The sequence below is a fragment of the Lentzea sp. NPDC060358 genome (genome assembly GCF_042725365.1).
Taxonomy (GTDB): domain Bacteria; phylum Actinomycetota; class Actinomycetes; order Mycobacteriales; family Pseudonocardiaceae; genus Lentzea.
Window position 1 is genome coordinate 1 of the sequence record NZ_JBHXCW010000009.1, and the last position, 55241, is coordinate 55241.

Sequence of the window (55241 nt, forward strand, 5' to 3'; positions counted from 1 at the left end):
CGGTTCAGTGGGCGGCCGCCACCTTGTCCGACTCGGCGTGCTGCCTCTCGAGCAGGTCGTCGACGTCGACCAGGTCGGGGTTGTCCAGGACCTCGTTCAGGCGGTCCTTGTCGAGGGCCTTCTGCCAGGCGGCGACCACGAGCGAGCCGACACCGTTGCCGATCACGTTGGTGATGGCGCGGGCCTCGGACATGAAGCGGTCGATGCCGACGATGAGCGCGATGCCGACCGCGGGGATGGCCGAGTGCGCCTCGAAGGCCTGCAGCGAGGCGGCGAGGGTGACGAGACCGGCGCCGGTGACGCCCGCCGCGCCCTTCGACGCGATCAGCATGAACAGCAGCAGGCCGATCTGCACGCCGATCGACACGTCGTGCCCGGTGGCCTGGGCGATGAAGATCGCGCCCATGGTCAGGTAGATGCAGGTGCCGTCGAGGTTGAACGAGTACCCGGTCGGGATGGTGAGGCCGACGACCGACTTCTGGGCGCCCGCCGCCTCCAGCTTGACCATCATGCGCGGCAGCACCGACTCCGACGACGAGGTGCCGAGCACGATGAGGATCTCGTCCTTGATGTAGCGCAGGAACTTCAGCAGGCTGAAGCCCGCGACGCGCGCCACGATGCCGAGCACGACGACCACGAAGAGCAGGCACGTGACGTAGAACGAGCCCATCAGCCACAGCAGCTTGCTGAGGATGCCGCCGCCGAACTTGCCGACCGTGTAGGCGATGCCGCCGAACGCGCCGATCGGGGCCGCGTACATGACGATCTTGATGATGCCGAACATCACCTTGGACAGGGTCTCCATCGCGGAGACGACCTTGGCGCCGCGCTCGCCCATGCCCGCCACGGCGACCGCGACCAGGATCGCGATCACGAGCACCTGGATGAGCTGGCCGTCGGTGAAGGCGCTCACGAACGACTTCGGCACCAGGCTCAGGATGAAGCCGGTGACACCGGTCTCCGCGGTCGACGCCGACTTCAGCGTGTCCTTGGCCGCGGCCTCGTTCAGCGCGATGTCACCGCCGTGGTGGCCGGGCGCGACGACGTTGACGACGATGAGGCCGATGGCCAGTGCCACCGTGGTCATGGCCGTGAAGTAGAGGATCGTGCGGAGGGCGAGCCCGCCCGCCTTGGCGAGGTTGCCCAGGCCCGCGATGCCGACGATGATCGTCGCGAAGATGGTCGGCGCGATGACGACCTTGACGAGGTTCACGAACAGGTCGGCGAGCCACTTCATCTCGGACGCCTGTTTGGGGAACAGGAAGCCGACGGCGGCGCCCAGCACGATGGAGACAAGCACCCAGAAGTAGAGGTGCTTGTAGATCGGTTTGCGGCCTGTGGTGGTGGTCGCCACGGTTCCTCCTTGAACTTCGCGTTGGGGAGAGGGTGGGCCGCGCCACACGGGGCGACAAGCCGCCGCGGGGAAACTTCAGACAGCCCTGACGTAACAGCTAGGCTTCGCCGGTGTCGCTCAGCCGTCGCACGCTTCTGCTAGGGGCCGGTCTGGCTCTCGCGGGGTGCACCTCGCGCAGGGTCGACGCGCCCGCTGAGCTGGTGCTCGCGACCGGTCCCGAGGGCGCGGTCTTCCGCGAGGTCGGCGGCGCGCTGGCCGCCGCCGTGGCCGAGCAGCTGCCCGGCACGAAGGTCACCGCGATCCCGACGGCGGCCTCGGTGGAGAACCTCGCGCTGCTGCGCTCCGGTGACGCGCAGCTCGCGCTGTCCTCTTTGGACCCCATCGACGACCCGCAGAACTTCCGCGCGGTCGGCCGCCTCTACGACAGCTTCATGCAGATCGCCGTGCCGATCGCCTCGCCGATCCGCGGCTTCGCCGACCTCGCCGGCAAGCGGATCTCGCTGGGCCCCAGGGGTTCCGGCACCGAGTTCACCGCCCAGCGGATGCTCAGGACGTTCGGCGTGTCCGCAGTGGACGAACGCATGGCGCACTCGGAGGCCTCCCGCCGCGTCGCCGACGGGTCGCTCGACGCGATGCTGGCGCTGACCGGCATCCCGACGCCCGCGATCACCGACCTGCACGGCCGGATCCGGCTGGTCGACATCACCGCGGAGGCCGTCCGGCTCGCGGACACCTACCAGGGCCCGTACATCCCGGCGACGATCCCCGCGACCACCTACGACGGCGTGGCGTCCAACCACACGTTCGCCGTGCCGAACCTGCTGCTGGCACGCGAGTCGCTGAGCGCGGACGTGGTCGAGGTCGTGACCCGCACGGTGTTCACCGAGACGGCGCGGATCGTGGAGGGGCACCCGGAGGCGTCGCGGATCAACGTCCGCACCGGCATCGCGACCGGTCTCGTGCCGCTGCACGACGGCGCTATGCGCTGGTTCCGTTCCGCGAAGCGCTGAGGGCGACCCGCACGTCGAGGCCCGGGCCCGCGTCGTGCAGGGTGAGCGTGCCGCCCGCCGACTCGATGAGCTCGGCGCAGATCGCGAGCCCCATGCCGGTGCCCGCGACGTTCTGGTGCTTGGTCGCGCGCCAGAACCGCTGCAGCGCGAGCTCCCGCTCCTCGTCGCTCAGCCCGTCGCCGTTGTCGACGACGTGCAGCTCACCGGCCTTGCCGGTGACGCGGACCTCGGTGGCGCCGGACAGCCTGATGGCGTTGCTGACGAGCTCGTCGAGCACGCTGCCCAGGCCGCCGGGCGGTTCCTGCATGGTGAGCCCGGCCGGCAGGTCGATGGTGAGCTCGACGTCGGCCTGGCTCGCGAGCGCCTGCCACGCGGGCCGGTGGGTCGCGAGGAGCTGGTCGATCTCGACGGGCTCCGCCTGCCGGGCGCTGTCGAGGCGGGTGGCCGCGAGCAGCGTGTCGAGCACGCGCCCCATCTCCTCGGCCTCCTCGACGGCGATCTGGTGCGCCTCCCTGGCGTGCTCGCCCTCGACGTGCGGCTCCAGGTTGTCGACGGCGAGCCGCAGGCTGGCGAGCGGGTTGCGCAGCTGGTGCGACGCGTCGGCGACGAACGCCCGCTGCCTGTTCAGGGCCCTGCCGACGACGTCGACCATGGTGTTGAAGCTGCGGGCGAGCCTGCGCAGCTCCGGCGGCCCGCCCACCTCGTCCGCCCGCACGTCGAGGTTGCCCTGCGCGACGGCGGCGGTGGCCTCGTCGAGCTTGCTGACCGGCCGCAGCACCCACCGCGACATCGGCCAGGCGGCGGCCACGACGGCCAGCATCGGCGCGAGCCCGGCCAGCGCCATGAGCCCCCACTGCCGCAGCACCTCGGTCCGCAGCCCGCGGGTCTGCGAGATCGTGACGACCGCGGCCACCACCTCGCTGTCGCGGCCGACCGGTTCGACGACGACCATCGGCCCGGTCCGCCACGGCCAGCCCGTGTAGTCGGGCTCCGGCCGGATGCCGCCGTTCAGCGCGGTGTCGAGGGCCGTGGTGACCTCGGGGTCGTTCGTGGGGTCGAAGCCCAGCCGGGAGGCGAGCAGGATCCGCTTGTCCGCGCTGACCAACGCCACCGGCACGGCGTACAGGGCGTCGTAGCGCCGGAGCTCCTGGCTCAGCGCCTCCAGCCGGTCCGACTGCAGCGCGCTCTCGGCGAGCGAGGCGAACCTGCTGGCGTCGCCGAGGCGGTCGAGGTAGGTGGTCTGCGTCTCCCGCTGCACCACCGCGGACGCCAAGGGGATGCCGAGCGCCGCGACCAGGGCGACGAGCAGCGGAACGGTGATGGCGAGCAGTCGGCGGAGCATCGGTTCAGATTGTTCCGCACCCGCTGGTGGATGTCTCTCGGAGCCTCGTCACGTGGCGAGGCGGTAGCCGACACCCCTGACGGTCTCGATCCGGACGTGCCCGCCGAGCTTGCCGCGCAACGCCGCGATGTGCGTGTCCAGCGTCCGCGACGGCGCCTCCCAGTGCGCCTGCCACACCTGGTCGACGATGAAGTCGCGGCTCACCACCTCGCCCTTGCGGGTGGCGAGCAGCGCGAGCAGGTCGAACTCCTTGCGGGTGAGCGACAGCGGCTCCCCCGCCAGCGTGACCGCCCGCGTCGACGTGATGATCTGCAACGGGCCGACCTCGACGGGCGCCTCGCTCTCGGGCCCGGCGCGGTGCGCGCGCGTCCTGCGCAGGACGGCCTCGATGCGCGCGAGCAGCTCGGACGTGCCGAACGGCTTCACGACGTAGTCGTCGGCACCGGCCCGCAGCCCGAGCACGCGCTCGCGTTCCTCACCGCGCGCGGTCACCGTGATGACGGCCGTGCCCGGACGGTGCCGCAGCTCGCGCAGCACGTCCAGGCCGTCGCCGTCGGGCAGCCCGAGGTCGAGCAGCACCACGTCGGCGGGCGCGGCACGCAGCGCGTCGGCGGCCGTGGCCACCCGGTGCACCTCGTAGCCCGCGTGCCGCAACGCGGTCAGCAGGCCCCTGGCCACCCGGTCGTCATCCTCGACGACGAGCACGCGCACGGCTTCACTCCGGTTTGACGGACTCCGGGGAGTCCTTCTTGTCCTTCACGCCGATGTCGTCCAGGCCGGTCTCGTCCACCGCGTCGTTCCTCTCGGTCGCGGGTGCCTCCGCGACGGGCGCGCCGTCCGCAGTCGTGTCCGCAGGCGTGTCCGCGGGCCCGTGCGCGGCCCGGTACGCCACGACGTCCTCACGTCCGCCCCGCGACCGCGCGAGGACGAAGTAGACCAGCGCCCCGAGGAACACCAGCCCGGACACGAACACGTTGACGCGCGTGCCGAAGATCAGCGTCGCCTCGTCGGTGCGCATGAGCTCGATCCAGAACCGCCCGGCCGTGTAGCCCGCGACGTAGAGCGCGAACACCCGCCCGTGGCCCAGCCGGAACTTCCGGTCCGCCCACACGATCAGCAGGGCGACACCGAGGTTCCACAGCAGCTCGTAGAGGAACGTCGGGTGCACGACCTGGATCGGCGTGTGGTCGACGGCGACGCCGGCCAGCGCGTCCTCACGGCCCTCCGGCGTGACGCGGCGGTAGATCTCGAGCCCCCACGGCAACGTCGTGTCGCCGCCGTAGAGCTCCTGGTTGAAGTAGTTGCCGAGCCGCCCGACGGCCTGCGCCACGACGATGCCGGGCGCCAGCGCGTCCGCCATCGCGGGCAGCGGGATGCCCTTGCGCCGGCACCCGATCCACGCGCCCACCGCACCGAGGGCGATGGCGCCCCAGATGCCGAGGCCACCGTTCCAGATCTCCAGCGCCGCGAGCGGGTTCTTGCCCGGCCCGAAGTACTTCTGGTTGTCGGTGATGACGTGGTAGAGCCGCCCGCCGACCAGGCCGAACGGCACCGCCCACACGGCGATGTCGGTCACCTCGCCCTTGATGCCACCGCGTTCGACCCAACGGCGCTCACCCCACCAGATGGCGACGATGATGCCGGCGATGATGCACAGCGCGTAGGCCCTGATGGGGAGCGGACCGAGGTACCAAACGCCACGGTCTGGGCTCGGGATCGTGGCCAGGACGGCGTTCAACCCGTTCAACACGTCGCCCACCGTACCGGTGGCCTCGTGAGGGTCTCGTTCGGACGCTCGATCGTTACCGGCCCGAACCCGGCCGGTGCCTCCGGTGCCGCCCCGCGCCGAGGTCTCGCCGGCTGGCCCGCCCGGCGTTCCGAGGCGCGCTGACCGGCGAGCATCACCGCTGCCGATGGCTCAGCCGAACACCAGCCGCCTGAGCCCCTCCATCAGCTGCACCGGCCCACGCCGAACTCCGACAACCGGCCCGCTCAACGCCTCAAGTCACGCCGACTGGCACCACCGCCTACCGGCTCGACCGCCTGCAATCCGCGCGCCCGCGGCCCGACGCCGGACCTCACCTCCCGATCCCCGTCCATCTCTCCCGGCTCGCACCACCCAGCCGCCCCACCGCGCTCCGGCGCGCCGGCCGGCCCCTCGGCCTACCCGCAAAAGTTGATCCGGACAGCGTCACCTCCTCGGGTCGTTCGTGATCGCTTTGCCGACATACTCGGACCCGCCCTGTGGCGGACGCGCGAAAGGTCGGACATGACGGTCCTGGTGGTCGGCGGCGGTATCGGTGGCCTGGCGGTGGCGCTCGGGCTCGCGCGGGCCGGCCAGCGCGTGACCGTGCTCGAGGCCGCGCCGGTGTTCGCGGAGATCGGCGCCGGGATCCAGGTGGGGCCCAACGGTTTTCGCATGCTCGACTCCCTCGGTGTCGGGGCGGTGGTGCGCTCGCGCGCCGTGCACGTCGACGAGTGGCGGCTGCGGTGCGGGGTGTCCGGGAAGCTGATCGCCGGCATGCCGATCGACGCGCGCTTCCACGAGCGGTTCGGCACGTACGCCGTGGTGCACCGCAACGACCTGCTCGCGCCGTTGCTCGACGCGTGCAGCGACCACGCGCTCGTCGACCTCCGGCCCGACAGCGGCGTGCAGGCCTACACGCAGGACTCCGGCGGGGTCACCGTGGCGTTGCGGTCCGGCGACCTAGTGCACGGCGAGGCGCTGGTCGGTGCGGACGGGCTGCGGTCCGCGGTGCGGCGACAGCTCGTCGGCGACGGCGAGCCACCCGTGTCCGGGCACACCGCGTTCCGCGCCGTCATCCCCGCTCAGAACGTGCCCCGGTCGTTGAAGGAGAACGTCGTCACGCTGTGGGCAGGACCTCGCTTTCACGTCGTCTGGTACGTCATCGCCGGTGGCCGGTTCGTGAACCTCGTCGCCACGACGGACAACGGCGCCACCGAACCCGTGGCCGGCAAGCCCGTCGAGCACGCCGAGGTGGTGCGGCACTTCACGCCGTTGTGCGACGACGCGACGCGGATCATGCAGCTCGCCGAGGAGTGGCGGGCGTGGGCGCTGTGCGACCGCGAACCCGTCACGAACTGGCAGGACGCCCGCGTCGTGCTGCTGGGCGACGCCGCCCACCCCGTGCTGCAGTACGCCGCCCAGGGCGCCTGTCAGGCGTTGGAGGACGCCGTGTGCCTGGCGTCGAAGTTCAACCCACGTGACGTGGTCGGCTCGTTCGCGCAGTACGCGTCTCTCCGTCAGCCGCGCACCGCGCGCGTCCACCACGCCTCGCGGTTCATGGGCCGGGAGATCTTCCACGTCACCGGCGAGGCCGCCCAGGCCCGTGACGCGATGTTCGCGTCGTGGACCGTCGCCGACCTGCACGGGCAGCTGGACTGGCTCTACCGCTAGAACTTGATGGTGACGGGGAACGGCCGCTCGGTCTTCAGGACGCCGTCCTCGCTCGTCGCGATCTCGACGTACTCGTCGCCTCGGAGCTCCAGCAGCGTGGCCTCGACGACGCGTGGCTCAGGGTCGACCATCAGGTAGTACTGGATGCCCGCCCTGGCGTACAGCCCTCGCTTCAGCCCCTGGTCGTTCAAACGCGTGCTGGGTGAGAACACCTCACCGACGAGCACGACGTCGGAGACGGGGAACATGACGCCGGCTTCTCTCGGCATCACGACTGTGAAGTCCGGGATCACCAACCGGCCGCTGGACAGCAGCACGTTGAGCTCGATCGTCGTCTGGAGGTGGTCCGGGCAGGCGGCACGAAGAGCCGCTGCCGCATCGAACACCAGGTTTTGGTGCCGATAGGACCCGAGCGGGCTCACGAGGAGCATCCCGTCGACGAGTTCGATGCGCTGGCTGTTGTCCTCCGGCAGCGACAGGACGTCGTCGAGCGACCAGGGGCCCACGTGCCTCGGCAACAGGTAGTCGGCTGGTGCCGCTTCTGCTGGAGCCGCCACAGGGCATCACCTCCGAAAACCGCCCGGCGAGTACCAGTGTGGCACGCCGGACGAAGAGCTGGGTTGTACATGAAGCCACGATTGCAGGTCAGGGAGGTCCCCAATGGGGGTTCGGGCTCCCACGAGCACAGATTCACTCGATCAGGTGTTCGAATCCATGTCATGCTCTTGGAGCAACACCACCACGCAGAGAGGAGCACGACAAAGCCGCCCGACCCGAAGGCCGAGCGGCTCGTGGGGAACGACCGTCACACGGTCGCGGCAGCCGAGCGCACTCCCTTGGCGAGGTCCGCGGCCAGTGCGCGAACGGCATCGTCGCCGTCGGCCACGGCGGACACGAACGCCGACCCGACGATCACGCCGTCCGCGAACCCGGCGATCTCCGCGGCCTGCGCACCGGAGCGCACGCCCAGGCCGACGCCGATCGGCAACGAGGTGTGCTCGCGCACCCGTGCGACGAGCTCGGGGGCGGCGGACGACACCACGTCACGGGCACCGGTCACGCCCATGACGGCGGTGGCGTACAGGAAGCCGGAGGACGACCGCGCGGTCATCGCGATGCGTTCCTCGGTGGACGACGGCGCCACCAGGAAGGTCCGGTCGAGGCCGTGCGCCTCGGACGCGGCCAGCCAGTCGCCCGCCTCGTCCGGCACGAGGTCGGGCGTGATCAACCCGAGCCCGCCGGCCGCGGCGAGGTCGCGTGCGAACGCGTCCACGCCGTAGCGCAGCACGGGGTTCCAGTACGTCATCACGACCGCGCGACCACCGGCGTCGGCCACGGAGGCCACCACGTCGAACAGGTCGCGCACCCGGAAACCGGCGGACAGCGCCTGCTCGGCGGCGGCCTGGATCGTCGGGCCGTCCATCACGGGGTCGGAGAACGGCAGGCCGACCTCGACCAGGTCACAACCCGCGTCGATCATCGAACGGAGGTGGTCCTTGGACCCTGCGACCGTCGGGAAGCCCGCCGGCAGGTAGCCGATCAGCGCGGCACGCGACTCGGCGCGCGCACCCGAAAACACCTCGGACAACGACATCAGGCCTGTCCCCCGTCAGCGAGGCCGAAGTACTTCACGGCCGTGTCCATGTCCTTGTCGCCGCGGCCGGAGAGGTTCACGACCAGCAACCCGTCCGGGCCCAGCGACGGGCCGAGCTTGAGCGCGCCCGCGAGGGCGTGCGAGGACTCGATCGCCGGGATGATGCCCTCGGCGCGGGAGAGCAGCGCGAACGCCTCCATGGCCTCGGCGTCGGTGACCGGGAAGTACTCGGCGCGGCCGATGTCCTTGAGGTGCGAGTGCTCGGGTCCCACGCCGGGGTAGTCGAGACCGGCGGAGATCGAGTGCGCTTCGGTGATCTGGCCGTCCTCGTCCTGCATGACGTACGACATCGCGCCGTGCAGCGAGCCGGGCGTGCCCGCGGTCAGCGTGGCGCCGTGGCTGCCGCTGTCGACGCCGGACCCGCCGGGTTCGACGCCGACGAGGCGGACCTCGGGGTCGTCGATGAAGCCGTGGAAGATGCCGATGGCGTTCGAGCCGCCGCCGACGCAGGCGATGACGGCGTCGGGGAGGCGGCCGGCCTTCTCGAGGATCTGCTCGCGCGCCTCGATGCCGATCACGCGGTGGAAGTCGCGCACGAGCAGCGGGAACGGGTGCGGGCCCGCGGCGGTGCCGAGCAGGTAGTGCGTCTCGTCGACGTTGGTGACCCAGTCGCGCAGCGCCTCGTTGATGGCGTCCTTCAGCGTGCGCGAGCCGGACTTCACCGGGATGACCTCGGCGCCGAGCAGGCGCATGCGGGCGACGTTGAGCGCCTGCCGCTCGGTGTCGACCTCGCCCATGTAGACGACGCAGTCGAGGCCGAGCAGCGCGCACGCGGTGGCGGTCGCGACGCCGTGCTGCCCCGCGCCGGTCTCGGCGATCACGCGCTTCTTGCCCATGCGCTTGGTCAGCAGCGCCTGGCCCAGCACGTTGTTGATCTTGTGCGAACCGGTGTGGTTCAGGTCCTCGCGCTTGAGGAACACCCGTGCGCCGGCGTGCTCGGCGAACTTCGGGGCCTCGGTCAGCAGCGACGGGCGGCCCGCGAAGTCCTTCAGCAGCCGCTGGAACTCGTTCACGAACTCCGGGTCGAGGCGCGCCTTGTCGTACTCGGCCGCCAGTTCGTCCACCGCGGCGATGAGGGCCTCCGGCACGAACCGGCCACCCCACGGGCCGAAGTGGCCACGCGCGTCGGGATCGTGCGGCGTGGGTGTGAACTGGCCCATCGGGCAACTCCTCCAGCGCCGTTATCGGCGGCGCTTCATCGACTGGGCCGCGGGCACGCGGGGTGCGAACCGGCGGTCACGAGCTTGTTCACGGCGGCCTTGGGGTCGCCGCTGGTCACGAGGCTTTCACCCACGAGCACCGCGTCGGCGCCCGCACCGGCGTAGGACATCAGGTCGCCGGGTCCGGTCACGCCCGACTCGGCGACCTTGATCGTCTCGAAGGGTAGCCCCGGAGCGATGCGGCCGAACACGTCTTTGTCGACCTCCAACGTGTGGAGGTTGCGCGCGTTCACCCCGATGACCGACGAACCCGCCTCCAGGGCGCGGTCGGCCTCCTCGGCCGTGTGCACCTCGACCAGTGCCGTCATGCCGAGCGACTCCACCCGGTCGAGCAGCGACACCAGCGCGTTCTGCTCGAGCGCGGCCACGATCAGCAGCACCAGGTCGGCGCCGTGCATGCGCGCCTCGTGCACCTGGTACGGCGACACGATGAAGTCCTTGCGCAGCAGCGGGATCTTCACCGCTCTCCGCACGGCGTCGAAGTCCGCCAGCGACCCGCCGAAGCGGCGCTGCTCGGTCAGCACGCTGATCACCGACGCGCCACCGGCCTCGTAGGAGGCCGCGAGCTCGGCCGGCTCCGGGATCTCCGCCAGCGCGCCCTTGGAGGGGCTGCGGCGCTTGACCTCGGCGATGACACCCACGTTGGGCCCGCGCAGCACCGACATCACATCGAGCGGAGGGGCGGTTCTGGCCGCGCGCTCCTTGACGACGTCGAAGGACAACTGAGCCTCACGAGCGGCGAGATCCTCACGCACACCTTCGAGGATCGACTCGAGAACCGTCACAGTCTTGCTCCCCTTCCCGCTACGGGGATGCTAACCCCGGCGGAGTAACGCCTCAGCCACCGGGGGTTGGCTGTCCACGCAGCTGACCAAGGTCCTGCACGTGTCACATGCGTGAATGCTGATGGATGATCTTCACTCGTTCGAGGACGGACTGCCGCGCGACGTATCGTCGGTGGGATCGTCGCCGCGCTCCAGAGCGCGCCACATGTCGGTCTCGGGATCGTGCGCGCGGGCCTTCTGCCCGCCCATGCCGATCTTCGGCATGCGGCCTCCCAGCGCCACCAGGAGCGCGCCGGAGACCACCACCAGCGCGCCGCCGGCGATCGCGAGCCAGTGGCCGGCGAACGCGGCCACGACCCCCACGACGACCAGCAGCGCGCCGAGCACCCGCCGGGCCACCCCGCTCAGCGCGACGGCCGCCGCGACGGACGCGAGGCTCAGCAGCGCGACCGGCACCGAGTCCGCGCCCCAAAAGGCACCCGCCGCGCCCACCAGCAGGAGCGCGGCGATCCACAGTGGACGGCTACCGTTCAACGGCAGGGGCCATCGTCTGCGCGGTGGCGATCGCGGCCAGCACCGCGCCCGCCTTGTTCAGGCACTCGTTGTCCTCGGCCAGCGGGTCCGAGTCCGCCACGATGCCGCCGCCCGCCTGCACGTACGCCACGCCGTCGCGCACGAGAGCCGTGCGGATGGCGATGGCGGTGTCGGCGTCGCCGGCGAAGTCGAAGTAGCCCACGACGCCGCCGTAGAGCCCGCGGCGGGTCGGTTCGAGCTCCTCGATGAGCTCCATCGCGCGCGGCTTGGGCGCGCCGGACAGCGTGCCGGCGGGGAAGCACGCGGCGACGGCGTCGTAGGCCGTCTTGCCCTCGGCCAGCTCACCGGTCACGGTCGACACGATGTGCATGACGTGGCTGTACCGCTCGACCTTGAAGAAGTCGACGACGTGCACGGAGCCCGGCTTGCAGACGCGGCCCAGGTCGTTGCGGCCGAGGTCGACGAGCATGAGGTGCTCGGCGCGTTCCTTGTGGTCGGCCAGCAGGTCCTTCTCGAGCAGCGCGTCCTCTTCCGGGTCCTCGGCGCGCCACCGGGTGCCCGCGATGGGGTGCGTCGTCGCCTTGCCGTCGCGCACGGTGACCAGCGACTCCGGGCTGGACCCGACGATGTCGAACCCGTCGAGGCGCAGCAGGTACATGTACGGGCTGGGGTTCGTGGCGCGCAGGACGCGGTAGATGTCGAGCGCGTCGGCGTCCGTGTCGATCTCGAACCGCTGCGACACGACGACCTGGAACGCCTCGCCCGCGCGGATGGCCTCCTTGGCCTTCTCGACGGCGGCGAAGTGCTCCTCCTGCGAGCGGCGGCGGCGGAACTGCGGCTTCGGCCGCGAGAACACCGCCGCGGTCGGCGGTGCGGACGTGTGCAGCGCCGTCGTCATCTCGTCGAGGCGGCGCACCGCGTCGTCGTAGGCGGCGTCGACCCGCTCGGCCGAGTCGTCCCAGTTGATCGCGTTCGCGATGAGCGTGACGGTGCCCTCGTGGTGGTCGAGCGCGGCCAGGTCGGTCGCGAGCAGCATGACCATCTCGGGCAGCAACAGGTCGTCCTCGGCGATGACCGGCAGCCGTTCCAGGCGCCTGACGGCGTCGTAGCCGATGTAGCCGACCATCCCGCCGGTGAGGGGCGGGAGCCCCGGCAACGGGTCCGTGCGCAGCACCTCGATGGTCTCGCGCAGCGCCTGCATCGGGTCGCCGCCGTCGGGCAGGCCGACCGGCCGCGTGCCCGTCCAGAACGCCTCGCCGCCGGTCGCCGTGAGCGCCGCGGACGACCGCACGCCGATGAACGACCACCGAGACCACGAACGGCCGTTCTCCGCCGACTCGAAGAGGAACGTGCCGGGCTGGTCGGCCCCGAGCTTGCGGTACAGGCCGACCGGCGTCTCGGCATCCGCGAGCAGCTTGCGGACCACCGGGATCACCCTGCGGTTGACCGCGAGCTCGCGGAACTCCTCACGCGTGGGGCTCACGGCCCCCAGACCAGCGGCGGCCACGGCCCCGATGACGCTCACCATGACGATGATTGTTGCATAAATTCAACAACTGTTGAAATATGGGCCGTGTGGAGCAAGTGAACCAGAAACGCCGAGGCCGCCGCGCCGCGGGCGAGGACACGAGGGCGGCACTGGTCGCCGCGGCCCGCGAGGTGTTCGTCGAGAAGGGCTACGACGGCGCGACCGTCCGCGCGATCGCCGCCAGGGCGGGCGTCGACGCGGCCATGGTCAACCACTGGTTCGACGGCAAGGAAGGCCTGTTCGCCCAGTCCGTGCTGCAGCTCCCGTTCGACCCGTCGGAGATCCTCAAGCGCCTGCTCGACGGCCCCGCGGACGAGGCGGGCGAGCGGATCGTCCGCACGTTCGTCACGGTCTGGGACGCGACCGGCGGCGGCACGTTCGCCGCGCTGATCCGCAGCGTGACCAGCCAGCCCGAGGTCGCGAACGCGCTGAAGTCGTTCTTCGTCAACGCGATCTTCAAGAACGTGCTGGCGGAGTTCGGCGCGCAGCAGCGCGAGCTGCGGGCCTCCCTGTGCGCGACGCAGATGGTCGGGCTGGGCATCGTCCGGTACGTCGTCCGCTTCGAGCCGCTGGCGTCGGTCGACGTCGACACCGTGGTCAGGACGATCGGCCCGAACCTGCAGCGCTACCTCACCGGCGACCTGGACTAGCCGGCGTCGGCGAGCAGCACCGCGGCGTCGAAGCACGTGCGGTCACCGGTGTGGCAGGCGGCGCCGACCTGGTCGACGACCAGCAGCAGCGTGTCGCCGTCGCAGTCCAGCCTGACCTCGTGCACGTACTGGGTGTGGCCGGAGGTCTCGCCCTTCACCCACAGCTGCTGGCGGCTGCGCGAGTAGTAGGTCGCGCGGCGGGTGGTGAGGGTGCGGTGCAGCGCCTCGTCGTCCATCCACGCCACCATCAGCACCTCGCCGGTGCCGCGCTGCTGCGCGACCGCGCAGACCAGGCCGTCCGGGGTGCGCTTGAGACGCTGGGACACGGCGGGATCGAGCGGGCTGCTCACCGGGGACCTCCGAGGTGTTCACGAGCGGGTCCGGTGTTGAGCAGGACCACTCCGTAGATGTGCACAGCGGACAGCACGCCGGACGCGACGCGGGCCCACGCCGGTCCGTCGGCCAGCACGATCACGAGGTGCAGCAGGGCGACGAGGACGAACACGATCATCGCCGGGTAGTGCACCAAGCGCAGCCGCAACAGCAACGCCGCCGCGACCGGCAGCTCCAGCACCGCGACGAACGACGGCAGCTTCAACACGTCCGGATCGCCCGTCGAGCGCCACAGCACCAGCCCGACGACGAAGAACACCAGCGCCCCGCCGAACGCGACCGCCGAGGCCACCCGCACCTCGACGGGTTTCACCGCACCACGACGCCCGCCTGGCGCAGGCCGTCCTTGACCTCGCCGATGCGCAGCTGCCCGAAGTGGAAGACGCTCGCGGCCAGCACGGCGTCCGCGCCCGCGGCGACCGCCGGGGCGAAGTGGCCGACCGCGCCCGCGCCGCCGCTCGCGATGAGCGGGACGTCGACCTCGCGCCGGACCAGCTCGATCAGCTCGATGTCGAAGCCCGCCTTGGTGCCGTCGGCGTCCATGGAGTTCAGCAGGATCTCACCGACGCCCAGCTCCTGCCCCCTGGCGGACCACTCGACGGCGTCGATGCCGGTGCCGGTGCGACCGCCGTGCGTGGTGACCTCGAACCCGGTGCCGCCCGGCACGCGCCGCGCGTCGACCGACAGCACGATGCACTGCGCGCCGTACCGCTCGGAGCACTCCTTGAGCAGCTCGGGGCGGGCGATGGCGGCGGTGTTGAGGCTGACCTTGTCCGCGCCGGCGCGGAGCAGCTTGTCCACGTCCTCGGGGCTGCGGACGCCGCCGCCGACCGTGAGGGGGATGAAGACCTGCTCGGCCGTGCGCCGGACCACGTCGTACGTCGTCTCGCGGTCGCCGCTGCTGGCCGTCACGTCGAGGAACGTCAGCTCGTCCGCGCCCTCCGCGTCGTAGGCCCTGGCGAGCTCGACCGGGTCGCCCGCGTCGACGAGGTTGGTGAAGTTGACGCCCTTCACCACCCGGCCCCGGTCGACGTCGAGACAGGGGATGACACGGACCGCGACCGACATGCGGGAAAGCCTACAAGGGCCCTGTGCGGACTACGCTGCGGCGCCATGATCACCGAACTGGGCCGTGGCGACTACCTGCTGCTGACGACGTTCCGCAAGGACGGCACCCCGGTGCCCACACCGGTCTGGGTCGCGCCCGGCCCGGCCGACGGCGTGATCTACGCCTGGAGTGCCAAGGACACCGGCAAGGTCAAGCGGATCCGCCGCAGCGGCGACGTGGAGATCGGGCCGTGCGACTTCCGCGGCAACCCCAAGGGCCCGTCGATCAAGGCCCGCGCTCGGCTGCTCGACGACGCCGCGAGCGACGACGTCCGCTCCCGGATCGCCAAGAAGTACGGCTTCATGGGCTGGTTGACGACGACCGGCAGCAGGCTCCGCCGCGGGCGGACCGGGACGATCGGCATCGAGAGCACGTCGGCTGCGTGACCGGTCAACAGTGATCCGTTGAGTCAATGTTGACGAGCTCTGTCCACATTGACTCAACGTTGACGCGGTCCGATCAACATGGACAGCACCGGATCAACGTCGACGCGTTCAGTCAATGTGCACGCGACCGATCAATGCGGACAGGCCGTCGAATCAACCTGCACTTGACGGGTCGATGCACGCGCCGCGCAGCGTCAACCCCACCTCGACGTCATCTCGCGTCAGCTCGAAGCCATCCACCACGGATGACAACGTTGTCATCCGTGCATGTCGACGGGACTGGTCAATGTTGACGGCGGACATCAACGTTGATTGGCGCTCGTCAACGTTGACTCAACATGGACGGATCGTGTCCATGTTGAGTTGATTCGGCGCGTCAACGTCAGGTTGACCGGATCCAGCCCGTCAACCTAGAGTTGACGCGTGATCCAGTTGACCGACCTCATCGTCACCGTCGCCCAGGAGGCCGACGACTCTCTCGCGCGCCTGGCGAAGGCCGTCGAGATGAGCGGCCAGCTGAACGAGCTCGGCGACCACCTGGTCGGCCACTTCGTCGACGAGGCGCGGCGCGGCGGGGCGAGCTGGGCCGAGATCGGTGTGAGCCTGGGCGTCACCAAGCAGGCGGCGCAGAAGCGGTTCGTGCCGAAGGAGTCACCCGAGCTCAGCAAGCCGTCGATGGACCGCTACACGCAGCGGTCGCGCCGGGTCATCGCGCTGGCCCGCCACCACGCGCGGTTCAGCGAGCGGATCGGTACCGAGCACCTGCTGCTGGGGTTGCTGGACGAGTCCGGCGGGCTCGCGGCCAAGACGATCGCGAAGCTCGAGTCGGGTGACGGCAGCACGCGCATCGCCGTGCTGAACCGCCTGGACAACGAGGCGAAGCAGCGGCCGGAGAAGCAGCCTTACACAGCGCACTGCAAGAAGGCCCTGGAGCTGACCGTGCGCGAGGCGCTGCGGATGGGCCACATGTTCATCGGCACCGAGCACATCCTGCTCGGCGTGCTGCTCGCGGTGGACGGGACCGCGGCCGACGTGCTGCACAACACCGGTGTCACGCACGCCGCCGCGGCCGCTCACATCGAGCAGGTCGTCAACGCACCGCAGCAAGCGCTTCCGGGAGCGTGAACGCGCCGGCGTACAGGGCCTTGCCGATGATCGAGCCCTCGACGCCGTCGCGCGACAGCTTCGCCAGCGCGACCAGGTCGTCCACAGTGGACACGCCGCCGGAGGCGATCACCGGGGCGTCGGTGCGGGCGCAGACCTCGCTCAGCAGGTCCAGGTTGGGGCCGGTCAGGGTGCCGTCCTTCGACACGTCGGTCACGACGTAGCGCGCGCAGCCGTCGCGGTCGAGGCGGTCGAGGACCTCCCAGAGGTCGCCGCCGTCGGACGTCCAGCCGCGGCCCTTGACGCGGTGGCCCTGCTCGGTGATGCGGACGTCGAGGCCGACGGCGATCTTCTCGCCGTGGGCGGCGATCGCCTTCGCGCACCACTGCGGGTCTTCGAGGGCGGCCGTGCCGAGGTTGACGCGGGCGCACCCGGTCGCGAGGGCGGCCTCCAGCGAGGCGTCGTCGCGGATGCCGCCGGACAGCTCCACCTTCACGTCCAGCTCGCCGACGACGCGGGCGACGAGCTCGCGGTTCGAGCCGCGTCCGAACGCCGCGTCGAGGTCGACGAGATGGATCCACTCCGCTCCGTCGCGCTGCCACTGCAGGGCCGCGTCGAGCGGCTCGCCGTAGTTCGTCTCGGTACCGGCTTCGCCCTGCACGAGGCGAACGGCACGACCGTCGGCCACGTCAACAGCGGGGAGGAGTGTGAACGTCACCAGCGAAGCCTAGCGTCTCGCCGGACGGGAGCGGCCACGTGCTCCCGGCGCCGGCAGGGTTCCAGGCTCCGCCCGCGCCGGTGTGCCGCGCTCATCGCCGCAGGTCCTGGCCGGGGCAGCGTCCTCAGTGGACACCCGGAGGGGCGACCGCCGGTGGCGGCGGGCTCACGACAGGCTGGTCAGCCAGTTCTTCAGCAGGTGCGCTCCGGCGTCGCCGGACTTCTCCGGGTGGAACTGGGTCGCCCACAGGGGGCCGTTCTCGACGGCGGCCACGAACTCGTCGCCCGCGTGGTCGGCCCACGTCACCAGCGGCGGCCTGATGTGGTCGGCGGCCTCCAGCTCCCACTTGCGCACGCCGTAGGAGTGCACGAAGTAGAACCGGGTGTCCTCGTCGAGGCCCTCGAACAGTGCGGAGCCCTCGGGAGCGCGGACCGTGTTCCAGCCCATGTGCGGGACGATGGGTGCTTCGAGGCGCTCGACGGTGCCGGGCCACTCGCCGCAGCCCTCCGTCAGCACCCCGTGCTCGATGCCGCGCTCGAAGAGGATCTGCATGCCCACGCAGATGCCGAGCACCGGGCGGCCGCCGGCGAGGCGCTCGCCGATGATCCGGGCGCCCCGCACCGAGTTCAGGCCCTCCATGCACGCCGCGTAGGCGCCGACGCCGGGGACGACCAGGCCGTCGGCCTCGCGCGCCGCCTTCGGGTCGGAGGTCACCTCGACATGGGCGCCGACCCGCTGGAGCGCGCGCTCGGCCGAGCGCAGGTTGCCGGAGCCATAGTCAAGTACGACGACACGTGCCACGACCACCATTTTAATCGGTCGGAACCGCGCCCTGCGTCACCGGGATGACCGGCAGCACGGTGTTGATCGGTTTCGCGCGCACGAGCCGGCGGCGCAGCGAGACCATCAGGCCGGCCGTCAGCACCAGCAGCAGACCGGCGACGACGTAGTAGACGACCATGCCGACGCCGAGCAGCACCGTCACCAGCGCGGTCACCACGATCAGCGGGAAGATGAGGGCGAGCGGCCACTTCTGCGTGTGCGGCGGTTCGAGGGCGTCCAGCACGAAGTCCGCGCGGCCCTGCTCGGTGAGCTCGGCGACCTGCGCGACCTCGGGCAGTCCCGCGGCGCGGAAGAAGTCGGGGATGGCCCCGCCGGCGTTGTGGAAGTCGCGGATGCGTTCGAGCGGCGCCTTGCGGCTCGCCGCCGGGTGCAGCGCGGTGAGCTTGTCGATCGCGTCGGCCTGCCACTTCTCCTTCTCGCGCAGGTTGAGCAGACCCGCGGTCGCGCGGTCGAACAGCCTGCCCACCGGGCCGGACTGCTTCGCCTGCTTCGACAACCGCAGCACGGCCTCGCGAGAGCCCCACATCGACGCGCGGCCGAGCGAGGTGGTGAAGAGGTAGAGCAGGGCGGCGTCGTCGTTCCACACGGCGAGCGCGGCGCCGTCGCCGAGCTTGCGCACCCTGTTCGTCATGTACGCGGCCTCGTTGAGCTTGGTCGCCGGAGGAGGCAGCAGCACCGTGCCGGTCTGCACCGGGACGAGCGCCGCCGGGCCCACGTTGCCGCTGTGCATGGCCTTCTGCAGCTCGGCGGCGTTCAACGGGGTCCAGATCAGCATTCTCACGACCAACATCATTCCTGGTCGTCCGCGCAAGCCCGTGCAGACATGCCACGGTCTTCGCGTTCCGGAACGGACGGACGGCCGGAAAGCGGTGCGCGACGGGGCATCCGGCCCAGTCGCGCACCCCTTCCACCTCTACACGACGCGGGACGGCGCGCCGGTCCAGTCATCCCCCATGACTGCGAACATGTTTCTTCACCCCCTGAAGAAACTCCGCACAGCGCTCCCCAGCCCGACCACGTCTAGGTCGTGCGCGGCGTCGTGGTCCTCGGCCGTGCCGTAGTTGCGGAGCTCTGCGTGTCGTTTGACGCCTATACAACGCACACGGTGCGGGATCCGTTGCAGCGTTTCGGAGACGAGATGAGATGAAGTTCCCTCGAGGTACGGCTCCACCACCATGACGTCGGCGTGGTCGGTCTCGCGCACCGCCTTGACGAGTCCGTCCGAGTCGAACGGTCGGACCGTGGCCGCGTACAGGACCGTGACGTCGGCGTTCTCCGACTCGACGGCTTTGAGCACGCGGTCGAGCATCGGGCCGACGGCGAGCACGACACCGCGCTTTCCGTGGCGCAGCTCCGTGAAACCCGTGCCGACCGGGTGGGCCTGCGCGTTCTCGTGCAGCGAAAGCCTGACGTAGACGCGGTTGTCGTCCTTCAACGCCTGCCGCAGCAACGGCGTCACCTCGTCCGCGTGCCCCGGCACGTGCACGGTCCAGCCGGGGAGCGTGTCGAACAACGCGACATCCCCCGGCGACTGGTGCGTGCGTCCCCAGACCGGGTCGTCGTAGGACGCGCCGATGCTCACGAACACCGCGCCCACGTCCTGGTGGCCGATGTCGAGCTTGATCTGCTCGTAGGGCCGCTCCACGAGGAATGGCGCGTAGCTGTGCACGACCGGCCGCAGCCCCGCGAGCGCCAGCCCGCTCGCCACGCCCACCATGGTCTGCTCGCGGATCCCGACGTCGACGACGCGTTCGTTCTCCTGCGGGAACTCGTTGCTGGAGATCACCGCGGTGACCACGGCGATCCGCGGGTCGTGCCCGATCTCCTCGTTGACCGTCCGGACGAACGCCTGGCGCATCGTGGTCACCGGTCAGCTCCTCTCGATCTTGGCGACGACCGCGTGCGGGCGGTCGTGCGGCGTGGTCAGCGCGGTGAAGAGCGCGTCGTGGTCGCGGCCGTCGACCTCGGCGGTCTGCCAGCCCTCGACGGCGAAGCGCCGGGCGATGCCTCCCGGCCAGCCGTGCACCGCCGACTGATTGTCGATCACGATCGTGGTGAGGTTGGCGACGTTCAACCGGGCGGCCACGGCGATCGCCTCGTGGTTGCTGCCCTCGTCGAGCTCACCGTCGCCGACCAGCACGAACGTGCGCCCGGCGCTGCCGCCGATCCGCTGCCCGAGCGCCGTCCCCACCGCGATCGGCAGGCCGTGCCCGAGCGAGCCGCTGCTGATCTCCACGCCCCGGACGAGCACCCGGTCGGGGTGCTGGCCGAGCGGGCTGTCCCACGACGTCCAGTCGTCCAAAGTGGATTCCTCGATGAACCCCTTCTCGGCCAGGACCGCGTAGTAGGCCATCGGCCCGTGTCCCTTGGACAGCAGGAACCGGTCGCGGCCGGGGTCGTCGACGGTGGCGGGCGTGACGTTCAGGACGCGGTCGTACAGGACCCAGAGCACGTCGATCGTGGAGGCCGCGGCCCACTCGTGCTTCTCGTCCCCGGTCATCCTGGCGAAGAGCTCCGGTATCCGTTGCATGGCACCAACTGTTCAACCTCGACCATGCTGGAGGTCAAGCGGTTACCATGATCCGGTGAGCAAGTTGCCGGAAATGCTGACCATCGGCCAGGTCGCCGAGCGCAGCGGCGTCCCCCACACCGCGCTGCGCTTCTACGAGGACAGGGGCCTGATCGGCTCCGTCCGCACCGCGGGCAACCAGCGGCGCTACCAGCGCTCGGTGCTGCGCCGGCTGGCCTTCATCCGCACCGCGCAACGCGTGGGCCTGACCCTGGAGGACGTGCGCGACGCCCTCGCACAGCTCCCCGACAACCGCACCCCGACGAAGTCGGACTGGGAACGCCTCTCCCGCTCGTGGAAGACGGAGCTCGACGCGCGGATCGACGCGCTGTTCCGCCTGCGCGACCGGCTGACCGGCTGCATCGGCTGCGGGTGCCTGTCGCTGCGCAGCTGCTCGCTGCAGAACATCGACGACGAGCAGGCCTCACACGGTCCCGGCGCTCCCCAGCTCAAGCCCGCCCTCGAGGGCGGCACGCTCTAGGAACTCGCGGACGGCGCGCAGGTAGCCGTCGGGGTCGTCGACGTGCAGCATGTGGCCGGCCTCCTCGAGGACGACGGCGCGGGCGCGCGGGATCAACGCGAGCGTCGGCTCGACCAGGCTCACCGGGAACGTCATGTCCTGGCGCCCGTGCACCAGCAGCACGGGGATGCCGAGCTCCGCGATCCGCCGGGCGGCGTCGGCCGTCCGCGGCGACACCAGGTTCCCGGCGTGCAGCTGCCGCACCCAGTCGGCGCCGAACCGGACCTGCTCGAGCCGCGCGAGGTAGCCGGGCAGGGCTTCGGCGCGCCGGATGTTGGCCTGCGCCGCCGCGAACGCCTCGGCGCGCACGCACTCCTCGGGCGTGAGGTCGCCGCGCCGCCACGGATCTTCCTGACGCGCCAGGACCTCGTCGCGCTCCGCCCAGCCGGCGAAGGCGTCCGGCGGCACCGGCAGGACGCTGCTGCCCGACACGACCAGGCTGCGCACGCGTGCCGGGTGCGTGATCGCGAACCGCTGCGCCACCATGCCGCCGTACGAGTGGCCGAGCACGTCCGCGCGCTCGACGCCGAACGCGTCCAGCACCCGCACGAGGTCCTGCACCACGTCGTCGGGGTGGTACTCGGGCACGCGGCCCGAACGCCCGCATCCGCGCAGGTCGGGCATCAGCACCCGGTGGTCCAGGCGGTGCAGCGGGTCGCGGAGGTAGCTGTGGTCCCAGTCCGGGCCGCCGTGGACGGCCAGCAGGGTGCGGTCGCCGACGCCCTCCTGCCAGGCCACGAAGACCTCGGGAGTGCCGGGGACGATCCGTTCGCGCCACACGCCAGTCATCCAACCGCACCACCGGGGTTCGCTCGGCAAAAGCGCTGGACACGCTGTGGTTTGCTACTCGCCAAATGGAACGAGACAGAATGGTCCGCCTCTCCAAGCGGATGTCCAAGGCGTTGCGCCACCAGCCCGAACGCGTCGGCCTCACGCTCGACCCGGCCGGGTGGGTGCCGCTCGCCGACCTGCTGGCCGCGCTCGGCGTGTCCGCCGAGGACGTGCTCGAGGTCGTGGAGCACAACGACAAGAAGCGGTTCACCGTCGACGGTGACCGCATCCGGGCCAACCAGGGGCACAGCGTGCCGGTGGAGCTCGGGCTGCCCGCGGCCGAGCCGCCGGAGGTGCTGTTCCACGGCACGGTGGCGCAGCACCTCGACGACATCATGCGGGACGGGCTGCGGCCCATGTCGCGGCACGACGTGCACCTCTCCCCCGATCGCGAGACCGCTCGCCGGGTCGGGGCGCGGCACGGGCGGCCGGTGGTCCTCGTGGTCGACGCCCGGCGGATGCACGACGACGGGCACGAGTTCCGGCTCAGCGCCAACGGGGTGTGGCTCGCGCAGCACGTGCCCGCGGAGTACCTGACCAGCGCCTAGCCGCAGGTCAGGTCCTCGGGCGGGGTGGTGCCCGCGTAACGCAGCCACTCGTCGGGGGTCAGGGTCCTGGCGGACGTCGCGCAGGCGGTGCGGACCCACTTCTCGGCCGACAGGTCCCACGCGGTCAGGGGTGTGCCGGAGAGGGCCGTGACGAGGCGGTCCGGGCCGTCGAAGGCCGTGCCGATCCGGCTGGAACGGGCGCGCGGCGGCGCCAGCGGGACCTGGCCCAGGCGGTCGCCGGTGGTCAGGTCGGTGACGACCACGACGTGGTCCCGGCGCAGGTGGACGGCGAGGCTCGTGTCCGGTGCCGCGGCGATGCCCGCGAGGTGGGCGTCCTCGGTCGGGATCGTGCGGTGGGACGAGAGGTCGGGCTCCCAGACCTCGATGGTGCCTGCTCGCTGGACCAGCAGGTGGTCGTCGGTGAACGCGACCGCGTCGGCCCGGCCGTCCAGCGTGCGGCGGGTGCCGGTGGTCGTGTCGACCAGCTCCACCGCCGTCGGCGTCGCCACCGCGACCAGGTCGGTGCCGGTGCTGATCGCGGCCAGGGTGCCCGCCGGGGGCCAGCCCGCGTGGTCCAGGCGGCGGCCGAGGGTGATCGTGCGGTCCGCGGTGAAGTCCTCGCCGGAGAAGACCTGCACGTCGCCCTGCTCGTTCACCGTCACGAGCCGGCTGTCGTCCGGGGACGCGCGCAGCGCCAGCAGGTGCTCGGCCGCCACGTCGCCCTTCCAGCGCGAGAGGCGGCGCAGGACCGGTTCGGCCTGCCAGGTCTCGCCGATGCCCTCGGGCAGCGTCACCAGGTAGAGCTTGTCGCCGGCGGAGTTCCAGGCGGCCGGGCCGAAGTCGCTGTCCGGGCCCACGGAGCCGGTGGCGGCACCCAGCGCCACGTCCGGGCCTGCCACCACGGCGGCCCTGCCGTGCGACATGGCGAGCCACGGGGCCGGACAAGCGTTGCAGGACAACGGGGTGCGGGTCGGCAGCGATGAGCTCAGGCGGGTGTTCCTGCGGAGGTCCCACAGCACGAGGCGGTCGTGCGACGCGGACACCAGGCGGTCCCCGGAGCCCAGGAACTCGACGAACGGGGTCTCGTCGTTGCCCTCCAGCCGGACCAGCTCACCCGATTCCGTCATGTCGTAGACGTGGATCGTGCCGGTGTCGGCGACCGCCGTGCGGGCGCCGTCGTCCGTGATCGCCACGTGGGACGGGGTGGGGCGGCCCTGCCGGACCTCCGCGTCCTGGGTGGTGAAGCCGAACGCCGGAACGGCGGTGCGCCACACCCTGGTCAGGCCGTCCATCGACCAGCCGAACTGCGCGCCGTTCGCGGAGGCGCCGTACCAGGACCCGGTGGCGGGCAGCACCTCGCCACGTGCGGCCGACACGACCTCCTGCGAGGCGAGCGACCGACGCACCCACTCCGTGTCGGAGAGCTCCAGCGCGGTCTCGTCGTCGGGGATCCGCAGCGCGAGCAACGGGAACGCCGTCCCGTCGCGCCGGGCGGGCCGGCCGCTCTGTCCATCGTGGACGATCGACGTGAAGCGGTCCTCCGCCATCGCGTGGAAAGCGGTGAACCGACCGGACGGCGACACCGCGACCAGGCCCGAGGACAGGTCGGCCGGCACCTCGATCCGCTGCACCGCGGCGGAACCGTCCCAGCGCACCGCCGAGCCCGCGGCGAACGCGGCGATCACACCACCGGTCGCGCTCACCGCCACCGCCGTCACCGGGTTCGGCCCCACCCTGGTCTCGGACCGCGTGGACGCCGCCAGGTCCAGCCGTACCACCCGGCCGTCGGAGGTGCCGACGACGGCGATCTCGCCGTCGGCCGACGCGGCCAGCGCGGTCACCTCACCGCCGACCTGGACGTACCGGTCGAGCTGCGGCGAAGCGGTCAGCGACTGGAACAACGCGGAGCGGGTCTGCGGGTTCGGCTCGACCCGGTAGGCCCGCGCCGCGAGCACCTGCGCCAGGCCGAGGTCGGTGCGCAGGTTCGCGACGGCCGCCGAGGCCAGGCCACGCGCCGTGGCGGTACGGGCGTCCGCGGTCGCGTCACCGCTGCGCACCACGGCCGTGACCAGTACGGCGACGAGCAACACCGCCACCGCCGCGGCCGCTCCGCGCGCGCAGGACACCGAACGGCGGTGCCGGTGGACGTGCTCACCGACCAGGTCGTCCGTCGCGACGCCGCGCACCACGCTCGCGATCTCGGCGACGCCCTGCCGGAACCGCGGGTTCGCGCTGTCGGCGAGCGTCACGCGGCGCAGGTCGACCCAGCGCGGTTCCTGGCCCAGCGCCGTGCGCACCGCCGCGGGCACCGACCGCGCGTACTCGCCGGAGGTGAGCACGACCAGGATCCGTTGTGCCGGCCGGTGTTCCAGCCACCAGTCGAGCTGGCGCACGACCCGCTCGGGCAGATCTGGCGATGCCACGAGGACGAACCAGCGCGACCGGGCCAGCGCGGCGTCGGCCGGTGCGCCGCTGTCGAGGAACACCCGCGCCGAGCGCGGCCGGTACCAAGGTGTGGCGAACCGCTGCACGCCCCGGCGCAGCGCCGGCCCGAGCGCGCCGTCCAGAGCGGGGCTGTGCGAGAGGAAGGCGTCGTACTCGGGCTCGGTCACGCGCGCGATCTTGTCGGTTCGGGGCTAGAAGAGCCAGAGCACCGCGCCGCCGACCGCCAGAACGGTCAGCACGAGGAGGATGACCGCCAGGGTCTTGGCGGTCTTCCACGTCGTGTAGACGCCACCGCCCAGGAAGCCCGCGAGGGCCAGCAGGCCGATGACGACGACTTCCTTCGGCATCTACAGCACGCCCTTGGTCGACGGGATGCCGCCGACGCGCGGGTCGGGCTCCACGGCCGTGCGCAGGGCGCGGGCGATCGCCTTGTACTCGGCCTCCGCGATGTGGTGCGGGTCGCGGCCGTACTCGACGCGCACGTGCAGCGCGATCTGGGCGTGGAAGGCCAGCGACTCGAACACGTGGCGGTTCAGCACGAACGGGTAGTTGCCGCCGATGACGAACGAGTTGAACTGCTCCGGCTCGCCGCGGTGCACGGTGTAGGGCCGGCCCGAGACGTCGACCGCCGCGTGCGCGAGGGTCTCGTCCATCGGGATCCAGCAGTCGCCGAAGCGGCGGATGCCCTTCTTGTCCCCCAACGCCTCCCGCAGCGCCTGGCCCAGCACGATCGCGATGTCCTCCACGGAGTGGTGGGCGTCGATGTGCGTGTCGCCGGTGGCGCGGACGATCAGGTCGAAGCAGCCGTGCACGCCGAACGCGGTGAGCATGTGGTCGTAGAACGGCACGCCGGTGCTGATCTCGACCTTGCCGGTGCCGTCGAGGTCGATCTCGACGTGGACCGACGACTCCCTCGTGGTGCGCTCGACCTTGCCCACACGACTCACCGGCTGACCTCCAAGCTGGCCGCGAGGAACGCGTCGTTCTCCTCGGGCGTTCCGATGGTCACCCGCAGGTGACCCGCGATTCCGACGTCCCTGATGAGCACACCGTGCTCCAGGTAGGACTTCCAGGTCTCCCGCGCGTTCTCGAACCAGCCGAACAGCACGAAGTTCGCGTCCGACGGCACGACCTGGAAACCGAGCTCCCGCAACGAGGCCATGACCCGGTCGCGTTCGGCGGCGAGCAGCGCCACCGACCCGAGGGTCTCGGCGGCGTGCCGCAGCGACGCCCGCGCCGCGGCCTGCGTCAGCTGCGAGAGGTGGTACGGCAGGCGCACCAGCTGCAACGCGTCGACCACGGCCGGGGCCGCCGCCAGGTAGCCCAGGCGGCCACCGGCGAAGGCGAACGCCTTGGACATGGTGCGCGAGACGATCAGCCGCGACCCGAACTCGTCGAGCAGCCCGATCGCGCTCTCCTGCGGCGAGAACTCGGCGTAGGCCTCGTCGACGACGATCACGCCGGGAGCGGCGGCGATCAGCACGCGCAGGTCGTCGAGCGGGATCGACTGGCCGGTCGGGTTGTTCGGCGACGTCACGAAGACGACGTCCGGCCGCGTCTCGGCGATCACCGCGGCGGCCTTCTCCACGTCGAGCGAGAAGTCGGGACGGCGCGGCGCCGGCGACCACTCGGTGCGCGTGCCGGCGGCGATGATCGGGTGCATCGAGTACGACGGCTCGAAGCCCAGCGCGACCCGGCCGGGACCGCCGAAGGCCTGCAGCACCTGCTGGAGGATTTCGTTGGACCCGTTGGCGGCCCAGACGTTCTCGGCCGTCAGCGTGACCGAGGTGGCCTCGGTGAGGTAGGCCGCCAGGTCTTCGCGCAACGCCACCGCGTCGCGGTCCGGGTACCGGTGCAGGTCGGCCGCGATCTCCGCCACGGCCGCGACGACGTCGGCGGCCAGCGCGTCCGACGGCGCGTACGGGTTCTCGTTGGTGTTCAGGCGGTACGGGACGTCGAGCTGCGGCGCGCCGTAGGGCGTGCGGCCGCGCAGGTCCTCGCGCAGCGGCAGGTCGGACAGCTCCACTCGCGCACCCACGACCGGTTTCATCGGGCGAACCTCGCGGTGACGGCCTGCCCGTGCGCGGGCAGGTCCTCCGCGTTGGCCAGCGCGACGACCTTGTCCGCGACCTCGCGCAGGGCTTCCTCGGAGTAGTCGATCAGGTGGATGCCGCGCAAGAACGTCTGCACGGACAGCCCGGACGAGTGCCGCGCGCAGCCGCCGGTGGGCAGCACGTGGTTGGAGCCCGCGCAGTAGTCGCCCAGCGACACCGGCGCGTACGCGCCGACGAAGATCGCGCCGGCGGACCGGATCCGCCCCGCCACCTCGCGGGCGTCGCGGGTCTGGATCTCCAGGTGCTCGGCGGCGTAGGCGTCGACGACCCGGATGCCCTCGTCCACCGAGGACACCAGCACGACGCCGGACTGCTTGCCGCTCAACGCCGTGCGGATGCGCTCGTGGTGCTTGGTGGCACCGATCTGGCGCTCCAGCTCGGCGTCCACCGCGTCCGCGAGCTCGTCGGAGTCGGTGACGAGCACCGACGCCGCCAGCGGGTCGTGCTCGGCCTGGGAGATCAGGTCGGCGGCCACGTGCACCGGGTCGGCCGTGGAGTCGGCGAGGACCGCGATCTCGGTCGGGCCCGCCTCGGAGTCGATGCCGATCAGGCCGCGCAGCAGGCGCTTGGCCGCCGTCGTGTAGATGTTGCCGGGACCGGTGACGATGTCGACCGGCGCCAGCTCGGCTCCGTCGGTGTCCACGCCGCCGTGCGCCATCAGCGCCACGGCCTGCGCGCCGCCCGCGGCCCACACCTCGCCGACGCCGAGCAGTTCGGCGGCGGCCAGGATCGTCGGGTGCGGCAGGCCGCCGAACTCCGCCTGCGGCGGGGAGACCACCACCAGCGACTCGACGCCCGCGATCTGGGCGGGCACGACGTTCATGACCACGGTCGACGGGTAGACGGCGAGGCCACCGGGCGCGTACAGGCCGACGCGGGCGACCGGCACCCACTTCTCCGTGACGGTGCCGCCGGGCACGACCTGGGTGGTCGTCTCGGTGCGGCGCTGGTCGGCGTGCACGCGGCGGGTGCGCGTGATCGCCTCCTCCAGCGCCTCGCGCACGGCCGGGTCGAGGGAGGCCAGGGCGGACGTGAGCTCGGCCGCGGGCACGCGCACCGCGGCGGGGCGGACGCGGTCGAACTTCTCGGTGTACTCGAGGACGGCCTCGACGCCGCGTTCGGCGACGGCGTCCACCACCGGGCGCACGTGGTGCAGCACCGCGTCCACGTCCACCTCGGCGCGCGGCACGACGGCGCGCAGCTGAGCGGGGGTCGTGGTGCGACCTCGCAGGTCGATGCGGTTCAGCATGTCCACCAGCCTAGTTGCCGCCAAAATCTGTCAACGGTCACCCCGCGAACGGCGCTACTGCGCCTGTGACGGCCCGGCCACGCTCGGTTGGGCACAACTCCGTCGCAAACCCCTGCTGATGATGGAGGAACGATGTTCAGCAAGAGCCGCGGCAAGATCGCCGCAGTGCTCGCCGTCTGCCTGCCCGTGCTGGTCGCGGGCATGGCGTCGCCCAGCACGGCCGACTCCGGCCGGTACCTGCTGGAGGTCACGGCGAACACGTCCGCAGAACGCACGCAGGTCGCCCGGATCGGCGTCGACGTGCTCGGCGCGACCAAGCTCACCACGGTCTCGGTCGTCGCGGACAAGTCGCAGTACCAGGCCCTGAAGGCGACCGGTCTGCCGATCAAGTACGTCGGCGACTTCGAGCAGCAGCTCAAGAGCCTCGGCAAGGTGGACTTCGCGGACCCGCAGCCGGGTCAGGTCGGCACGCAGGACTTCCCGTCCGGCTACACCGGCTACCACAACTTCGCCGAGATGACGGCCGAGCTGCAGCAGACCGTCGCCGACCACCCGACGCTCGCGAGCCTGCGCAGCATCGGCAAGAGCTACCAGAACCGGGACATCTGGGCGCTCAAGATCAGCGACAACGTCGCGACCGACGAGAGCGAGCCGGAGGTGCTGTTCACCTGCAACCAGCACGCCCGCGAGCACCTCACGGTCGAGCAGTGCCTGCAGATCATCAAGCGCTACACCGACAACTACGCGAGCTCGGCGATCAAGAGCCTGGTGGACAGCCGCGAGGTGTGGTTCGTCCCGATGGTCAACCCGGACGGCGTCGAGTACGACATCGCGACCGGGTCGTTCCGCGGCTGGCGCAAGAACCGCCAGGGCAACGGCACCGACCTCAACCGCAACTGGGGCTACAAGTGGGGCTGCTGCGGCGGTTCCAGCGGCAGCAGCACGTCCGACACCTACCGCGGCACCGCGGCGTTCTCCGCGCCGGAGACGACCGTGCTGCGCAACTTCGTGAACTCGCGCGTCGTCGGCGGCGTCCAGCAGATCAAGACGAACATCGACTTCCACTCGTTCTCGGAGCTGGTGCTGTGGCCCTACGGCTACACCAACGCCGACACCGACACGGGCCTGAACGCCGACGAGGCGCGGGCGTTCCAGACGCTGGGCCGGCAGATGGCCGCCACCAACGGCTACACGCCGGAGCAGGCGAGCGACCTCTACATCACCGACGGCACCATCGACGACTGGATGTGGGGCCAGCACAAGATCTGGTCGTACACCTTCGAGATGTACCCGACGAGCGGCGGCCTCAACGGCTTCTACCCGCGTGACACGGTCATCGCGCAGCAGACCTCGCGCAACGACCGCGCCGTCGACCTGTTCGTCGGGTACTCGGACTGCGTGAAGCGGGTCATCAACCTGACCTGCTGATCCTCTCCAGCGCCCGGTCGATCTCCTCGGCGGTGACGAAGTAGTGCGGGGAGGCCCGCACTACTTCGTCCAGGCCGCGCCGGGTCATGTCGAACCGGGTCGACGCGCGCTGCGAGACGGTGACGGCCACGTTCTCGCGCCACAGCCGGTCCTTCAGCTCCACCGCCGGCTCCCGGTCGCTCGTGAACGTGACGATGCCGGACCGCCGTTCGCCCAGGTCCCGGACGGTGATGCCGGGCAGGTCGGCGAGGCCCTCGCGCAGGCGCCGGGCGCGCTCCCCCACCTCGGCCTCGATCACGTCGAGGCCCTTGGCCAGCGCGTACCTGGCGGCGGCGATCAGGCCGAGCCGGTCGGCGACGCCGAACTCCCAGAGCTCGAACACCCGCGCGTCGGCGCGCGGCTCGAAGCGGTCCAGGTCGGTCCACTCGGCGGCGCTGTGGTCCATCAGCCGCGGCCGCAACCGTTCGCGCACGTCGTCGCGGACGACCAGCGCGCCCGTGCCGCGTGGTCCGCGCAACCACTTCCGGCCGGTGCAGACGAGCATGTCGTAGTCGACGGCGCTCAGATCGAGCTGGCCCGTGGACTGGCACGCGTCGAGCAGCACCAGCGCGCCGACCTCGCGGGCCTTCGCCGTGACCTCGTTCACCGGGTTGACCAGGCCGCCGTTGGTCGGCACGTGCACCAGTGAGATCAGCTTGACCCGTTCGTCCAGGTCCAGGGCGTCGACATCGAGCTGGCCGTGGCGGTCGGACGGGACGACCTCGATCGTGGCTCCGGTCTCCTCCGCGCGCCGCAGCATCGGCACGGCGTTGCCGCCGTACTCGACCTCGGTGACGAGGACGCGGTCGCCCTTCGCGAGCGGGACGGCGTCGAACGCGGTGAGCCACGAGCGGGTCGCGCTGTCGGTGAAGGCGACCTCGGACGGCGCGCAGCCGAACAGCTCGGCCAGCACGCCGTAGCCAGCCTCCAGGTCGTCACGGCGTTCGGCGGCGGCGCGGTAGCCGCCGATCTCGGTCTCGCGGCGCAGGTGCCCGACGACCTCGTCCACGACCTCGGCGGGCATGATCGAGGAACCGGCGCTGTCCAGGAAGATCAGGTCGCTCACGACCTGCACTGTGCCACGAAATAGGCTCGTCGCCATGGTGGAGATCCCCTACGGCAAGCGCATGCGGCCGCGCTACTGGCGGTTCCTGATCATCACGGCGGTCGGGATCGCCCTCGTCGCGTTCGCGCTGGACGTCCCGTGGCTGCTGATCACCCTGAGCGTGCTCGGCGTGCTGAACGCGGTCGTGTGCGTGGGCGCGCTCTACGTCCTGCACAAGCAGCCGCACACGATCTCCGCCGACGAGCTGCGGCTGCGGCAGCTCGGGTTCTTCGACTGGCGCATCCCCACCGGGGACCTCGGGGCGGCGCAGGTCGCCGAGCGCTCGCACAAGGGGCAGCGCAGCGTCGAGGTGATCGGCGACGCGCTCGTCATCCAGTCGCTGACCAAGACGAACGTGTCGGTGCCGTTCCACGAGCCGCAGCTCGTGGACCTCGGCAAGACGGGCGCCCAGCGGGTCGGACGGGTCGAGTTCTGGGCCGACGACCCGCAGAAGGCCGTGCGGGACATCAACGCCCGGACCACGTGAGGCCCTACTTGGGCTCCCACTTGTCCAGGTTCCACCACGGACCCCAGGTCAGCGCCCCGTAGGAGTTCGGGTCGACCACGGGCTCGTAGCCGTTCCACGAGTCGCGCAGCACGTAGGCGTGCTCCGGGAACACGAGCACCACCATCGACGGCGCGCCGACGAACGCCTGCTGGAACAGCTTGTACGCCACCGCCCGCTGCGCCGGGTCGATGAGCTTGCGGCCGTTCTCGAGCGCCGTGTCGGCGGCGGGGCTGCCCTGGCCGCGCAGGCCGTAGAGCATCAGGTCCGGGTCGAACGGCGAGCCTTCGCCGTAGAGCAGCGCGTCGGTGCCCATGCGGGGGCGGATCGCCTCCCACGACAGGCCGGCCAGCTGCACGTCCACGCCCACGGCCTTGGCGTCGGCCGCGAACGCCGTCGCGAGGTCGGCGCGCAGGTCGTCGCCCAGCGGGTACATCAGCGTGAAGCGGGCCGCGACGCCCTCGCGGGCCCGGATGCCGTCGGCGCCCGCGACCCAGCCGGAGGCCTCCAGCAGCCGGACGGCCTCCGCCTTGTCGAAGCGGAACTTCGCGCTCGGGTCGAACTCCTCGGCCAGCGCGTCCGGCACCGGCGTGTACGCGACGGTGCCCTTGCCCTCCAGCAGGCTGTCGATCATGCCCTGGCGGTTGGTGGCGTAGTTGAGCGCGAGGCGGACGGCGGCGTTGCCGGTGACCGGGTGGGCGGCGGGCAGCGTGACGGACCGGTAGTCGGCGCTGCGGTGGTACTGCACGGTCAGGCCCGACCTGCCGGTGAACGTCCCGGCGAGCTTGGGCGGCAGCACCGTGCCGTCGAACTCGCCGTCCTGCATGCGGCGGGAGCGCTGGTTGTCGTCGGTGACGAAGACGACGGTGACCTTCTTGACCTTGGGCGCGCCGGCGAAGTAGCCCTCGTTCGCCTCCAGCAGCAGCCGGTCGCCCTTGCGCCACTCGGTGACCTTGTACGGGCCGGTGCCGACCGGCTGCCCGTTCGCGTTCGCCTGCTCGCTGGGCAGGATGCCGAGCACGAGCAGGTGCGGGAACGCGGCCTGCGTCTGCGCGAGGGTGAAGCGGACCGTCGACGGGTCGACCTGCTCGACGCCCCGCAGCGTGCTGAACCGGTCCTTGACCTGGCTCTGCAGCGCGGCGGTGTAGGTGGCGACGACGTCCTCGGCGCCGAACGCGGTGCCGTCGGTGAACTTCACGTCGCCGCGCAGCTTCACCGTCCAGCTCAGCCCGTCCGCGGCCGGTTCGGGCAGGTCGGCGGCGAGGTCGGGGCGCAGCGAGCCGTCCTGGCGGTGCTCGACGAGACCGTTGTAGATCTTCGACACGCCCTGGGCGCCGTAGCCGAGCAACGGGTTCAGCGTCGCCGGCTCGTCGCGGTCGGCGAGCACGATCGACGTGCCGTTCGTGCCACCGTCGGGACGCGGTGTGGCGGTCTCGGTGCAGCCCGCGACGGCCAGCAACACGACGAGGAGCAGTGGGGAACGACGCACGGTCCGGACCCTACAGTGATCCCCATGCGCATCGCCGTGAGTCAGATCAGCTCCACCACCGACCCCAGGTCGAACCTGGAACTGGTCCGCGACGCGGTGCGCAGGGCCGACGGCGCGCGCGTCGTGCTGCTGCCGGAGGCGACGATGTGCCGTTTCGGCGTGCCCCTCGGGCCGGTCGCGGAGCCGCTCGACGGGCCGTGGGCCCGCGCGGTGCGCGAGATCGCCGTCGAGCACGACGTGGTGGTCGTGGCGGGCATGTTCACGCCGTCCGGTGACCGGGTGACGAACACGCTGCTGGTGACCGGCCCCGACGTTCACCTGGGGTACGACAAGATTCACCTGTTCGACGCGTTCGGGTTCCAGGAGTCGCGCACGGTCGCGCCGGGGTCGGACGTGGTGACGTTCGAGGTCGACGGCGTCACGCTGGGCGTGGCGACCTGTTACGACGTGCGCTTCCCGGAGCTCTTCCGCGCACTGGCCGACCGGGGTGCGTCGGCCGTGCTGCTCGGTGCGTCGTGGGGTGCCGGGCCGGGCAAGAAGGAGCAGTGGGAACTGCTGGTGCGAGCGCGCGCCCTCGACTGCACGTCGTTCGTCGTGGCGTGCGGGCAGGCCTACCCCGGTGACCTGGGGTCGTCCGCACCGACCGGGATCGGGTTCTCGACCGTGGCGGACCCGTTCGGCACCGTCGTACTGCAGCTCTCGGACCAGCCCGAGGTGTCGGTCGTGGACCTCGACCTCGGTGCGGTGGAGAAGGCGCGCGAGGTGCTGCCGGTGCTCGCCAACCGGCGCTTGACCTCCAGCTAGGTCGAGCCCGCAGGATCGGAGCCATGACTCTTCCCGATCTGCCGCCGTTCGTCCGCGGCCGCGAGGACCTCGACGGCTTCACCCTCTACCGCACCGGCGGGATGGCCGGGCGCGACCAGGAGGTGGGCTGCGTCGTGCTGGTCACGATCGACACCGACGACGAGGCGACCGCGAAGGCGTGGGTCGACTCGGTGTTCGTGTCGCTCGCGAGCGACCCGAAGTCGCACCCCGGCGGCATCTCCGCCGCGTTCCACGTCCGCGACGACGGCCGGCAGGTGGTCAACTACGCCGAGTGGCGCAGCGCGGACGACCACGTCGACGCGCTGTCCGACGGCAACGGCGTCGGCTCGGCCACCGCTGACTGGCGCCGGGTGCAGAGCTTTCCCGGCGTCCGTCAGGGTGGTTTCGTGCGCTACCGGCCGTCAGCGGAGGTCCAGGCCGAGGTCGAGTGACGGGCTGGAGTGGGTGAGACCGCCGACCGCGAGGTAGTCGACGCCCGTCTCGGCGTACGCGCGGGCCACGTCCAGCGTGAGCCCGCCGGACGCCTCCAGCTTCACCCCCGCCGGCCGGCGGCGCACGGCCTCCGCGCACTGCTCGGGCGTGAAGTTGTCCAGCAGCACCAGTTCCGCGCCCTCGGCGATCGCCTCGTCGAACTGCTCCAGGCTGTCGACCTCGACCTCCATCAGCAACTCCGGCGCGTGCGCGCGGGCCGCGCGGATCGCGGCGCCGACCGAGCCGGCCGCGGCGACGTGGTTGTCCTTGATGAGGATCGCGTCGCCGAGGCCCATGCGGTGGTTCACGCCGCCGCCGCACCGGACCGCGTACTTCTGCAGCAGGCGCAGGCCCGGCAGCGTCTTGCGGCTGTCGCGCACCCGCGCGCCGGTGCCCTCGATCGCGTCGACCCAGCGCGCGGTCCGCGTGGCGATGCCGGACAGGTGGCAGACCAGGTTCAACGCCGTGCGCTCGACCGTGAGCAGGCCGCGGGTCGGCCCGGTCAGCACCAGCGCGGGCTCGCCGGGGACCGCCTTGGTGCCGTCCGCGGCCTCCGAGACCACCTCGACCTCGGGCAGGTGGTGCTGGAAGGCCGTGCGGGCGACGGAAACGCCGCACAGAACGCCCGGTGAGCGCGGCGTGATCTCGGCGGTGGCGACGGCGTTTTCCGGCACCGTCGCGAGCGTCGTGGCGTCGAGGCCGTAGCGGAGGTCCTCCTCCAGGGCGAGCCGGATGACGCGCCCGGCGTCCTCCCAGTCGATCTCGGTCATGCGACACCCTCTGCCAGGACGGGATCGGCCAGCACGGGCTGACCGGTCGGCGTGAGCCGGACGAGCTGACTGCGTTGCCACGCCTGCGCACGCTCGGTGAAGTCCGTGCGGACGTGGCAGCCGCGCGACTCCGTGCGTTCCTGCGCGGCCGCGATCAGGGCGCGGGCGGCCATCGTGAGCGCCGCGTCCTCGACCAGTTCGCGCGACTCCAGCTGCTTGTCCACAGTGGACACGTCGAGCACCGAGCCGACGACGGCGAGACCTTCCGCGTCGCGGCCGATCGCGGCGTAGCGGGACATCACGCGCTGGAGCAGGTCGCGGTCCGCCACCGGCGCCGTCGGCAGGACGGGGTCGGCGGTGCGGACCGGTGCGATCAGGCCGATCGCGAGGTCCGCGGCCACGGCCTCGGCGGCACGGGTTCCGCAGACCAGGCCCTCGAGCAAGCTGTTGGACGCCAGGCGGTTCGCGCCGTGCAGACCGGTGCGGGCGACCTCGCCGACCGCGTACAGGCCGGTCACGCCGGTGCGCCCGTCGACGGAGGACACCACGCCGCCGCAGGCGAAGTGCGCCGCCGGGGCGACGGGGATCGGGTCCACGGAAGGGTCGACGCCGACCGAGACGCACGCCGAGTACACCGTCGGGAAGCGCGTCGCCATGTCGTGCAACGCCGTCGCGTCCAGGAAGACGTGGTCGTCGACGCCACCGGGTCCCTGCGCCATGTGCCGGGTGATCGCGGCCGCCACGACGTCGCGCGGGGCCAGGTCCTCCAGCGGGTGCACGCCCTTCATCACGCGGGCGCCGGTCGCGTCGACCAGCACGGCGCCTTCGCCGCGCACCGCCTCCGTGACGAGCGGGCAGCGGCCGCGCGCGCCGCGCCCGGTGTAGAGGACGGTCGGGTGGAACTGGATGAACTCGACGTCCGCGGCCAGCGCGCCGGCGCGCAGGGCGAGCGCGAGGCCGTCGCCCGTGGCCACCGCCGGGTTCGAGGTCGCCTGGTACATCTGGCCGATGCCGCCGGTCGCGAGCAGGACGGCGGGCGCGGTGAGCACGCCGGGCACGCCGTTGCCGTCCAGGACCAGCAGTCCGGCGACCGCACCGAGCGGCGTCTTGACCGCGTCGACCGCGACGTGGTTCTCCAGCAGGGGAACCCGTCCGTCCACAGTGGCCTTGAGCAGGGCCCGTTCGACCTCGGCGCCGGTCGCGTCGCCACCGGCGTGCACGACGCGGAACGCGCTGTGGCCGCCTTCCCGCGTGCGTTCGAGCAGGCCGTCCGGCTTGGCGTCGAACACCGCGCCGCGCTCGCGCAGCCGTGCCACGGCCCGCGGTCCATCGCCGATGATCGCGGTGACCGCGGCCGCGTCGCAGAGGCCCGCGCCCGCCGTCAGCGTGTCCTCGACGTGCTTGCCGACCGTGTCGCCGGGGTCGTGCTGGTCCTCCATGACGACGGCGACGCCACCCTGCGCCCAGCGCGTGTTGCCGTCGTCGCCCTCGGCCTTCGTGACGACCAGGACCCGCAGTCCCAGCTCACGGGCCCGCAGCGCGGCGGTGAGACCCGCCACGCCCGTGCCGACCACGACCAGGTCGGCTCGCGCCTCCCAGCGCGCGGCCATCACTCACCGCCGCCGGGCTGGCCGATCTCGATCATGCGCTGCACGGCGCCCTGGGCGCGCTGGGCGGTCTCCAGGTCGACGTGCACCTCGTCCAGGCCGTCGCGCACGCACCGCAGCAACGCGGCCGGCGTGATCATCTTCATGTAGGTGCAGGACGCGCGGTCGTTGACGGCGCGGAAGTCGATCTCCGGGGCGGCCTTGCGCAGCTGGTGCAGCATGCCGACCTCGGTCGCGACGAGCACCTTGCGCGCATTGGTGCTGCGGGCGGCGGTGATCATGTCGCCGGTCGAGAGGATCTTGACCTTCTCCGCCGGGACGATGCCCTCGCCGCTGAGGTAGAGGGCGCTGGTGGCGCAGCCGCACTCGGGGTGGATGAACAGGTCGGCGTCCGGGTTCGCCGCGGCGCGCTCAGCCAGTTCGGGCCCGTTGATGCCGGCGTGCACGTGGCACTCGCCCGCCCAGATGTGCAGGTTCTCGCGGCCCGTCTCGCGCTTCACGTGCGCGCCCAGGAACTGGTCCGGGCAGAACAGCACCTCGCGGTCGGCGGGGATCGAGCGCACCACGTCGACGGCGTTGGACGACGTGCAGCAGATGTCCGTCTCGGCCTTGACCTCGGCGGTGGTGTTCACATAGGACACGACCACGGCACCGGGGTGCTGCGCCTTCCACTCGCGCAGCTGCGCGCCGGTGATCGAGTCGGCGAGCGAGCAGCCCGCGCGCTCGTCCGGGATCAGCACCGTCTTCTGCGGGGCGAGGATCTTCGCGGTCTCGGCCATGAAGTGCACGCCGCAGAAGATGATGGTCTGCGCGTCGGACTGCGCCGCGATCCGGCTGAGCGCCAGCGAGTCGCCGGTGTGGTGGGCGATGTCCTGGATCTCGGGCAGCTGGTAGTTGTGCGCCAGGATGACGGCGTCCCGCTCCTTCGCGAGGCGCAACACCTCGTCCCGCCACGCGGCGTTCGGCTCGACTCCGCCGTAGACGCCCGACGCGGTTCGCTCCACGGTTGCGGTAGCGACCATCACTGCCTCCTCGATCCAGGGTTTTCGCCTGTTGGTCGAAAACGTCGCCGATAGTATCAGCCGGATGGCAGGCGTGGGGCATGAAGTTCTGGCGGCAGTGTTGCGGGTGAGAGGTGCGTCACTCCAGGTCATGCTCTGGGAGCGCGCACGGGAGCCACACGCTCACCGCTGGTCGCTGCCGGGCGGCGGCCTGCGGGTGGACGAGGACGTGGAGACCTCCATCCGCCGTCAGCTGGCGGAGAAAGTCGACGTGCGACAGTTGTCACACGTCGAACAGCTCGCCGTCTTCAGCGCCCCCGACCGCGTTCCCCCGCCGCGGGCCGTCGCCACCGCGTTCCTCGGGCTGGTCCCCTCCGACGTCGACCCCGAGGTCCCGTCCGACACCGCGTGGCACTGCGTCGAGAAACTGCCTCCGATGGCCTTCGACCACGCCTTGATCGTCGATCGAGCGCGGCACCGGCTCGGCTCGAAGCTGTCCTACACGAACCTCGGGTTCGCCCTGGCGCCACCGGAGTTCACCATCTCGCTGCTGCGCGACCACTACTCCGCGGCACTCGGTTACCGGGTCTCCGCGACGAACCTGCAACGGGTCCTGTCACGCCGTTTGCTGCTGGAACCCACAGGTGGGACCGCTCCCCCCGGCCCGTCGGGAGGCCGCCCCGCCGCGTTGTTCCGGTTCAGCGCCAAGGGAATCAAAGTCACCGATCCGTTCGCCGTGTTGAGACCGCCGGGATCCGGCCGTCCAGCAGGCGGGGGTGGCACCCCGTAACGTTGCACACGTGGCAGAGACGCTTCCGTTGTTCCCGCTGGGCACCGTGCTGCTGCCCGGCGCGTCTTTGCCGTTGCACATCTTCGAACCGCGCTACCGCCAGCTGGTGGTCGACCTGATGACGGGCTCCCTGTTCGGGCGCACGTTCGGCGTCGTCTGCATCAAGGAGGGCTGGGAGGTGGGCGCCGACAACGTCCGCTCCCTGCAGGACATCGGTTGCTCGGCCGACCTGCTCGACGCCCGCCCGCTGCCGGAGGGCCGCTTCGACATCGTGACGCGCGGGGTCCGCCGCTTCCGCCTGCTCGACGTGGACGCGACGACCGCCCCGTACCTGCTGGCGCAGGTCGAGTACATCTCCGACGTCGAGGTCCCGGTGGCGGCCCAGGAGGTCGTGCCACTGCTGGAACGCGGCGCGCGGGCGGCCCACGAGCGCTACTGCGGCGCGGCCTGGCACCAGGAGGACTGGTCGCCACCCGCCGACGACGTGTCGCTCGGGGACCTGTCCTACCTGCTGGCCGCCGACTGCCTGCTGCCCGTCGAGGACCGGCAGCGGCTGCTGGAGGAGCGGTCGCCGGCCCGGCGGTTGCGGCTGGTGCGGCGGATGTTGCACCGGGAGACCGGGATTCTCAGCGCCTTGAAGGCGGTGCCGGTGCCGTTGACGGAGTTCGGGCACGTGCCCAGTCCCAACTAGTCCGTCTGGGTGGTGGGACGCGCTCGGGTGATGGGACGCGGCTCGGGTGCTCGGGTGGCATGCGGCTCTGGGGTGATGGGCTGGGTGCGGCGGGGCCGTTGCCGGGCTGAGTGGGTTGGCGGGGTTCAGGTGGTGCCGCGCCGAGTGGCGTGGTTGGGGTGCGGCGCGCGGTTGAGGTGAGGGTGCGGCGCGCGGTTGGGGTGCGGCTGTGTCGGGCGCAGTTGGGTGGGGTGCGGCCGAGGTGGTGCTGCGCCGGTTCGCCTGTGGTGCGTCGCGCGGAAGGTGATGGAGGCGCGAGGCGCGAGGCGCGAGGCGCGAGGCGCGAGGCGCGAGGCGCGGAAGCATGTTCACAGGGCTCGCGCCGGGAAATCGGCCCTGGCGGGGGTGCGGCGGTGACCTCCCAGGCCCGCTGACCCGTCTGGCCAGCCCAGCTTCGGCAACTTCGCCGCAACTCCCCGCCACGGCGCCCTAGCCCACGCCCGCCACTCGCGCCCTGAAGCCAGGCTCTCACCTGCCCCGACACTCGCGGCCCTCGCGGCCTCGGTTACGCCCGCCTCGACACTCGCGCCGCACGCCCAGCTCGCACCCGCCTCACCACTCACGCACCCGCCCCACCTCCACCCCACCCGCTCGTGCCCGAACAGCCGAGCCCCGCAGCTCCAATCGTTGGATCGTGGGATTGTGGCCTTGTGGGATTGTTGAACAATTCGTACTCTGAGGTCTCCGTCACACCCCACCACTCCTCCACCACGCTGCGAGGTGTCCCATGAGCACGACCACGACCGAGGAAACAGGCCGTTTCGCCTGGTTCCGCAGTCTCGGCCAGAAGGGCCGGCGCGCGTTCGTCGGCGCGTTCGGCGGCTACGGGCTGGACTCGTACGACTACTGGGTCCTGCCGCTGAGCCTGGTCGCGATCACCGGCTACTTCGGCCTCACCAAGGCCGAAGCCGGCCTGCTGGGCACCAGCACGCTGCTGATGAGCGCCATCGGCGGCGCGGTGGCGGGCGTGATGGCCGACCGGTTCGGGCGGTCGAAGACCCTGGTCATCACGGTCGCCGCCTACGCGTTCTTCACCGTCCTGTGCGGGTTCGCGACCAACTACGAGACCCTGCTGGTCTTCCGCGCGCTGCAGGGCCTGGGCTTCGGCGGCGAGTGGGCGGCGGGTGCGATCCTCGTCGCCGAGTACTGCAAGCCGAAGTACCGCGGGCGCACGGTCGCGTTCGTCCAGAGCGCGTGGGCGGTCGGCTGGGGGCTCGCCGTCGTCGTCAACACCCTGGTGGCGAGCCTGGCGGACCCCGCGATCAGCTGGCGCATCATGTTCTGGACCGGCGCCCTGCCCGCGGTCCTCATCTTCTACGTGCGCCGCAACGTCGCCGACGCCCCGCAAACCCAGGCGCAGCCCAAGGAGAGCGGCACGTTCCGCAAGATCTTCGCGCCCGGCATCCTCAAGACCACGCTGTTCGCGTCGCTGCTCGCCACCGGTGTCCAGGGCGGGTACTACACGCTCGCCACGTGGCTGCCGTCGTTCCTGCAGACCGGGCGCGGCCTCACGATCATCGGCACGGGCGGATACCTCGCGTTCCTCATCACCGGCGCGTGGATCGGGTACGTCAGCGGCGGCTACCTCACGGACCACCTGGGGCGCAAGAAGACCTTCACGCTGTTCGCCGTCGCGAGCGCGCTGCTGATCGTCGCCTACACGCAGATCCCCAACGGCGCCAACACGTTGGTCATGTTCCTCGGCTTCCCGCTCGGGTTCTGCATGTCCGCCATCTTCAGCGGGTTCGGCAGCTACCTGTCCGAGCTCTACCCGACCCGGCTGCGCGGCACGGGGCAGGGCTTCACCTACAACTTCGGGCGCGCGTTCGGCGCCGTGTTCCCCGGGCTCGTCGGGTTCATGGCCGACCGGCTCGGCATCGGCGGTGCCATGCTGTTCGGGGCGGCGGCCTACGGGATCGCGGTCATCGCGCTGGTCTGGCTGCCCGAGACGGTCAACAAGGAGCTCGAATGACGACAGCGGGCCGAGCGCCGGGACAGGCCCAGGCGAACCTGATCGCCGTCCCGAAGGACTGGGCGTACGACTTCCTGCTCTTCACCCACCGCAACCCCAAGCCGTGCCCGGTGCTCGACGTGCTGGACGCCGGCGAGACCGTCAGCGCCCTCAAGCCGGACGCGGACGTGCGCACCCACGTGCCGCGCTACCGGGTCTGGGAGCACGGCGAGCTGGCCGCGGAACCGGAGGACGCGACCGAGTTCTGGCGCGACGACCTGGTGACGTTCCTGATCGGGTGCAGCTTCACGTTCGAGACGGCGCTGACCGGCGCCGGTGTGCCGCTGCGGCACGTGGAGCAGGGCCGGAACGTGTCGATGTTCGTCACGGACGTCCAGTGCCGGCCGGCGGGGCGGCTGCACGGGCCGATGGTGGTGTCGATGCGGTGGATTCCGGAGTCCCTCGTGGACATCGCGCACAAGGTCACGGCGCTCATGCCGTCGGTGCACGGCGCCCCGGTCGGCGCGGGTGATCCGCGGATGCTCGGGATCGAGGACCTCGACCGGCCGGACTTCGGCGACGCCGTCGAGCACGAACCCGGTGACGTGCCGGTGTTCTGGGCGTGCGGCGTGACTCCGCAGGCGGTGCTGATGAAGTCGCGGCCGCCGTTCGCGATCACGCACGCGCCGGGGCAGATGTTCGTGACCGACATGCCGGACTTCGCCTACCGCGTGGGGTAGGTACCCGGAGGGCGGTGCCCCGGCGGGCTCAGCCGAGGCGCCGCCCCAGGTCGTCCAGTCCGTTCCACGCCGTGCAGCAGCCGTAGGCCAGCGCCGCGGCGAGCGGCCACGCGAGAATCCCCCACCACGTCTCCAGAGCGGGAGCGACGAGCAGGGTGTCGTTCGGCTTGATCTCCGCGGGCACCGGGTACGCGCCCGCCGCGAGCGAACCGCCCAGCCACTGCGCGAACCACGCCGCCGCGCACGAGCCGGCGGTCATCGCCAGCATCACGACGGGGCCGCGCCGGGAGCGCAGCAGCCACACCGCCATGCCGGTGATCGCGCCCGCGCCGAGACCGATCAGCACGAACACCATCAGCGCGTCGAGCCGGTGGTAGCTCTCCACCCCGATCGGGTAGAACTTGCCGTCCTGCGGCGAGACGATCTTGAGCTGGGCCGGGGCGAGCCACGACCACAGGTACGCGGCGGGCAGCCCGAACGCGAACGTCGTCAGCGCGACACCCAGTGCCGGCAGCAGGTCCCGCTTCACCACGACCTTCGGCCGCGGCCGGACGTAGTGGTAGACGTACTGCGGCTCCGGCACGGGTTCGATGCGCACCGGCGCGGCGTTCTCGTCCATTCGCGAGAGGTTACTACCGAACCGAGAGAGTCTCTCCGTGGCGGCTGCAGCGCGCCGTCCAGCCGTCCGGGGTCACCTGGACGACCATGCGGCGCGCGCACTGCGGGCAGTACCGCGGCGGGTCGATCACCGACAGGCGCCGACGGCAGACCGCGTGGTCGCCGTCGGCTTCTTCCTTGCCGCAGAAGGAGCAGTAGGTCGTCACAGGGTCTGGCTCAGCGCCTTGATGGGCATCGACAGCTCCTCGAGCATGTCGAGGTCCTGCTGCGCCGGGCGGCCGAGGTTCGTCAGGTAGTTGCCGACGATGATCGCGTTGATGCCGCCGAGCATGCCCTGCTTCGCGCCCAGGTCGCCGAAGGTCAGCTCACGGCCGCCCGCGAACCGCAGGATCGTGCGCGGCAGCGCCAGCCGGAACGCGCCGACCGTGCGCAGCGCCTCGGCGCCCTCCACGACCGGGTAGTTCTCGTACGGCGTGCCGGGGTTCGGGATGAGGAAGTTCAGCGGAACCTCGTCGGGCTCGAGCTCGGCGAGCTGCACCGCGAACTCCGCGCGCTGCCGCAACGACTCCCCCATGCCGATGATGCCGCCGCAGCAGACCTCCATGCCGGCGTCGCGGATCATCCGCAACGTGTCCCAGCGCTCCTCCCAGGAGTGCGTGGTGACGACGTTCGGGAAGTGCGAGCGGGCGGTCTCGAGGTTGTGGTTGTAGCGGTGCACGCCCATCGCCACGAGCTCGTCGACCTGCTCCTGCGTGAGCATGCCGAGCGAGCAGGCGATCTGGATGTCGTTGCCGTCGGCGCGGATGGCCTTGATGCCGTCGCGCACCTGCGAGAGCAGCCGCTTGTCCGGGCCGCGCACGGCCGCGACGATGCAGAACTCGGTCGCGCCGGTGTCGCGGGTCTGCCGCGCCGCGCGGACGAGGCCGGGGATGTCGAGCCACGCCGAGCGCACGGGCGAGGGGAACTGGCCGGACTGCGAGCAGAAGTGGCAGTCCTCGGGGCAGCCGCCGGTCTTGAGCGACACGATGCCCTCGACCTCGACATCGGGGCCGCACCAGCGTTCGCGGACCTCGTGCGCGAGCGCGAGCAGGTCGGGGATGCGCTCCTCGGGGAGCTCCAGCACCTTCAGCACCTGGGCCTCGGTGAGCCCGACGCCTCGTTCGAGCACCTGCTCGCGAGCCTCGTCGAGCACGTCGATCTGTTCCGGTGCTGCGGTCACGGTCTCTCCTCCTCCGGTGGCCTGGCGTGCACTATGCCGCACTGAATCCTTCATCGTGGAGCGACGTAGATCACTGGACCGCGAATTGAGCCGCGAACGTCTCCGGGTCGAACTCGCCCCCGAACCACGGCGAGAACGATCTCTTCGCGACGGCCGCGAAGTCCACCGGACCGAGCTTCGTCACCCCCTGGGGCAGCGCGCCGAGCAGCGGGGCGCCCGCCGCCTCCGGCAGGTCGACGAGGTTCGTCTGCGACGCGAGGTCGGGGTGCAGCGGCCAGCTGCCGACCACGACGCCGATCGACTCGAGACCGCGCCGCTGCAACGCCTCGGCGGTCAGCGCGGTCGTGTTCAGCGTCCCGAGCCCGGCCCTCGCGACGATCAGGACCGGCGCGTTCACCGCCCACGCGATGTCGGCGAGCGTCGAGCCGCCCTCGTCGAACCGCACGAGCAGGCCGCCCGCGCCCTCGACCAGCACGAGGTCGTGGGTCCCGTCGAGCTCGGTGACGACCGCGGCGACGTCCTGGGGGCGCACGGTGGGCATGCCCGCGCGTCTGGCCGCGGTGGCCGGCGCCAGCGGGTCGGGGTATCTGGCCAGCTCCCGGGTCGTCACGTCGCCCGCGAGCCGCACCACCTCCGCCACGTCCCCCGGCTCGCCGGGCAGCAGGCCGGTCTGCGCGGGCTTGAGCACCGCGACCCGCCTGCCCTCTGCCCTGGCCAGCGCCGCGATGCCCGCGGTGACGGCGGTCTTGCCGACCTCTGTCCCGGTTCCGGTGATCACCAGCACGCTCACAGGGCTTCACCTTAGAACCTCACCTACGGTGACGGCATGAGTGAGCAACCGATCGTGATGTACGGTGCCGAATGGTGTGGTGACTGCCGCCGCGCGAAGGCCTGGCTGACCCGCAACGACGTGCCGTTCACCTACGTCGACGTCGAGCACGACGACGCGGCGAGGGACCGTGCGGTCGAGATCGCCGGGCGGAAGAACATCCCCGTGGTCGTCCTCCCGAACGGCGACTTCCTGGTCGAGCCGACCGACACTCAGCTCGCGGCCGCGATCACGCCCTGACAGATCGCCGCGATGTCGTCGTCCGTGCTGACGAACGGCGGCATCGTGTAGATCAGGTCGCGGAACGGCCGCAGCCACACGCCCGCGTCCACGGCCGCACGCGTGGCCCGTGCCATGTCCACGGGCTCATGCAGTTGCACAACGCCGATAGCTCCCAGCACGCGCACGTCCTGAACGCCGGGCAACGCGCGTGCGGGCGCGAGTCCGGCTTCCAAGCCCACCGAGATGCGCGCGATCTCGCGCTTCCAGTCCTGCGACAGCAGCAGCTCGATCGACGCCAGCGACACCGCGGCGGCCAGCGGGTTGCCCATGAACGTCGGCCCGTGCGCGAGCACCGGCACCTCGCCCCGGCTGATCCCGTCGGCCACCCGCGGCGTGCACAGCGTGGCCGCCATCGTCAGGTACCCGCCGGTCAGCGACTTGCCGAGGCACATCACGTCCGGGCTGACGCCCGCGTGGTCGGCGGCGAACAGCTCACCGGTGCGCCCGAAGCCCGTGGCGATCTCGTCGAACACCAGCAGCACGTCGTGCGCGTAGGCCAGCTCGCGCAACACGTGCAGGTAGCGCGGGTCGTGGAACCGCATGCCGCCCGCACCCTGCACGACGGGCTCGACGATGATCGCCGCGAGCTCGTCGGCGTGCTGCTCGACGAGGTCGGCGAGGTGCTGGACGTACGCGGTGTCCAGCTCCGCCGGCGGTGCGTCCGCGAAGACCTGCTCCGGCAGGATTCCGCGCCACAGCGAATGCATCCCGCCCTCGGGGTCGCACACGGACATGGGGTTGAAGGTGTCGCCGTGGTAGCCGCCGCGCCACGTCAGCAGCCGCCGCTTCTCCGGGCGGTTGCGGGAACGCCAGTACTGCAGGCACATCTTGACCGCGACCTCGACCGACACCGAGCCGGAGTCGCACAGGAAGACGTGCCGCAGGTCCTCGGGCGTGATCTCGACGAGCTTCGCCGCGAGCCGGATGGCGGGCTCGTGCGTGAGCCCGCCGAACATCACGTGGCTCATCCGGCCGAGCTGCTCGGTGGCGGCCGCGTCCAGCACCGGGTGCCGGTAGCCGTGGATCGCGGCCCACCAGGACGACATGCCGTCGACCAGCTCGCGCCCGTCGGCGAGGGTGAGCCGGACACCGGAGGCCTCGATGACGAGCAACGGCTCCTGGGTGCCCGGCATCGGTCCGTACGGGTGCCAGACGTGCGCCTGGTCGAGCTTCAGCAGGTCGTCCACCCGCTGCACCCTAGGCCAGGCGCACCGGCAGGGTGTGCAGGCCGCGGATCAGCGTGCTGTCCCGCCACACCAGCGTCTCCGGCTCCGCGGCCAGCTCCAGGTTCGGGAACCGAGCCAGCAATTGCGTCAGCGCGACGTCGAACTCCAGCCGGGCCAGCGGGGCGCCCAGGCAGAAGTGCAGGCCGTGGCCGAACGCGACGTGCCCCTGCGCGGACCGCGTCACGTCGAGCTGGTCGGGGTTCTCGTAGCGCTCCGGGTCCCGGTTCGCCGCCACCAGCGACACCATCAGGATCTCGTCCGCGGGCACGGTGATGCCGCCCAGTTCGAGGGGTTCCTTGGTGTAGCGGAAGGTCGCGACGTTGATCGGCCCCTCCAGCCGGAGGAACTCCTCCGTGCTGGCGGGGATCAGCTCCGGCTTGTCCCTGAGGATCTGGAGCTGGTCCGGGTTGTTCAGCAGCGAGAACACCGCGTTGCCAATGAGGTTCACCGTCGTCTCGTGGCCCGCCACGAGCAGGAGGAACGCCATCGACACGAGCTCTTCGGTGCTCAGCCGGTCACCGGCGTCGGTGGCGTGCACGAGCGCGGAGAAGAACGTGTCGTCGGGCTCGGCCGCCTGCACCTTGCCGACGTGCTGGTACAGGAACCCCGCCATCGCCTCGCCGGCCGCCCGGACCTGGTCCGACGTGCCGAACGTGAGCAGCTGGTTGGACCACTCGCGGAACTCGTCGCGGTTGTCGATCGGGATGCCGAGCAGCTCGCAGATGACGGTGATCGGCAGCGGGAACGCGAACGTCTCCAGCAGGTCCACCACGTCGCCGTCGTTCAGCTTCGCGATCAGCTCCGCCGAGATCTCCTCCACCCGCGGACGCATCTTCTCGACGCGGCGGGCGGTGAACGCCTTGGTCACGAGCTTGCGCAGGCGGGTGTGGTGGGGCGGGTCCAGGTTCAGCATGTGCACGGCCAGCGAGTCGTCGAGCACGCGGCCCGCGTTCGGGTCGGTCGAGTGCACCTGCATGAGGTGACCGCCCGCGGCGACGTCCTTGCTGACCTTCGGGTCGGTGAGGGCGATCTTCGCCTCGTCGTACCGAGTCACGAGCCAGACCTTGAGCCCGCGCGGCGTGCGGACTTCCTTCACGGGGCCCTCGGCACGCAACAGGTCGTGCACTTCGTGCGGGTTCTGGACGTAGTCGTCGGGCAACTGGGTGAGTGTCGTCACCCAACCCAGTTAACCCCGTTTACTACCTCGTCGCCACTAATTCTCGAGCGGTGTCCGGAATTGAGGTCGCACAGGCGACGATCCCGGTCAATTCGGTCACGAAACCGAGAAAACGCGGCTACCGCTGGATCGTCACACCGCGGATGGTCTTGAGGTCACCGAAGAGCGACGGCGTCGTCTGCACCCGGTAGTTCTCGACCACCAGCATCTCCTTCGACCTGTCGCGCTTCTGCACCTCCAGGTGCACGGCGACCTGCCCCTCGTGCGACTTGAAGACGATCTTCAGCTCCTCGATCAGCTCGGGCGTCAGCGTCTTCGTGTGCAGGCCCAGGACGAGCGGCGGGTCCGCGTCGGGGTTGTTCTCCGCGTCGCTGATGTCGAGCGGGACGACGCCGTCGCCGAAGATCGCCATCTTGTCCTCGCGCCAGTTCACGCGGCCCTTCACGCACACCGCGGAGTCGAGCTCGAGGTCGTCGCGCAGCACCTCGTAGGACTTCGGGAAGAACAGCACCTCGATGGACGCGTCGAGGTCCTCGATCACCGTGATCGCCCACGGCAGGCCGTTCTTGTTCACCCGGCGCTCGATCGACGAGATCATGCCCGAGACGATCAGCTCGCCCTCCTTGGGCGGGTCGTCGAGCACGACCGCGATCGGGCGCGGCGCGAACTTGCGCAGGATGCGTTCCGCGCCGTCGAGCGGGTGCGAGGAGACGTAGAGGCCGAGCATCTCCTTCTCGAGGCTCAGCATCTGCTTGCGCGGGTACTCGTCCGTGCCGAACTTGAGGTGCGCCAGCGGTGAGCTGCTGTCGTCCTGGTCGTCGGAGCTGTCGCCGCCGAACAGGTCGAACTGGCCCTCCGCCTCCTTGCGCTTGATCGGGACGACCGCGTCGACCGCGTCCTCGTGGACCTGGATCAGCGACAGCCGGGTGTGGCCGAACGAGTCGAACCCGCCCGCCTTGATCAGCGACTCGATCACGCGCTTGTTGCAGGCGACGAGCTCGGACTTGTCCATGAAGTCCGTGAAGGACGTGTAGGCGCCCTTCTCCTTGCGGGTCTTGATGATCGAGTCGACGACGTTCGCGCCGACGTTGCGGATCGCGCCCAGGCCGAAGCGGATGTCCGTGCCGACCGCGGAGAACCGCAGCGCCGACTCGTTGACGTCCGGCGGGAGGACCTTGATGCCCAGGCGGCGGCACTCGGCGAGGTAGACGGCCGACTTGTCCTTGTTGTCACCGACGGAGGTGAGCAGCGCGGCCATGTACTCGGCGCGGAAGTTCGCCTTGAGGTAGGCGGTCCAGTACGAGATCAGGCCGTACGCGGCGGCGTGCGACTTGTTGAACGCGTAGCCGGCGAACGGGAGGATCGTGTCCCACAGCGCCTTGATCGCCTCGTCGGAGAAGCCGCGCGGGTCGTTGCGCATGCCCTCCTGGAAGCCCTCGAACTCCTTGGCCAGGACCTCGGCCTTCTTCTTGCCCATCGCCTTGCGGAGCACGTCCGCGCGGCCCATGGAGTAGCCCGCGACCTCCTGGGCGATGAACATGATCTGCTCTTGGTAGACGATCAGGCCGTGCGTCTCGCCGAGGATCTCCTTGAGCGGCTCGGCGAGCTGCGGGTGGATCGGCTTGACCTCCTGACGGCCGTTCTTGCGGTCCGCGTAGTCGTTGTGCGCGTTCACGCCCATCGGACCGGGGCGGTACAGCGCGCCGACGGCGACGATGTCCTCGAACGACGTCGGCTGCATGCGGCGCAGCAGGTCGCGCATCGGACCGCCGTCCAGCTGGAACACGCCGAGCGTGTCACCGCGGCCGAGCAGCGCGTAGGTCTCCGGGTCGTCCATCGGGAGCTTGTCGAAGTCCGGGACCGCTTCCTTGCCCCGGTTCATCTCGATGTTCTCGATGGCGTCGCCCATGACCGTCAGGTTGCGCAGCCCGAGGAAGTCCATCTTGAGCAGGCCGATGTTCTCGCACGACGGGTAGTCCCAGCCGGTGATGAACGAGCCGTCGTCGCGGTACCAGAGCGGGATGGAGTCGGACAGCGGGTCCTTCGACATGATGACCGCGCACGCGTGCACGCCGGCGTTGCGGATCAGGCCCTCGAGGCCGAGCGCGGTGTCGAAGATCTCCTTCACCTGCACGTCGGTCTCGAGCAGCGACCGGACCTCGGCCGCCTCGTTGTAGCGCGGGTGGCTCTTGTTGACGATGCCGTTGAGCGGGATGTCCTTCGCCATGATCGGCGGCGGCAGCGCCTTGGAGATCTTGTCGGCGATCGCGAAGCCCGGCTGACCGTGGTGCACGCGCGCCGAGTCCTTCAGCGCGGCCTTCGTCTTGATGGTGCCGAACGTGATGACCTGGGCGACCTTGTCGGCGCCGTACTTCTCGCTCGCGTACCGGATCATCTCGCCGCGGCGGCGGTCGTCGAAGTCGATGTCGATGTCGGGCATGGCGGTGCGCTCAGGGTTCAGGAACCGCTCGAACAGCAGGCCGTGCGGGATCGGGTCGATGTTCGTGATGCCCATCGCCCACGACACCGCGGCGCCCGCCGCCGAACCACGGCCGGGGCCGACGCGGATGCCCACGCTGCGGGCGTAGTTGATCAGGTCGGCGACGATGAGGAAGTACGCCGGGAAGCCCTTGTCGATGATGACCTGGGCCTCGTAGTCGCAGCGCTCGATGTACTCCTGCGGCACGGACGAGTCGCGGAAGCGCCACTCCAGGCCGCGCCGGATCTCCTTGCGGAACCAGGACGCCTGGTCCTCGCCCTCGGGGACCTCGAAGTTCGGGATCCGGTCCTTGATCGACCAGATGTCCTCGTACGACTCGACCATCTCCGCGACGAGCAGCGTGTTGTCACACGCCTCCGGCAGGTCCTTCCAGATCTGCCGCATCTCGTCGGACGACTTCAGGTAGTAGCCGTCGCCGTCGAACTTGAACCGGTTCGGGTCGGTCAGCATCTTGCCGGACTGCACGCAGAGCAACGCGGAGTGCGTGTCGGCCTGGTCCTTGGTGACGTAGTGGCTGTCGTTGGTCGCGAGCGGCGGGATGCCGAGCTTGCGGCTGATGTCCAGCAGGCCCTCGCGGACCCTGGTCTCGATGTCGAGGCCGTGGTCCATCAGCTCGAGGAAGAAGTTCTCCTTGCCGAAGATGTCCTGGTAGTCGGCGGCGGCCTTGAGCGCCTCGTCGACGTGGCCGAGCCGCAGCCGGGTCTGCACCTCGCCGGACGGGCAGCCGGTCGTCGCGATGATGCCGTCGGAGTGCTGCGCGACGAGCTCGCGGTCCATGCGGGGCTTGTAGTAGTAGCCCGTCTTGCTGGCCTCGGTGTGCAGCCGGAAGAGGTTGCGCAGGCCGTCCGCGTTGCGCGCCCACATCGTCATGTGGGTGTAGGCGCCGGAGCCGGAGATGTCGTCGCTGCGCTGACCCGGGTCGCCCCAGTAGACCGGCTTCTTGTGCAGGCGGTTGTGCGGCGCGAGGTAGGCCTCGATGCCGATGATCGGCTTGATGCCGGTCCGCACGGCCGTTTGGTAGAACTCGTCCGACCCGTACATGTTGCCGTGGTCGCTCATGCCGACGGCGGTCATGCCGAGCCGCCCGGCCTCCTCGAACAGCGGTGCCACCTTCGCCGCGCCGTCGAGCATCGAGTACTCGGTGTGCACGTGCAGGTGCACAAACGAGTCCGCCACGGGCAACCCCCTTGTGTAGCAAGCGTTTCTGCGCGAACAAGGGACTCTCACGTCCTAGCGCCCGCCAACCCTACAGGCCGCGCGGCGAGGTGGTCGCGCGCGGCACGCGGGAGTTGCCGAACCGCCTGGTGGGCACCGCGTGATCACGATCCGGCGGGCGGTGACACGGAGATCGCCACCGCCGGGTAGCGTTCAATTCGTGGTGGCCCCCGATCCCGTAGACGCCCGCCTGCTCGCCGTGCTGGCCGAGTCGGGCCGCGCGGCCGTGCACGAGCTCGCGCAGCGGCTGGGCATGGACCCGCGCGAAGCCGCCATGCGCCTCATCACGCTCTCCGGCAGCGGCCTGCCGGTGCTCGTCGGCGTCGAGTGCGACCCGAACGGTGTTCGCCGGGCCCTCGCGAACGCCGCCGCCTACGGCAACTACTTCGGCCCGCCCCAGTCCGGCCCGTACGCCGTGCACCAGAGCGGGCCGCAGCAACTCCCGCAGCAGTACGGCCCGCAGGGCCCGGTCAGCCAGCCGTTCCCGGCCCAGCCGCAGGCGCAGCCCCAGCCGCAGGCCACCTGGGGCCCGCCGCAGTCGGCCGGGTGGGTGCGCGCGGACCAGCCGCAGCCCAAGCCCGTCTCGCGCACCGGCAAGGTCGGCTCGACGCTCGAGGCGGACAGCCTGGAGGGCTCCCACCTGCAGATCCAGCTGGTCGAGGTGGTCGACCCGGCCGACTTCCTCTTCACCGCGGCCGGCTACAAGCTCGCCGAGGGCGAGCGGGCCGTCGTCGTGCACACCGAGGTGACGAACGCCTCGCAGGTCTCCTACACCTCGCTGCCGGACATGTACCTCGTCCTGGTGACGAAGACCGGCGAGACCGTCACGAAGGCGCCGGTCTCGCTGTCGTCGCGTCCCGCGCACAAGCTCGGCGTGCAGCCAGGCGAGACCGCCGGCGGCCACACGGTGTTCGTGCTGCCGGACGAGACCGAGGTCATCCAGGTCCGCTGGAGCGTGCGGCCCGAGGTGGACCTCAACACCCTCGTCTGGACTATCGACGACTGAGCACGTCCAGCGCCGCGCCGTGCACCCCCGGCGCGGCGGCGACGTACTCGGTGGTGTCGATCGTCCACGGCTTGCCGTCGAGACCGGTCACGACACCGCCGGCTTCGTGCACGAGCAGCACACCGGACGCGTGCGCGCGCACGTTGTCGTGCTGCCAGTGCACGTCCATCCGCCCGGCGGCGACCTGTGCGAGCTGGTGCGTCACCGGCACGGAGATCCGGACGTAGAGAGCTTCCTTGGCCATCGCGCTGAACGCGGCGCCCATCCGGTCCGCCATCTCCGGTCCCCGGCCGGGCTGGGCCTGGCCGGTGCCCGCGAGCGCGCCGTCGAGCGAGGTCTTGTCCGAGACGGTCAGCCGCACGCCGTTGAGGAACGCGCCGCCGCCCTCGGTGGCCGTGAACATCTCGTCGAACAGCGGGAAGTACACGACGGCGAGCACGGGCCGGCCGTCGCGGACCAGGCTGACGCCGATGTTCCAGTCGGTCATGCCGTGGATGGCGTTGAGGTTGCCGCCGACGGGGTCGATCAGCCACCACTCGCCGTCGCCGATCGGGCCGGAGCCGTGCTCGTCGTTCAGCCAGCGGGCGGCGGGGTTGATCTCGGTCAGCTCGGGCTCGAGCAGGTCGACGACGGCCTCGTCGTTGGCGCGGACGGCGGCGAGCACGTCGGCGAGGCCCGACGTGCGCGACTCGGTCGAGTAGCGCTTGAGCAGGCGCGCTCCGGCACGGCGGACGGCGGCGGTGGTGGGGACGAGCACGGCTTCCTCCAGGATGGGTGGTCATGCAAGCGGATCTGAACCTGCTGACGGTGCTGGACGCCCTCCTCGAGGAGGGCAGCGTGATGGGTGCCGCGCAACGGCTGCACCTGTCGTCCCCCGCGGTCAGCAGGACGCTGGGACGGATCAGGAAGGTGACCGGCGACGACATCCTCGTGCGGACGGGCCACTCGATGACGCCGACGCCGTACGCGCTGGGCATCGCCGACGAGGTGCGCCGGCTGGTGCGGGAGGCCAACGCCGTGCTCGCGCCGAGCAGGGAGCTGGACCTCGCGTCGCTGGACCGCACGTTCACGGTGCAGTGCCACGACGCGCTGGCGTCGTCGCTGGTGCCCGTGCTGGTAGGGAGGATCGCGGAGCTGGCGCCCGGCGTGCGGCTGCGGGTGCTGGCGGAGCAGTCCGCCGACACCGACGACCTGCGGCACCGGGTCGACCTGGAGCTCGGTGGCGGCGCCCCGGTGCTGCCGGAGTTCCGCTCCGAGACGCTCGGCACCGACCCGATCGCCGTGGCGATGCGGGCGGGCCACCCGTGCGCCGGCCACCTCGACCTGGCCGCCTACGCCTCCCAGCCGCACGTGCTGGTGTCGCGGCGAGGCAGGCTGACCGCACCGATCGACGACCAGCTGGCGGCGCAGGGCCTGCACCGGAGGGTCATCGCGACGGTGGCGACCGTGCACTCGGCCCTGCAGATCGCGGCGGCGAGCGACGTCCTGGTCACCACCACCACGGTGCTCTGCCGGCCGTTGATCGAGGCGTTCGGGCTGGTCACCCGGCCGTTGCCGGCCGAGTCGCCGGAGGCTCCGATCAACTGCAACTGGCACCAGCGCTACGACTCGGACCTCGCGCACGCCTGGTTGCGCGACCAGGTGCGGGCGACTCTCGCCGAGGCGCTAGGGCAGCGGTAGGGCCACGACGCCGGCGAAGCGCGGCGACTCGGCCTCGTCGAGCATGGCGGCGGCCACGGTCTCCCGGCTGACCTTCGCGGTCAGGTCGAGCGGCGGCGCCTCGTCCAGTCCGACGGTGCGGCGGCCCGGGCTCTCCGGCTCGTCGCTGAGCACCCCGGCGTGGAAGACCGTGCCCCCGGCCGCGAGCACGGCGGTGTCGGCCGCGACCTTGTCCGGGATCCGGTCGCCGAGGAACTTCTCCAGCACGGCGGCGCCCTCCCCGGCCGCCTCGGCGGACGGGCCCGTGCCGTACGCGCCGAGCCAGATGATGCGCGCCGGGTTCGCCGCGACGACCGCCGCGGCGCCGTCGGACAGCACGCCGGCGGTGTCCGTGCCCAGGCCCGAGAGGACGACCGCGTCCGGGCCGACGACCGCGGCGACGCTCGCCGGGTCGGTGACGTCGGCCGCGACCTTGCGGAGGTTCGCGTGGTCGAGGCCGATCCGCTCGGGGTCGCGGGCGACGGCCGTGACGGTGTGGCCGCGGTCCAGGGCCTGCCGGGTCAGCGCGGACCCGGTCCGGCCGGAGGCTGCGAGAACGATGATCTCCATGCCGAAGACGCTATTGAGCACACCGATTAACATCAAGTGCAACGTCGTCAAGCCATGATTAACCGCGACGCAATCAGCCTTCGTCGCGCAGCTTCTCCAGCGCCTGCGCCAGGTCGTCCGGGTACTCCGAGGTGAACGCGACCCACTGCCCGTCGGCCGGGTGGTGGAAGCCGAGCTGGCGCGCGTGCAGCCACTGCCGCGTGACGCCGAGGCGCTTGGCCAGCGTCGGGTCGGCGCCGTAGGTCAGGTCGCCGACGCACGGGTGGTGCAGCGCCGAGAAGTGCACGCGGATCTGGTGCGTGCGGCCGGTCTCCAGGTGGACCTCGACGAGCGACGCCGCGCGGAACGCCTCCATCACCTCGTAGTGCGTGATCGACGGCTTGCCGGAGTTCATGACCGCGAACTTGTAGTCGTGCTTCGGGTGGCGGTCGATCGGCGCGTCGATGGTGCCCTTGATCGGGTCGGGGTGGCCCTGCACGATCGCGTGGTAGACCTTGTCGACCGTGCGCTCCTTGAAGGCGTGCTTGAGCGCCGAGTACGCGGACTCGGACTTCGCCACGACCATCACGCCCGTGGTGCCGACGTCGAGCCGGTGCACGACGCCCTGGCGCTCGGCGGCACCGGAGGTGGCGACGCGGTGCCCGGCGGCGGCGAGCCCGCCCACGACGGTCGGGCCGGTCCAGCCCGGCGACGGGTGCACGGCGACGCCGACGGGCTTGTCGACGACGATGATGTCGTCGTCCTCGTGGATGATCTCCAGCCCCTCGACCGGGATCGCCTGCACGGTGATCGGCTGCGGCGGCGCGGGCAGCGTGATCTCGAGCATCGACCCGGCCGTGAGCCGGTCGGACTTGCCGACGACCCGGCCGTCGACCAGCACGTCGTCGGCGTCGGCGATGGCCGCGACGGCGGTGCGGGACAGCCCGAGCAGCTTCGCGAGGCCGGCGTCGACGCGCATGCCGTCCAGACCGTCGGGAATCGGCAGCGTTCGGTAACCGCTCACGCGGGGGCCTCGACCTTCTTCTGGCTTGGGTTCACCTCGTGGCGCTGAGCTGGGAGTTCTTCACCAGCACCCACACGGGGCAGAGCCCTGAACCTACCAGCAGCGGCTATTTCGGCTCCTGCTG

At 71.1% G+C, this 55241-nt stretch carries 58 protein-coding genes (1 of these 58 running past the window's edge); 18 read left to right on the top strand and 40 right to left on the bottom strand.

Annotation, left to right across the window (positions count from 1 at the left end; genetic code table 11):
- Positions 1-4: 4 nt before the first annotated feature.
- On the bottom strand, positions 5-1354 hold the full coding sequence (gene dctA, locus ACFWGZ_RS03255; protein ID WP_382449815.1) for a C4-dicarboxylate transporter DctA: 1350 nt from the start codon (positions 1352-1354) through the stop codon (positions 5-7).
- A 110-nt stretch (positions 1355-1464) separates the two neighbouring features.
- On the opposite strand from dctA, the gene ACFWGZ_RS03260 reads away from it, so the two are divergent.
- On the top strand, positions 1465-2364 hold the full coding sequence (locus ACFWGZ_RS03260; RefSeq protein ID WP_382449816.1) for a TAXI family TRAP transporter solute-binding subunit: 900 nt from the start codon (positions 1465-1467) through the stop codon (positions 2362-2364).
- Here ACFWGZ_RS03260 and ACFWGZ_RS03265 read toward each other — a convergent pair.
- From ACFWGZ_RS03265 to lgt, 3 genes are read right to left on the bottom strand one after another with little or no spacing between them, the layout of a single operon-like run.
- Positions 2333-3706 carry an ATP-binding protein gene (locus ACFWGZ_RS03265; RefSeq protein WP_382449817.1) on the bottom strand — a complete coding sequence of 458 codons (1374 nt, stop codon included), beginning with the start codon at positions 3704-3706 and terminating at the stop codon, positions 2333-2335. The two genes, ACFWGZ_RS03260 and ACFWGZ_RS03265, sit on opposite strands and share 32 nt — an antisense overlap.
- A 48-nt stretch (positions 3707-3754) precedes the next feature.
- Positions 3755-4417, bottom strand: coding sequence for a response regulator transcription factor (locus ACFWGZ_RS03270; protein ID WP_382449818.1), 663 nt, complete (start codon positions 4415-4417; stop codon positions 3755-3757).
- A gap of 4 nt (positions 4418-4421) precedes the next feature.
- A complete protein-coding gene (lgt, locus tag ACFWGZ_RS03275; RefSeq protein ID WP_382449819.1) occupies positions 4422-5456 on the bottom strand; it encodes a prolipoprotein diacylglyceryl transferase in 1035 nt (344 codons plus the stop codon).
- Between the two features lie 519 nt (positions 5457-5975).
- Here lgt and ACFWGZ_RS03280 point away from each other — a divergent pair.
- Positions 5976-7124, top strand: a complete 1149-nt coding sequence (locus tag ACFWGZ_RS03280; protein ID WP_382449820.1) for an FAD-dependent monooxygenase — start codon at positions 5976-5978, stop codon at positions 7122-7124.
- Here ACFWGZ_RS03280 and ACFWGZ_RS03285 read toward each other — a convergent pair.
- From ACFWGZ_RS03285 to ACFWGZ_RS03310, 6 genes are all read right to left on the bottom strand, one after another.
- Positions 7121-7681 (bottom strand): Uma2 family endonuclease, encoded by a 561-nt coding sequence (locus ACFWGZ_RS03285; RefSeq protein WP_382449821.1) that lies wholly within the window; start codon positions 7679-7681, stop codon positions 7121-7123. The genes ACFWGZ_RS03280 and ACFWGZ_RS03285 overlap by 4 nt on opposite strands.
- Before the next feature lie 248 nt (positions 7682-7929).
- The gene (gene trpA / locus ACFWGZ_RS03290; RefSeq protein WP_382449822.1) at positions 7930-8718 is read right to left on the bottom strand and encodes a tryptophan synthase subunit alpha; all 789 of its coding nucleotides are present in this window, start codon (positions 8716-8718) and stop codon (positions 7930-7932) included.
- Complete coding sequence (gene trpB, locus ACFWGZ_RS03295; RefSeq protein ID WP_382449823.1) at positions 8718-9938, bottom strand: tryptophan synthase subunit beta; 1221 nt, start codon at positions 9936-9938, stop codon at positions 8718-8720. The genes trpA and trpB overlap by 1 nt, the downstream gene beginning before the upstream one ends.
- Positions 9939-9973: 35 nt before the next feature.
- Entirely contained in the window at positions 9974-10783 is an 810-nt protein-coding gene (gene trpC, locus ACFWGZ_RS03300; RefSeq protein ID WP_382449824.1) for an indole-3-glycerol phosphate synthase TrpC, read from the bottom strand.
- Between the two features lie 132 nt (positions 10784-10915).
- A complete protein-coding gene (locus tag ACFWGZ_RS03305; protein ID WP_382449825.1) occupies positions 10916-11317 on the bottom strand; it encodes a Trp biosynthesis-associated membrane protein in 402 nt (133 codons plus the stop codon).
- Positions 11307-12845: an anthranilate synthase component I gene (locus ACFWGZ_RS03310; protein ID WP_382449826.1), complete on the bottom strand. Its 1539-nt coding sequence runs from the start codon at positions 12843-12845 to the stop codon at positions 11307-11309. The genes ACFWGZ_RS03305 and ACFWGZ_RS03310 overlap by 11 nt, the downstream gene beginning before the upstream one ends.
- Before the next feature lie 47 nt (positions 12846-12892).
- Here ACFWGZ_RS03310 and ACFWGZ_RS03315 point away from each other — a divergent pair, with 47 nt between their 5' ends.
- Positions 12893-13495, top strand: a complete 603-nt coding sequence (locus tag ACFWGZ_RS03315) for a TetR/AcrR family transcriptional regulator (RefSeq protein WP_382449827.1) — start codon at positions 12893-12895, stop codon at positions 13493-13495.
- Here ACFWGZ_RS03315 and hisI read toward each other — a convergent pair.
- From hisI to hisF, 3 genes are read right to left on the bottom strand one after another with little or no spacing between them, the layout of a single operon-like run.
- Positions 13492-13845: a phosphoribosyl-AMP cyclohydrolase gene (hisI, locus tag ACFWGZ_RS03320; protein ID WP_382449828.1), complete on the bottom strand. Its 354-nt coding sequence runs from the start codon at positions 13843-13845 to the stop codon at positions 13492-13494. The genes ACFWGZ_RS03315 and hisI overlap by 4 nt on opposite strands.
- Positions 13842-14201, bottom strand: a complete 360-nt coding sequence (locus ACFWGZ_RS03325; protein WP_382449829.1) for a hypothetical protein — start codon at positions 14199-14201, stop codon at positions 13842-13844. The genes hisI and ACFWGZ_RS03325 overlap by 4 nt, the downstream gene beginning before the upstream one ends.
- Positions 14198-14956 (bottom strand): imidazole glycerol phosphate synthase subunit HisF, encoded by a 759-nt coding sequence (gene hisF / locus ACFWGZ_RS03330; protein WP_382449830.1) that lies wholly within the window; start codon positions 14954-14956, stop codon positions 14198-14200. Before hisF ends, ACFWGZ_RS03325 begins: the two co-directional genes overlap by 4 nt.
- 45 nt (positions 14957-15001) lie before the next feature.
- Here hisF and ACFWGZ_RS03335 point away from each other — a divergent pair, with 45 nt between their 5' ends.
- Positions 15002-15382: a PPOX class F420-dependent oxidoreductase gene (locus ACFWGZ_RS03335; protein ID WP_382449831.1), complete on the top strand. Its 381-nt coding sequence runs from the start codon at positions 15002-15004 to the stop codon at positions 15380-15382.
- A gap of 423 nt (positions 15383-15805) precedes the next feature.
- Positions 15806-16507 (top strand): Clp protease N-terminal domain-containing protein, encoded by a 702-nt coding sequence (locus ACFWGZ_RS03340; RefSeq protein ID WP_382449832.1) that lies wholly within the window; start codon positions 15806-15808, stop codon positions 16505-16507.
- Here the strand turns inward: ACFWGZ_RS03340 and priA are convergent.
- From priA to ACFWGZ_RS03365, 5 genes are all read right to left on the bottom strand, one after another.
- Positions 16473-17204 carry a bifunctional 1-(5-phosphoribosyl)-5-((5-phosphoribosylamino)methylideneamino)imidazole-4-carboxamide isomerase/phosphoribosylanthranilate isomerase PriA gene (priA, locus tag ACFWGZ_RS03345; RefSeq protein ID WP_382449833.1) on the bottom strand — a complete coding sequence of 244 codons (732 nt, stop codon included), beginning with the start codon at positions 17202-17204 and terminating at the stop codon, positions 16473-16475. The two genes, ACFWGZ_RS03340 and priA, sit on opposite strands and share 35 nt — an antisense overlap.
- 165 nt (positions 17205-17369) lie before the next feature.
- Positions 17370-18014 (bottom strand): imidazole glycerol phosphate synthase subunit HisH, encoded by a 645-nt coding sequence (hisH, locus tag ACFWGZ_RS03350; protein WP_382449834.1) that lies wholly within the window; start codon positions 18012-18014, stop codon positions 17370-17372.
- A 1-nt stretch (position 18015) separates the two neighbouring features.
- On the bottom strand, positions 18016-18828 hold the full coding sequence (locus ACFWGZ_RS03355; protein ID WP_382449835.1) for a hypothetical protein: 813 nt from the start codon (positions 18826-18828) through the stop codon (positions 18016-18018).
- Positions 18829-19020: 192 nt separating this feature from the next.
- Entirely contained in the window at positions 19021-19905 is an 885-nt protein-coding gene (locus ACFWGZ_RS03360) for a transketolase family protein (RefSeq protein ID WP_382449882.1), read from the bottom strand.
- 12 nt (positions 19906-19917) lie between these two features.
- The gene (locus ACFWGZ_RS03365) at positions 19918-20577 is read right to left on the bottom strand and encodes a thiamine pyrophosphate-dependent enzyme (RefSeq protein WP_382449836.1); all 660 of its coding nucleotides are present in this window, start codon (positions 20575-20577) and stop codon (positions 19918-19920) included.
- A gap of 73 nt (positions 20578-20650) precedes the next feature.
- On the opposite strand from ACFWGZ_RS03365, the gene soxR reads away from it, so the two are divergent.
- Positions 20651-21097: a redox-sensitive transcriptional activator SoxR gene (gene soxR, locus ACFWGZ_RS03370; RefSeq protein ID WP_382449883.1), complete on the top strand. Its 447-nt coding sequence runs from the start codon at positions 20651-20653 to the stop codon at positions 21095-21097.
- Here the strand turns inward: soxR and ACFWGZ_RS03375 are convergent.
- Positions 21041-21925 (bottom strand): alpha/beta fold hydrolase, encoded by an 885-nt coding sequence (locus ACFWGZ_RS03375; protein ID WP_382449837.1) that lies wholly within the window; start codon positions 21923-21925, stop codon positions 21041-21043. The two genes, soxR and ACFWGZ_RS03375, sit on opposite strands and share 57 nt — an antisense overlap.
- A 65-nt stretch (positions 21926-21990) precedes the next feature.
- Here ACFWGZ_RS03375 and ACFWGZ_RS03380 point away from each other — a divergent pair, with 65 nt between their 5' ends.
- Positions 21991-22515, top strand: a complete 525-nt coding sequence (locus ACFWGZ_RS03380) for an RNA 2'-phosphotransferase (RefSeq protein WP_382449838.1) — start codon at positions 21991-21993, stop codon at positions 22513-22515.
- On the opposite strand, the gene ACFWGZ_RS03385 is transcribed toward ACFWGZ_RS03380, so the two are convergent.
- Genes ACFWGZ_RS03385 through hisD form a run of 5 tightly spaced genes read right to left on the bottom strand, consistent with a single transcriptional unit; the run spans position 22512 to position 28323 of the window.
- The gene (locus ACFWGZ_RS03385; RefSeq protein ID WP_382449839.1) at positions 22512-25127 is read right to left on the bottom strand and encodes a hypothetical protein; all 2616 of its coding nucleotides are present in this window, start codon (positions 25125-25127) and stop codon (positions 22512-22514) included. The genes ACFWGZ_RS03380 and ACFWGZ_RS03385 overlap by 4 nt on opposite strands.
- 24 nt (positions 25128-25151) lie before the next feature.
- Entirely contained in the window at positions 25152-25307 is a 156-nt protein-coding gene (locus ACFWGZ_RS03390) for a hypothetical protein (RefSeq protein ID WP_382449840.1), read from the bottom strand.
- Positions 25308-25907, bottom strand: a complete 600-nt coding sequence (gene hisB / locus ACFWGZ_RS03395; protein ID WP_382449841.1) for an imidazoleglycerol-phosphate dehydratase HisB — start codon at positions 25905-25907, stop codon at positions 25308-25310. It lies immediately after the preceding gene.
- Complete coding sequence (locus tag ACFWGZ_RS03400) at positions 25904-27010, bottom strand: histidinol-phosphate transaminase (protein WP_382449842.1); 1107 nt, start codon at positions 27008-27010, stop codon at positions 25904-25906. The genes hisB and ACFWGZ_RS03400 overlap by 4 nt, the downstream gene beginning before the upstream one ends.
- Positions 27007-28323, bottom strand: coding sequence for a histidinol dehydrogenase (gene hisD, locus ACFWGZ_RS03405; RefSeq protein ID WP_382449843.1), 1317 nt, complete (start codon positions 28321-28323; stop codon positions 27007-27009). The genes ACFWGZ_RS03400 and hisD overlap by 4 nt, the downstream gene beginning before the upstream one ends.
- Before the next feature lie 132 nt (positions 28324-28455).
- Between hisD and ACFWGZ_RS03410 the strand changes: the two genes are divergently transcribed.
- A complete protein-coding gene (locus ACFWGZ_RS03410) occupies positions 28456-29751 on the top strand; it encodes a M14 family metallopeptidase (RefSeq protein ID WP_382449844.1) in 1296 nt (431 codons plus the stop codon).
- Here the strand turns inward: ACFWGZ_RS03410 and ACFWGZ_RS03415 are convergent.
- Positions 29735-30856: an aminotransferase class V-fold PLP-dependent enzyme gene (locus ACFWGZ_RS03415; protein WP_382449845.1), complete on the bottom strand. Its 1122-nt coding sequence runs from the start codon at positions 30854-30856 to the stop codon at positions 29735-29737. The genes ACFWGZ_RS03410 and ACFWGZ_RS03415 overlap by 17 nt on opposite strands.
- A gap of 34 nt (positions 30857-30890) precedes the next feature.
- Between ACFWGZ_RS03415 and ACFWGZ_RS03420 the strand changes: the two genes are divergently transcribed.
- Positions 30891-31382, top strand: a complete 492-nt coding sequence (locus ACFWGZ_RS03420; RefSeq protein WP_382449846.1) for a hypothetical protein — start codon at positions 30891-30893, stop codon at positions 31380-31382.
- A 4-nt stretch (positions 31383-31386) separates the two neighbouring features.
- Here ACFWGZ_RS03420 and ACFWGZ_RS03425 read toward each other — a convergent pair whose 3' ends face one another.
- Positions 31387-32889, bottom strand: a complete 1503-nt coding sequence (locus ACFWGZ_RS03425; RefSeq protein WP_382449847.1) for an ABC transporter substrate-binding protein — start codon at positions 32887-32889, stop codon at positions 31387-31389.
- Between the two features lie 24 nt (positions 32890-32913).
- Between ACFWGZ_RS03425 and ACFWGZ_RS03430 the strand changes: the two genes are divergently transcribed.
- Together ACFWGZ_RS03430 and ACFWGZ_RS03435 are read left to right on the top strand one after the other, a co-directional pair.
- Positions 32914-33693 (top strand): carbon-nitrogen hydrolase family protein, encoded by a 780-nt coding sequence (locus ACFWGZ_RS03430; RefSeq protein WP_382449848.1) that lies wholly within the window; start codon positions 32914-32916, stop codon positions 33691-33693.
- A 23-nt stretch (positions 33694-33716) separates the two neighbouring features.
- Positions 33717-34145 (top strand): hypothetical protein, encoded by a 429-nt coding sequence (locus ACFWGZ_RS03435; RefSeq protein WP_382449849.1) that lies wholly within the window; start codon positions 33717-33719, stop codon positions 34143-34145.
- Here ACFWGZ_RS03435 and nadC read toward each other — a convergent pair.
- The 3 genes from nadC to nadA are packed head-to-tail and all read right to left on the bottom strand — an operon-like array spanning position 34116 to position 37584.
- Positions 34116-34955 carry a carboxylating nicotinate-nucleotide diphosphorylase gene (gene nadC, locus ACFWGZ_RS03440; protein ID WP_382449850.1) on the bottom strand — a complete coding sequence of 280 codons (840 nt, stop codon included), beginning with the start codon at positions 34953-34955 and terminating at the stop codon, positions 34116-34118. The two genes, ACFWGZ_RS03435 and nadC, sit on opposite strands and share 30 nt — an antisense overlap.
- Positions 34952-36565, bottom strand: a complete 1614-nt coding sequence (locus ACFWGZ_RS03445; RefSeq protein ID WP_382449851.1) for an L-aspartate oxidase — start codon at positions 36563-36565, stop codon at positions 34952-34954. The genes nadC and ACFWGZ_RS03445 overlap by 4 nt, the downstream gene beginning before the upstream one ends.
- Positions 36565-37584 (bottom strand): quinolinate synthase NadA, encoded by a 1020-nt coding sequence (gene nadA / locus ACFWGZ_RS03450; protein ID WP_382449852.1) that lies wholly within the window; start codon positions 37582-37584, stop codon positions 36565-36567. Before nadA ends, ACFWGZ_RS03445 begins: the two co-directional genes overlap by 1 nt.
- Positions 37585-37648: 64 nt before the next feature.
- Here nadA and ACFWGZ_RS03455 point away from each other — a divergent pair, with 64 nt between their 5' ends.
- The 4 genes from ACFWGZ_RS03455 (at position 37649) to ACFWGZ_RS03470 (ending at position 41774) form a co-directional block, all read left to right on the top strand.
- A complete protein-coding gene (locus ACFWGZ_RS03455; protein ID WP_382449884.1) occupies positions 37649-38353 on the top strand; it encodes an NUDIX domain-containing protein in 705 nt (234 codons plus the stop codon).
- 10 nt (positions 38354-38363) lie between these two features.
- Positions 38364-39044, top strand: a complete 681-nt coding sequence (locus tag ACFWGZ_RS03460; RefSeq protein WP_382449853.1) for an LON peptidase substrate-binding domain-containing protein — start codon at positions 38364-38366, stop codon at positions 39042-39044.
- A 766-nt stretch (positions 39045-39810) separates the two neighbouring features.
- Positions 39811-41055 (top strand): MFS transporter, encoded by a 1245-nt coding sequence (locus ACFWGZ_RS03465; protein WP_382449854.1) that lies wholly within the window; start codon positions 39811-39813, stop codon positions 41053-41055.
- Positions 41052-41774: a putative hydro-lyase gene (locus ACFWGZ_RS03470; protein ID WP_382449855.1), complete on the top strand. Its 723-nt coding sequence runs from the start codon at positions 41052-41054 to the stop codon at positions 41772-41774. The genes ACFWGZ_RS03465 and ACFWGZ_RS03470 overlap by 4 nt, the downstream gene beginning before the upstream one ends.
- A gap of 28 nt (positions 41775-41802) precedes the next feature.
- Here the strand turns inward: ACFWGZ_RS03470 and ACFWGZ_RS03475 are convergent, their stop codons facing one another.
- The 4 genes from ACFWGZ_RS03475 to bioD all read right to left on the bottom strand — a co-directional run bounded on the left by ACFWGZ_RS03475 (position 41803) and on the right by bioD (position 44401).
- The gene (locus ACFWGZ_RS03475; RefSeq protein WP_382449856.1) at positions 41803-42393 is read right to left on the bottom strand and encodes a DUF2567 domain-containing protein; all 591 of its coding nucleotides are present in this window, start codon (positions 42391-42393) and stop codon (positions 41803-41805) included.
- Positions 42394-42406: 13 nt separating this feature from the next.
- Positions 42407-42598, bottom strand: coding sequence for a hypothetical protein (locus ACFWGZ_RS03480; RefSeq protein ID WP_382449857.1), 192 nt, complete (start codon positions 42596-42598; stop codon positions 42407-42409).
- Positions 42595-43611, bottom strand: coding sequence for a biotin synthase BioB (gene bioB, locus ACFWGZ_RS03485; RefSeq protein ID WP_382449858.1), 1017 nt, complete (start codon positions 43609-43611; stop codon positions 42595-42597). The genes ACFWGZ_RS03480 and bioB overlap by 4 nt, the downstream gene beginning before the upstream one ends.
- A gap of 70 nt (positions 43612-43681) precedes the next feature.
- Positions 43682-44401 carry a dethiobiotin synthase gene (gene bioD, locus ACFWGZ_RS03490; protein ID WP_382449859.1) on the bottom strand — a complete coding sequence of 240 codons (720 nt, stop codon included), beginning with the start codon at positions 44399-44401 and terminating at the stop codon, positions 43682-43684.
- Between the two features lie 36 nt (positions 44402-44437).
- Here bioD and ACFWGZ_RS03495 point away from each other — a divergent pair, with 36 nt between their 5' ends.
- A complete protein-coding gene (locus tag ACFWGZ_RS03495) occupies positions 44438-44680 on the top strand; it encodes a glutaredoxin family protein (protein WP_382449860.1) in 243 nt (80 codons plus the stop codon).
- Here ACFWGZ_RS03495 and ACFWGZ_RS03500 read toward each other — a convergent pair.
- From ACFWGZ_RS03500 to dnaE, 3 genes are all read right to left on the bottom strand, one after another.
- Positions 44653-45855: an adenosylmethionine--8-amino-7-oxononanoate transaminase gene (locus tag ACFWGZ_RS03500; protein WP_382449885.1), complete on the bottom strand. Its 1203-nt coding sequence runs from the start codon at positions 45853-45855 to the stop codon at positions 44653-44655. The genes ACFWGZ_RS03495 and ACFWGZ_RS03500 overlap by 28 nt on opposite strands.
- A gap of 64 nt (positions 45856-45919) precedes the next feature.
- Entirely contained in the window at positions 45920-47125 is a 1206-nt protein-coding gene (locus ACFWGZ_RS03505) for a cytochrome P450 (RefSeq protein WP_382449861.1), read from the bottom strand.
- A gap of 118 nt (positions 47126-47243) precedes the next feature.
- Positions 47244-50756, bottom strand: coding sequence for a DNA polymerase III subunit alpha (dnaE, locus tag ACFWGZ_RS03510; RefSeq protein ID WP_382449886.1), 3513 nt, complete (start codon positions 50754-50756; stop codon positions 47244-47246).
- Between the two features lie 244 nt (positions 50757-51000).
- On the opposite strand from dnaE, the gene ACFWGZ_RS03515 reads away from it, so the two are divergent.
- A complete protein-coding gene (locus tag ACFWGZ_RS03515; RefSeq protein WP_382449862.1) occupies positions 51001-51846 on the top strand; it encodes an AsnC family protein in 846 nt (281 codons plus the stop codon).
- Here ACFWGZ_RS03515 and ACFWGZ_RS03520 read toward each other — a convergent pair.
- Positions 51833-52603 carry an inositol monophosphatase family protein gene (locus ACFWGZ_RS03520; RefSeq protein ID WP_382449863.1) on the bottom strand — a complete coding sequence of 257 codons (771 nt, stop codon included), beginning with the start codon at positions 52601-52603 and terminating at the stop codon, positions 51833-51835. The genes ACFWGZ_RS03515 and ACFWGZ_RS03520 overlap by 14 nt on opposite strands.
- Before the next feature lie 23 nt (positions 52604-52626).
- Here ACFWGZ_RS03520 and ACFWGZ_RS03525 point away from each other — a divergent pair, with 23 nt between their 5' ends.
- A complete protein-coding gene (locus ACFWGZ_RS03525; RefSeq protein WP_382449864.1) occupies positions 52627-53526 on the top strand; it encodes a LysR family transcriptional regulator in 900 nt (299 codons plus the stop codon).
- On the opposite strand, the gene ACFWGZ_RS03530 is transcribed toward ACFWGZ_RS03525, so the two are convergent.
- The 3 genes from ACFWGZ_RS03530 to lspA form a co-directional block, all read right to left on the bottom strand.
- Complete coding sequence (locus ACFWGZ_RS03530) at positions 53512-54114, bottom strand: NAD(P)-dependent oxidoreductase (protein WP_382449865.1); 603 nt, start codon at positions 54112-54114, stop codon at positions 53512-53514. The two genes, ACFWGZ_RS03525 and ACFWGZ_RS03530, sit on opposite strands and share 15 nt — an antisense overlap.
- Before the next feature lie 73 nt (positions 54115-54187).
- Positions 54188-55072, bottom strand: a complete 885-nt coding sequence (locus ACFWGZ_RS03535; RefSeq protein ID WP_382449887.1) for an RluA family pseudouridine synthase — start codon at positions 55070-55072, stop codon at positions 54188-54190.
- Between the two features lie 151 nt (positions 55073-55223).
- Positions 55224-55241 carry the final stretch of a signal peptidase II gene (gene lspA, locus ACFWGZ_RS03540; protein ID WP_382449866.1) on the bottom strand. The gene runs 777 nt beyond the window's last position, so the window shows 18 of its 795 coding nt (coding positions 778-795); its start codon lies beyond the right edge, outside the window — the gene reads right to left on this strand; the stop codon is at positions 55224-55226.

Coding starts and splice junctions, on each gene's coding strand:
- ACFWGZ_RS03265 (WP_382449817.1), bottom strand. CDS start 3,706: ATGCTCCGCCGACTGCTCGCCATCACCGTTCCGCTGCTCGTCGCCCTG.
- ACFWGZ_RS03280 (WP_382449820.1), top strand. CDS start 5,976: ATGACGGTCCTGGTGGTCGGCGGCGGTATCGGTGGCCTGGCGGTGGCG.
- trpA (WP_382449822.1), bottom strand. CDS start 8,718: ATGTCGTTGTCCGAGGTGTTTTCGGGTGCGCGCGCCGAGTCGCGTGCC.
- trpB (WP_382449823.1), bottom strand. CDS start 9,938: ATGGGCCAGTTCACACCCACGCCGCACGATCCCGACGCGCGTGGCCAC.
- ACFWGZ_RS03310 (WP_382449826.1), bottom strand. CDS start 12,845: ATGGTGAGCGTCATCGGGGCCGTGGCCGCCGCTGGTCTGGGGGCCGTG.
- hisF (WP_382449830.1), bottom strand. CDS start 14,956: ATGTCGGTCGCGGTCCGTGTCATCCCCTGTCTCGACGTCGACCGGGGC.
- ACFWGZ_RS03335 (WP_382449831.1), top strand. CDS start 15,002: ATGATCACCGAACTGGGCCGTGGCGACTACCTGCTGCTGACGACGTTC.
- hisH (WP_382449834.1), bottom strand. CDS start 18,014: ATGGTGGTCGTGGCACGTGTCGTCGTACTTGACTATGGCTCCGGCAAC.
- ACFWGZ_RS03360 (WP_382449882.1), bottom strand. CDS start 19,905: ATGCGCCAGGCGTTCGTCCGGACGGTCAACGAGGAGATCGGGCACGAC.
- ACFWGZ_RS03365 (WP_382449836.1), bottom strand. CDS start 20,577: ATGCAACGGATACCGGAGCTCTTCGCCAGGATGACCGGGGACGAGAAG.
- soxR (WP_382449883.1), top strand. CDS start 20,651: ATGCTGACCATCGGCCAGGTCGCCGAGCGCAGCGGCGTCCCCCACACC.
- ACFWGZ_RS03375 (WP_382449837.1), bottom strand. CDS start 21,925: ATGACTGGCGTGTGGCGCGAACGGATCGTCCCCGGCACTCCCGAGGTC.
- ACFWGZ_RS03380 (WP_382449838.1), top strand. CDS start 21,991: ATGGAACGAGACAGAATGGTCCGCCTCTCCAAGCGGATGTCCAAGGCG.
- ACFWGZ_RS03390 (WP_382449840.1), bottom strand. CDS start 25,307: ATGCCGAAGGAAGTCGTCGTCATCGGCCTGCTGGCCCTCGCGGGCTTC.
- ACFWGZ_RS03400 (WP_382449842.1), bottom strand. CDS start 27,010: ATGAAACCGGTCGTGGGTGCGCGAGTGGAGCTGTCCGACCTGCCGCTG.
- hisD (WP_382449843.1), bottom strand. CDS start 28,323: ATGCTGAACCGCATCGACCTGCGAGGTCGCACCACGACCCCCGCTCAG.
- ACFWGZ_RS03410 (WP_382449844.1), top strand. CDS start 28,456: ATGTTCAGCAAGAGCCGCGGCAAGATCGCCGCAGTGCTCGCCGTCTGC.
- ACFWGZ_RS03420 (WP_382449846.1), top strand. CDS start 30,891: ATGGTGGAGATCCCCTACGGCAAGCGCATGCGGCCGCGCTACTGGCGG.
- ACFWGZ_RS03430 (WP_382449848.1), top strand. CDS start 32,914: ATGCGCATCGCCGTGAGTCAGATCAGCTCCACCACCGACCCCAGGTCG.
- ACFWGZ_RS03435 (WP_382449849.1), top strand. CDS start 33,717: ATGACTCTTCCCGATCTGCCGCCGTTCGTCCGCGGCCGCGAGGACCTC.
- nadC (WP_382449850.1), bottom strand. CDS start 34,955: ATGACCGAGATCGACTGGGAGGACGCCGGGCGCGTCATCCGGCTCGCC.
- ACFWGZ_RS03445 (WP_382449851.1), bottom strand. CDS start 36,565: ATGGCCGCGCGCTGGGAGGCGCGAGCCGACCTGGTCGTGGTCGGCACG.
- nadA (WP_382449852.1), bottom strand. CDS start 37,584: ATGGTCGCTACCGCAACCGTGGAGCGAACCGCGTCGGGCGTCTACGGC.
- ACFWGZ_RS03455 (WP_382449884.1), top strand. CDS start 37,649: ATGGCAGGCGTGGGGCATGAAGTTCTGGCGGCAGTGTTGCGGGTGAGA.
- ACFWGZ_RS03465 (WP_382449854.1), top strand. CDS start 39,811: ATGAGCACGACCACGACCGAGGAAACAGGCCGTTTCGCCTGGTTCCGC.
- ACFWGZ_RS03470 (WP_382449855.1), top strand. CDS start 41,052: ATGACGACAGCGGGCCGAGCGCCGGGACAGGCCCAGGCGAACCTGATC.
- ACFWGZ_RS03475 (WP_382449856.1), bottom strand. CDS start 42,393: ATGGACGAGAACGCCGCGCCGGTGCGCATCGAACCCGTGCCGGAGCCG.
- ACFWGZ_RS03495 (WP_382449860.1), top strand. CDS start 44,438: ATGAGTGAGCAACCGATCGTGATGTACGGTGCCGAATGGTGTGGTGAC.
- ACFWGZ_RS03500 (WP_382449885.1), bottom strand. CDS start 45,855: ATGCCGGGCACCCAGGAGCCGTTGCTCGTCATCGAGGCCTCCGGTGTC.
- dnaE (WP_382449886.1), bottom strand. CDS start 50,756: ATGCTCGACGGCGCGGCGAAGGTGGCACCGCTGTTCGAGGAGGCCGGG.
- ACFWGZ_RS03525 (WP_382449864.1), top strand. CDS start 52,627: ATGCAAGCGGATCTGAACCTGCTGACGGTGCTGGACGCCCTCCTCGAG.
- ACFWGZ_RS03530 (WP_382449865.1), bottom strand. CDS start 54,114: ATGGAGATCATCGTTCTCGCAGCCTCCGGCCGGACCGGGTCCGCGCTG.
- ACFWGZ_RS03535 (WP_382449887.1), bottom strand. CDS start 55,072: ATGCGCGTCGACGCCGGCCTCGCGAAGCTGCTCGGGCTGTCCCGCACC.